The sequence below is a fragment of the Arthrobacter sp. ZGTC412 genome (assembly GCF_002929215.1).
Lineage (GTDB): Bacteria > Actinomycetota > Actinomycetes > Actinomycetales > Micrococcaceae > Arthrobacter.
Genome location: NZ_PJII01000014.1, coordinates 55,633 through 110,772, shown reverse-complemented (window position 1 = coordinate 110,772; position 55,140 = coordinate 55,633). Strand labels below are relative to the sequence as shown.

55 protein-coding genes and 1 pseudogene (2 of these 56 cut by a window edge) are annotated in these 55,140 nt (G+C 65.7%); 34 read left to right on the top strand and 22 right to left on the bottom strand.

Annotation, left to right across the window (positions count from 1 at the left end):
* Both CXQ88_RS15530 and CXQ88_RS15525 read right to left on the bottom strand, forming a co-directional pair.
* Positions 1-739, bottom strand: partial view of a bifunctional cytidylyltransferase/SDR family oxidoreductase gene (locus tag CXQ88_RS15530; protein ID WP_104045040.1) — the 5' end (the start) only. Its footprint begins 740 nt before the window's first position; only the first 739 of its 1,479 coding nucleotides appear in the window; the start codon lies at positions 737-739; its stop codon lies off the left edge, out of view.
* 28 nt (positions 740-767) lie between these two features.
* Positions 768-1,685 carry a metallophosphoesterase gene (locus tag CXQ88_RS15525; protein WP_104045039.1) on the bottom strand — a complete coding sequence of 306 codons (918 nt, stop codon included), beginning with the start codon at positions 1,683-1,685 and terminating at the stop codon, positions 768-770.
* 289 nt (positions 1,686-1,974) lie between these two features.
* Here CXQ88_RS15525 and CXQ88_RS15520 point away from each other — a divergent pair, with 289 nt between their 5' ends.
* The 4 genes from CXQ88_RS15520 to ctaD all read left to right on the top strand — a co-directional run bounded on the left by CXQ88_RS15520 (position 1,975) and on the right by ctaD (position 5,338).
* Complete coding sequence (locus CXQ88_RS15520; RefSeq protein WP_258061918.1) at positions 1,975-2,265, top strand: hypothetical protein; 291 nt, start codon at positions 1,975-1,977, stop codon at positions 2,263-2,265.
* Between the two features lie 44 nt (positions 2,266-2,309).
* The gene (locus CXQ88_RS15515) at positions 2,310-2,534 is read left to right on the top strand and encodes a hypothetical protein (protein ID WP_104045037.1); all 225 of its coding nucleotides are present in this window, start codon (positions 2,310-2,312) and stop codon (positions 2,532-2,534) included.
* A gap of 231 nt (positions 2,535-2,765) precedes the next feature.
* Positions 2,766-3,584 (top strand): aa3-type cytochrome oxidase subunit II, encoded by an 819-nt coding sequence (gene ctaC / locus CXQ88_RS15510; protein ID WP_258061917.1) that lies wholly within the window; start codon positions 2,766-2,768, stop codon positions 3,582-3,584.
* 20 nt (positions 3,585-3,604) lie between these two features.
* The gene (ctaD, locus tag CXQ88_RS15505) at positions 3,605-5,338 is read left to right on the top strand and encodes an aa3-type cytochrome oxidase subunit I (protein ID WP_104045059.1); all 1,734 of its coding nucleotides are present in this window, start codon (positions 3,605-3,607) and stop codon (positions 5,336-5,338) included.
* Between the two features lie 76 nt (positions 5,339-5,414).
* Here the strand turns inward: ctaD and CXQ88_RS15500 are convergent, their stop codons facing one another.
* Together CXQ88_RS15500 and CXQ88_RS15495 are read right to left on the bottom strand one after the other, a co-directional pair.
* Positions 5,415-6,365: a manganese catalase family protein gene (locus tag CXQ88_RS15500; protein ID WP_104045035.1), complete on the bottom strand. Its 951-nt coding sequence runs from the start codon at positions 6,363-6,365 to the stop codon at positions 5,415-5,417.
* Positions 6,366-6,496: 131 nt separating this feature from the next.
* Complete coding sequence (locus CXQ88_RS15495) at positions 6,497-7,021, bottom strand: DUF2243 domain-containing protein (RefSeq protein ID WP_258061916.1); 525 nt, start codon at positions 7,019-7,021, stop codon at positions 6,497-6,499.
* Between the two features lie 221 nt (positions 7,022-7,242).
* On the opposite strand from CXQ88_RS15495, the gene CXQ88_RS15490 reads away from it, so the two are divergent.
* From CXQ88_RS15490 to CXQ88_RS15470, 5 genes are all read left to right on the top strand, one after another.
* A complete protein-coding gene (locus CXQ88_RS15490) occupies positions 7,243-8,391 on the top strand; it encodes a zinc-dependent alcohol dehydrogenase (RefSeq protein WP_104045033.1) in 1,149 nt (382 codons plus the stop codon).
* Between the two features lie 13 nt (positions 8,392-8,404).
* A complete protein-coding gene (locus tag CXQ88_RS15485; protein ID WP_104045032.1) occupies positions 8,405-8,995 on the top strand; it encodes a hypothetical protein in 591 nt (196 codons plus the stop codon).
* A complete protein-coding gene (locus CXQ88_RS15480; protein WP_104045031.1) occupies positions 8,992-9,762 on the top strand; it encodes an MBL fold metallo-hydrolase in 771 nt (256 codons plus the stop codon). The genes CXQ88_RS15485 and CXQ88_RS15480 overlap by 4 nt, the downstream gene beginning before the upstream one ends.
* A gap of 186 nt (positions 9,763-9,948) precedes the next feature.
* On the top strand, positions 9,949-10,173 hold the full coding sequence (locus CXQ88_RS15475) for a hypothetical protein (RefSeq protein WP_104045030.1): 225 nt from the start codon (positions 9,949-9,951) through the stop codon (positions 10,171-10,173).
* 109 nt (positions 10,174-10,282) lie between these two features.
* Positions 10,283-10,546, top strand: a complete 264-nt coding sequence (locus CXQ88_RS15470) for a GlsB/YeaQ/YmgE family stress response membrane protein (protein WP_104045058.1) — start codon at positions 10,283-10,285, stop codon at positions 10,544-10,546.
* 152 nt (positions 10,547-10,698) lie between these two features.
* Here the strand turns inward: CXQ88_RS15470 and nhaA are convergent, their stop codons facing one another.
* The gene (gene nhaA / locus CXQ88_RS15465) at positions 10,699-12,039 is read right to left on the bottom strand and encodes a Na+/H+ antiporter NhaA (protein ID WP_104045029.1); all 1,341 of its coding nucleotides are present in this window, start codon (positions 12,037-12,039) and stop codon (positions 10,699-10,701) included.
* Positions 12,040-12,282: 243 nt separating this feature from the next.
* On the opposite strand from nhaA, the gene CXQ88_RS15460 reads away from it, so the two are divergent.
* The 3 genes from CXQ88_RS15460 (at position 12,283) to CXQ88_RS15450 (ending at position 14,463) form a co-directional block, all read left to right on the top strand.
* Complete coding sequence (locus CXQ88_RS15460) at positions 12,283-13,053, top strand: CHRD domain-containing protein (protein ID WP_181037555.1); 771 nt, start codon at positions 12,283-12,285, stop codon at positions 13,051-13,053.
* A gap of 24 nt (positions 13,054-13,077) precedes the next feature.
* On the top strand, positions 13,078-13,767 hold the full coding sequence (locus tag CXQ88_RS15455) for a class F sortase (RefSeq protein ID WP_104045028.1): 690 nt from the start codon (positions 13,078-13,080) through the stop codon (positions 13,765-13,767).
* A gap of 63 nt (positions 13,768-13,830) precedes the next feature.
* Complete coding sequence (locus tag CXQ88_RS15450) at positions 13,831-14,463, top strand: hypothetical protein (RefSeq protein WP_104045027.1); 633 nt, start codon at positions 13,831-13,833, stop codon at positions 14,461-14,463.
* 9 nt (positions 14,464-14,472) lie between these two features.
* Here CXQ88_RS15450 and CXQ88_RS15445 read toward each other — a convergent pair whose 3' ends face one another.
* Positions 14,473-15,147 (bottom strand): PAS and ANTAR domain-containing protein, encoded by a 675-nt coding sequence (locus tag CXQ88_RS15445; RefSeq protein WP_104045026.1) that lies wholly within the window; start codon positions 15,145-15,147, stop codon positions 14,473-14,475.
* Positions 15,148-15,433: 286 nt separating this feature from the next.
* Between CXQ88_RS15445 and CXQ88_RS21900 the strand changes: the two genes are divergently transcribed.
* The 3 genes from CXQ88_RS21900 to CXQ88_RS15435 all read left to right on the top strand — a co-directional run bounded on the left by CXQ88_RS21900 (position 15,434) and on the right by CXQ88_RS15435 (position 18,470).
* A complete protein-coding gene (locus tag CXQ88_RS21900; RefSeq protein WP_181037554.1) occupies positions 15,434-15,604 on the top strand; it encodes a hypothetical protein in 171 nt (56 codons plus the stop codon).
* Positions 15,605-15,672: 68 nt separating this feature from the next.
* Positions 15,673-17,799, top strand: coding sequence for a heavy metal translocating P-type ATPase (locus tag CXQ88_RS15440; RefSeq protein ID WP_104045025.1), 2,127 nt, complete (start codon positions 15,673-15,675; stop codon positions 17,797-17,799).
* A 62-nt stretch (positions 17,800-17,861) separates the two neighbouring features.
* Positions 17,862-18,470 carry a DUF305 domain-containing protein gene (locus CXQ88_RS15435; RefSeq protein WP_104045024.1) on the top strand — a complete coding sequence of 203 codons (609 nt, stop codon included), beginning with the start codon at positions 17,862-17,864 and terminating at the stop codon, positions 18,468-18,470.
* Here the strand turns inward: CXQ88_RS15435 and CXQ88_RS15430 are convergent.
* The gene (locus CXQ88_RS15430; protein WP_104045023.1) at positions 18,460-19,683 is read right to left on the bottom strand and encodes an FAD-dependent oxidoreductase; all 1,224 of its coding nucleotides are present in this window, start codon (positions 19,681-19,683) and stop codon (positions 18,460-18,462) included. The two genes, CXQ88_RS15435 and CXQ88_RS15430, sit on opposite strands and share 11 nt — an antisense overlap.
* 148 nt (positions 19,684-19,831) lie before the next feature.
* Here CXQ88_RS15430 and CXQ88_RS15425 point away from each other — a divergent pair, with 148 nt between their 5' ends.
* The 5 genes from CXQ88_RS15425 to CXQ88_RS15405 all read left to right on the top strand — a co-directional run bounded on the left by CXQ88_RS15425 (position 19,832) and on the right by CXQ88_RS15405 (position 25,337).
* Positions 19,832-20,494 (top strand): arsenate reductase/protein-tyrosine-phosphatase family protein, encoded by a 663-nt coding sequence (locus CXQ88_RS15425; RefSeq protein ID WP_104045022.1) that lies wholly within the window; start codon positions 19,832-19,834, stop codon positions 20,492-20,494.
* Positions 20,495-20,631: 137 nt separating this feature from the next.
* Positions 20,632-21,741 carry an LCP family protein gene (locus CXQ88_RS15420; RefSeq protein ID WP_104045021.1) on the top strand — a complete coding sequence of 370 codons (1,110 nt, stop codon included), beginning with the start codon at positions 20,632-20,634 and terminating at the stop codon, positions 21,739-21,741.
* 79 nt (positions 21,742-21,820) lie between these two features.
* Complete coding sequence (locus CXQ88_RS15415; protein ID WP_104045020.1) at positions 21,821-23,497, top strand: alkaline phosphatase D family protein; 1,677 nt, start codon at positions 21,821-21,823, stop codon at positions 23,495-23,497.
* Between the two features lie 126 nt (positions 23,498-23,623).
* On the top strand, positions 23,624-24,400 hold the full coding sequence (locus CXQ88_RS15410; protein ID WP_104045019.1) for a histidine phosphatase family protein: 777 nt from the start codon (positions 23,624-23,626) through the stop codon (positions 24,398-24,400).
* Positions 24,378-25,337 carry an NAD(P)H-hydrate dehydratase gene (locus tag CXQ88_RS15405; protein WP_181037553.1) on the top strand — a complete coding sequence of 320 codons (960 nt, stop codon included), beginning with the start codon at positions 24,378-24,380 and terminating at the stop codon, positions 25,335-25,337. The genes CXQ88_RS15410 and CXQ88_RS15405 overlap by 23 nt, the downstream gene beginning before the upstream one ends.
* 181 nt (positions 25,338-25,518) lie before the next feature.
* Here CXQ88_RS15405 and CXQ88_RS15400 read toward each other — a convergent pair whose 3' ends face one another.
* Positions 25,519-25,941: an Hsp20/alpha crystallin family protein gene (locus CXQ88_RS15400; RefSeq protein ID WP_104045018.1), complete on the bottom strand. Its 423-nt coding sequence runs from the start codon at positions 25,939-25,941 to the stop codon at positions 25,519-25,521.
* 652 nt (positions 25,942-26,593) lie between these two features.
* Here CXQ88_RS15400 and CXQ88_RS15395 point away from each other — a divergent pair.
* The 5 genes from CXQ88_RS15395 to CXQ88_RS15375 all read left to right on the top strand — a co-directional run bounded on the left by CXQ88_RS15395 (position 26,594) and on the right by CXQ88_RS15375 (position 33,740).
* Positions 26,594-28,831, top strand: coding sequence for a S9 family peptidase (locus CXQ88_RS15395; RefSeq protein ID WP_104045017.1), 2,238 nt, complete (start codon positions 26,594-26,596; stop codon positions 28,829-28,831).
* A 280-nt stretch (positions 28,832-29,111) separates the two neighbouring features.
* Positions 29,112-29,858, top strand: a complete 747-nt coding sequence (locus tag CXQ88_RS15390) for a peptidoglycan-binding protein (protein ID WP_181037557.1) — start codon at positions 29,112-29,114, stop codon at positions 29,856-29,858.
* Between the two features lie 6 nt (positions 29,859-29,864).
* Positions 29,865-32,324, top strand: coding sequence for a hypothetical protein (locus tag CXQ88_RS15385; protein WP_146069228.1), 2,460 nt, complete (start codon positions 29,865-29,867; stop codon positions 32,322-32,324).
* A gap of 8 nt (positions 32,325-32,332) precedes the next feature.
* Positions 32,333-32,539, top strand: coding sequence for a DUF2945 domain-containing protein (locus CXQ88_RS15380; protein WP_104045016.1), 207 nt, complete (start codon positions 32,333-32,335; stop codon positions 32,537-32,539).
* A 4-nt stretch (positions 32,540-32,543) separates the two neighbouring features.
* Positions 32,544-33,740, top strand: coding sequence for an NAD(P)/FAD-dependent oxidoreductase (locus CXQ88_RS15375; protein WP_104045015.1), 1,197 nt, complete (start codon positions 32,544-32,546; stop codon positions 33,738-33,740).
* On the opposite strand, the gene CXQ88_RS15370 is transcribed toward CXQ88_RS15375, so the two are convergent.
* Both CXQ88_RS15370 and CXQ88_RS15365 read right to left on the bottom strand, forming a co-directional pair.
* Positions 33,724-34,305 (bottom strand): GNAT family N-acetyltransferase, encoded by a 582-nt coding sequence (locus tag CXQ88_RS15370; RefSeq protein ID WP_104045014.1) that lies wholly within the window; start codon positions 34,303-34,305, stop codon positions 33,724-33,726. The two genes, CXQ88_RS15375 and CXQ88_RS15370, sit on opposite strands and share 17 nt — an antisense overlap.
* On the bottom strand, positions 34,298-35,461 hold the full coding sequence (locus CXQ88_RS15365; RefSeq protein WP_104045013.1) for an acetate kinase: 1,164 nt from the start codon (positions 35,459-35,461) through the stop codon (positions 34,298-34,300). The genes CXQ88_RS15370 and CXQ88_RS15365 overlap by 8 nt, the downstream gene beginning before the upstream one ends.
* 139 nt (positions 35,462-35,600) lie before the next feature.
* Here CXQ88_RS15365 and CXQ88_RS15360 point away from each other — a divergent pair, with 139 nt between their 5' ends.
* A complete protein-coding gene (locus tag CXQ88_RS15360; RefSeq protein WP_104045012.1) occupies positions 35,601-35,894 on the top strand; it encodes a hypothetical protein in 294 nt (97 codons plus the stop codon).
* Positions 35,895-35,990: 96 nt separating this feature from the next.
* Here the strand turns inward: CXQ88_RS15360 and CXQ88_RS15355 are convergent, their stop codons facing one another.
* From CXQ88_RS15355 to pta, 3 genes are all read right to left on the bottom strand, one after another.
* Complete coding sequence (locus CXQ88_RS15355; RefSeq protein WP_258061913.1) at positions 35,991-36,389, bottom strand: hypothetical protein; 399 nt, start codon at positions 36,387-36,389, stop codon at positions 35,991-35,993.
* Positions 36,386-36,769, bottom strand: a complete 384-nt coding sequence (locus CXQ88_RS15350) for a cupredoxin domain-containing protein (protein ID WP_104045011.1) — start codon at positions 36,767-36,769, stop codon at positions 36,386-36,388. Before CXQ88_RS15350 ends, CXQ88_RS15355 begins: the two co-directional genes overlap by 4 nt.
* Positions 36,770-36,877: 108 nt before the next feature.
* Positions 36,878-38,956 carry a phosphate acetyltransferase gene (gene pta / locus CXQ88_RS15345; RefSeq protein ID WP_104045010.1) on the bottom strand — a complete coding sequence of 693 codons (2,079 nt, stop codon included), beginning with the start codon at positions 38,954-38,956 and terminating at the stop codon, positions 36,878-36,880.
* Between the two features lie 220 nt (positions 38,957-39,176).
* On the opposite strand from pta, the gene CXQ88_RS15340 reads away from it, so the two are divergent.
* The 5 genes from CXQ88_RS15340 (at position 39,177) to CXQ88_RS15320 (ending at position 43,204) form a co-directional block, all read left to right on the top strand.
* Entirely contained in the window at positions 39,177-39,626 is a 450-nt protein-coding gene (locus CXQ88_RS15340; RefSeq protein ID WP_104045009.1) for a hotdog fold thioesterase, read from the top strand.
* A gap of 7 nt (positions 39,627-39,633) precedes the next feature.
* On the top strand, positions 39,634-41,001 hold the full coding sequence (gene paaK, locus CXQ88_RS15335; RefSeq protein WP_181037552.1) for a phenylacetate--CoA ligase PaaK: 1,368 nt from the start codon (positions 39,634-39,636) through the stop codon (positions 40,999-41,001).
* Positions 41,002-41,050: 49 nt separating this feature from the next.
* Entirely contained in the window at positions 41,051-41,674 is a 624-nt protein-coding gene (locus tag CXQ88_RS15330; protein WP_104045008.1) for a TetR/AcrR family transcriptional regulator, read from the top strand.
* Between the two features lie 96 nt (positions 41,675-41,770).
* Positions 41,771-42,886 carry a S1C family serine protease gene (locus tag CXQ88_RS15325; protein ID WP_104045007.1) on the top strand — a complete coding sequence of 372 codons (1,116 nt, stop codon included), beginning with the start codon at positions 41,771-41,773 and terminating at the stop codon, positions 42,884-42,886.
* Positions 42,887-42,910: 24 nt separating this feature from the next.
* Positions 42,911-43,204 carry a hypothetical protein gene (locus CXQ88_RS15320; RefSeq protein WP_104045006.1) on the top strand — a complete coding sequence of 98 codons (294 nt, stop codon included), beginning with the start codon at positions 42,911-42,913 and terminating at the stop codon, positions 43,202-43,204.
* A 65-nt stretch (positions 43,205-43,269) separates the two neighbouring features.
* On the opposite strand, the gene CXQ88_RS15315 is transcribed toward CXQ88_RS15320, so the two are convergent.
* Together CXQ88_RS15315 and paaZ are read right to left on the bottom strand one after the other, a co-directional pair.
* A complete protein-coding gene (locus tag CXQ88_RS15315) occupies positions 43,270-43,677 on the bottom strand; it encodes a VOC family protein (protein ID WP_181037551.1) in 408 nt (135 codons plus the stop codon).
* A gap of 164 nt (positions 43,678-43,841) precedes the next feature.
* The gene (gene paaZ, locus CXQ88_RS15310) at positions 43,842-45,953 is read right to left on the bottom strand and encodes a phenylacetic acid degradation bifunctional protein PaaZ (protein ID WP_104045004.1); all 2,112 of its coding nucleotides are present in this window, start codon (positions 45,951-45,953) and stop codon (positions 43,842-43,844) included.
* Between the two features lie 143 nt (positions 45,954-46,096).
* Between paaZ and CXQ88_RS15305 the strand changes: the two genes are divergently transcribed.
* Entirely contained in the window at positions 46,097-46,543 is a 447-nt protein-coding gene (locus CXQ88_RS15305) for a PaaI family thioesterase (protein WP_104045003.1), read from the top strand.
* 27 nt (positions 46,544-46,570) lie between these two features.
* On the opposite strand, the gene CXQ88_RS22615 is transcribed toward CXQ88_RS15305, so the two are convergent.
* Both CXQ88_RS22615 and CXQ88_RS15295 read right to left on the bottom strand, forming a co-directional pair.
* Positions 46,571-49,153, bottom strand: a complete 2,583-nt coding sequence (locus tag CXQ88_RS22615; RefSeq protein ID WP_306736978.1) for a trypsin-like serine protease — start codon at positions 49,151-49,153, stop codon at positions 46,571-46,573.
* Positions 49,150-49,869: a tyrosine-protein phosphatase gene (locus CXQ88_RS15295; protein ID WP_258061912.1), complete on the bottom strand. Its 720-nt coding sequence runs from the start codon at positions 49,867-49,869 to the stop codon at positions 49,150-49,152. The genes CXQ88_RS22615 and CXQ88_RS15295 overlap by 4 nt, the downstream gene beginning before the upstream one ends.
* Positions 49,870-50,021: 152 nt before the next feature.
* Between CXQ88_RS15295 and CXQ88_RS15290 the strand changes: the two genes are divergently transcribed.
* Positions 50,022-50,870 carry an SGNH/GDSL hydrolase family protein gene (locus tag CXQ88_RS15290; protein ID WP_181037550.1) on the top strand — a complete coding sequence of 283 codons (849 nt, stop codon included), beginning with the start codon at positions 50,022-50,024 and terminating at the stop codon, positions 50,868-50,870.
* Here the strand turns inward: CXQ88_RS15290 and CXQ88_RS15285 are convergent.
* Positions 50,867-51,473 (bottom strand): annotated as a pseudogene (locus tag CXQ88_RS15285) (GNAT family N-acetyltransferase). The gene CXQ88_RS15290 and the pseudogene CXQ88_RS15285 overlap by 4 nt on opposite strands.
* A gap of 76 nt (positions 51,474-51,549) precedes the next feature.
* Here CXQ88_RS15285 and CXQ88_RS15280 point away from each other — a divergent pair.
* A complete protein-coding gene (locus CXQ88_RS15280; RefSeq protein WP_104045000.1) occupies positions 51,550-51,783 on the top strand; it encodes a DUF6480 family protein in 234 nt (77 codons plus the stop codon).
* 9 nt (positions 51,784-51,792) lie between these two features.
* On the opposite strand, the gene CXQ88_RS15275 is transcribed toward CXQ88_RS15280, so the two are convergent.
* The 4 genes from CXQ88_RS15275 to CXQ88_RS15260 all read right to left on the bottom strand — a co-directional run.
* Positions 51,793-52,665: a 3-hydroxyacyl-CoA dehydrogenase family protein gene (locus CXQ88_RS15275; RefSeq protein ID WP_104044999.1), complete on the bottom strand. Its 873-nt coding sequence runs from the start codon at positions 52,663-52,665 to the stop codon at positions 51,793-51,795.
* Complete coding sequence (locus CXQ88_RS15270; protein ID WP_104044998.1) at positions 52,665-53,489, bottom strand: enoyl-CoA hydratase/isomerase family protein; 825 nt, start codon at positions 53,487-53,489, stop codon at positions 52,665-52,667. Before CXQ88_RS15270 ends, CXQ88_RS15275 begins: the two co-directional genes overlap by 1 nt.
* The gene (locus CXQ88_RS15265) at positions 53,489-54,715 is read right to left on the bottom strand and encodes a thiolase family protein (RefSeq protein WP_104044997.1); all 1,227 of its coding nucleotides are present in this window, start codon (positions 54,713-54,715) and stop codon (positions 53,489-53,491) included. The genes CXQ88_RS15270 and CXQ88_RS15265 overlap by 1 nt, the downstream gene beginning before the upstream one ends.
* 185 nt (positions 54,716-54,900) lie before the next feature.
* Positions 54,901-55,140, bottom strand: the final stretch of a protein-coding gene (locus CXQ88_RS15260) for a pentapeptide repeat-containing protein (protein WP_104044996.1). 438 nt of this gene lie beyond the right edge of the window; only the last 240 of its 678 coding nucleotides appear in the window; its start codon lies beyond the right edge, outside the window; the stop codon is at positions 54,901-54,903.

Genomic DNA, 55,140 nt, shown 5'->3' with positions numbered 1-55,140 from the left:
GGATGTCGATGGGCTGGGTGATCTTGATGTTCGCCTCGTCCCCGTCCACCACGAAGATGGGGACATCGGGACAGTACTTAAGGACAACCGAGCAGTCATCCGTGGCGAAGAAGTCCGGGTCCTGTTTGGCCCGCTCGTACGCCTCGGAAATGACCGGCAGCCGGAACGCCTGCGGCGTCTGGCCCCTTCTCAGCTTGGCCCGCGGCGGCACTGCGCGGACGAAGTTCTCATCATCCACTTCGATGATGGTGTCCGCTGAGGGGATGGCGGTATCGACGGCGGCATAGACGTCGAGTGCGCGGATGCAGGCGAGGATGATGTCGCCGTCGAGCAGCGGCCGGACGGCGTCATGGAAGATGACGTTGGCGTTTTTGTCCGCGATGGCGTCCAGGGCAAGGCATGAGGTTTGGCTGCGGTCTGTGCCGCCGGAAAGGATCGCCGTGAGTTTGCTGAACTTATTGGCTGCTTTCCCACCCGGCGTGCCGGGTTGTCTGCCGGGTTTTCCCAGGAGCAGTTCCTCGGCACGCGGAATGTAGCCCGGGGCCATCATAACGATGACCTCGTCCACCAGATCACAGTGCTGGAACAGCTCCACAGTGTGCTCAAGGCTGGTGCGGCCGGCGATCGGGACAAATTGCTTAGGTATGTCCAGGCCCATCCGGGCGCCGACTCCTCCGGCCAGGATGACCGCGACGTTGCGGCGGCTCGCGCCGGTTGGAGAAGGTGGGTTCTGGTCCATGGCTGGTCCTTTCTGTCTACTTGACGGCCTAGTGGCGGCCGGTGGGGGTGCCTCCTGCGTTCTCGGTGGCGGAGGGAATGGCGATGGATGCGGCCTGGATCCGCTGCCGGGCTTCCTCGGCGGTGACGTGGGAACTCATCCGGGGGTACTCGCCCACCGGGACCACTGCGGAAACAAAGGTCCGGTTGTGGATGCGGATCAGGCTGAAGGAACGGGCGCCGTCCAGGCCCTGCATGGCGCCGGCGGGCATGGCCAGGTCCTGGTTGTAGCTGGTGGAGGCGGCCACCGATACGGGAATGCCGGCAAAGGTTGAAAAGACGCTGTGGTGCGTGTGGCCGGAGAGGATCCCGAGGACGTCACTGCCTTTGAGCACACGCGCCAGGCCGTCCTGGTTCCGCAGCTCCGAAAGCACGGCGAGTTCCTGGACCGGCGGGACAGGCGGGTGGTGGATCACCAGGAGGGTGCCGTCGTCGGCCCTTGTTTCCAATTCCCCGGCCAGCCAGCGCAGCTGCTCATCGTTGATTTCTCCGTGGTGGTGGCCGGGCGTTGAGGAATCCAGGACCAGCACCCGCAGATTTCCCAAGTGATAGCTGCGGTCAACCGGAAACGTCTGCGGCGCCTCATCCAGGAGCATCTTTTGGAAATTTGAACGTTCGTCGTGGTTGCCCATGGCCCAGATGAGTTGCGCGCCCATCCGCTCGGCGTAAGCCTGGCACGTGGTCCGCAACCGCCGGTAGGCTTCCAGGCTGCCCTTGTCCGTGAGATCGCCGGAAAAGATGATGGCTTCCGGCTTCAGCCCGCTGGCCTCAACGGCATTGAGGACTTCCACCAGCCCCGTTTGGGGATCCAGCTCGCCGTACAACAGCCCCTCTTCCACAAAATGAGGGTCGCTCACGTGGACAAGCACATGGTTGGGGGTTGAGTACTCGGACCGGAGCAGGTGCATGGGAGCCTTTCAGCTTTTTCCCGCGGCGGAGCCCATTCGGGAAGGTGTGCTGACGGGCTCTGCATGCCGTCGGGGGTAGAACATAATAAGCACGCTTATGAAATGTTGGGAAGACCTGTCTTTTGTTACGGTCGGGTGCTGGCGCTACCCGCGGCGTGCCTGCAGGCCGACGGCGGGTGGCTGTACTTCCTTGCCCGCCGCGGGTAGATTCAGGAGTGTGACGGGCGTTACTCCCGTCCTCCCTGGCCCTTCTGCACTGGCCGGGGAAAGTAGCTGCTGGAGCAAGCCGGTGGCACATTTTGCAGAAACGGATTGGGCCATAATGCCGTCCTCACACTTCCAACAGTTCCTTGACCAAGCCACCGTCCATGACGCTGCGGCCGAACATCCTTTGGGGCCGGACTGCCTTTACGGCCTCTACGTCAGTTGGGCAGCGCTGCACGGCTTCCGTGCAAAATCCGACCAGGCCTTCCGCGCCGGCATGAAGCGCTGTGGCGTGGACATCAAGCACTCCCAGCTGCACATGACCGGCCCCGCCGCGGCGGACTACATCCTCTACAGCTACCCCGACGTCGCCTGACGTTGCCGGGCAGCGCGCCATACGACGCTATATAGGGGGCAGCCGTGGGATTCGAGGCGCACGAGCCGGAGGAGCGAAGCGAGCTCAATTCCGCCTTACTGGAAGCAGACATCACGGTCCCGGAGCTCTGGCTGCAGTACTTCAGCATGAGCGGCGCTGCCGGCGAATACGAGGTCCGGGCCTACGTGGAGGGACTGATCTCCCTGCCTGCCCTCCAGCGCGACCTGCTGGCCATGGCGGCCAGGGAAATCATCAGCGAGGCGCCCTGAGGTGACGCCCGACGGCGACAGTCCCGAAGCGCCGTCGGCATGCTTCGTCCTCTTCCCATTGAGCTCCTTCCCGCGCTAATGTGGCACAAAACCACTGGCCAGAGCCATGGGTTATCAGGCTCATGCAGCTGGGCCTCTGGGGACTTTCCGGAGGGAACCGCGGTGAGTAGCACTGGACGAAACACTCTTAGATGGCGGCGGGGTGCCGCTTTACTCCTGATCCCGGCTCTGATGGCTTTGACTTCCTGTTCCGCGGAGGTCCAGCGCGGCTGGTTGCCCGGTGAACGCGACACCACAGACCACACCCCCCTGGTCACGGACCTGTGGGTGAACTCGTGGATCGCTGCAACCGTGATCGGCGTGATCACGTGGGGACTTATTCTGTGGTGCGTCATCGCCTACCGCCGCAGAAAAGATACGGTCGGGTTTCCGCGGCAGATGAGCTACAACCTTCCGCTGGAAGTCTTCTACCTCTCTGTACCGCTCATGATTGTGGGCGTGCTGTTTGTCTTCACTGACCGGGACCAGCGGGCTATGGACGACCGGTTCGAGGACCCCGACGTGGTGATCGATGTCCGCGGCAAGCAGTGGGCCTGGGACTTCAACTACGTCAAGGAGGACGTCCATGAGGACCCGGGCGTTCAGGCCCACCTTGACGGCAATTGGGGCACGCCGGACCGGCTGCCCACCTTGTACCTGCCAGTCGGTAAAAAGGTGGAACTGCAGCTCAACTCCCGTGATGTCCAGCATTCCTTCTGGGTTGTGGAATTCATGCAGAAACGGGACATGTACCCAGGGGAAAACCAGTTCAACAGGTTCATCGACATCATTCCCAACCGCACCGGTGAGTACACCGGCAAGTGCGCCGAACTCTGCGGTGAATACCACTCCGAAATGCTCTTCAAAGTCCGGGTGGTAACCGAGCAGGAGTACAACAACCACATCGCCGACCTCCGGGCCAAGGGCAACACCGGCATCCGCGGCGATGAATACGACCGGAATCCGGCGCGGCCGGCCCTGGAACAGGCAGAACAAAGGACGGCACCGTAATGACCACCACCGGCCAGAACATGGGCGTAACGTCGGCGACCGCCGCACCTTCGGTGGTCAAGCGCCCCAAGGGCAGCATCGTGGTCAGCTGGATCACCTCCACCGACCACAAAACCATCGGTTACATGTACCTGATCTCCTCCTTTGTGTTCTTCCTCCTCGCCGGCATTATGGCGCTGCTCATCCGTGCCGAACTGTTCGAACCCGGCATGCAGATCCTGCAGACCAAAGAGCAGTACAACCAGCTGTTCACCATGCACGGCACCGTGATGCTCCTGATGTTCGCCACCCCGCTCTTCGCCGGTTTCACGAACGTCATCATGCCGCTGCAGATCGGCGCTCCGGACGTCGCCTTCCCGCGGCTGAATGCCCTGGCTTTCTGGTTCTTCCTGTTCGGCTCCACGATCGCAACGTCCGGCTTCATCACCCCGCAGGGCGCTGCCTCCTTCGGCTGGTTCGCCTATACACCGCTGTCCAACACCACCTTCACCCCGGGCCTGGGCGGGGACCTGTGGGTGTTCGGCCTGGCGCTCTCCGGCTTCGGAACCATCCTGGGCGCGGTCAACTTCATCACCACCATCATCTGCATGCGCGCCCCCGGCCTCACGATGTGGCGGATGCCGATCTTCACCTGGAACGCCCTGGTCACGTCCATCCTGGTGCTGATGGCCTTCCCGCCGCTGGCCGCTGCGCTGTTCGCGCTGGGAGCGGACAGGAAGTTCGGGGCCCACATCTATGACCCGGCGAACGGCGGCGCCATCCTCTGGCAGCACCTGTTCTGGTTCTTCGGCCACCCCGAGGTGTACATCATCGCGCTGCCGTTCTTCGGCATCGTTTCGGAGATCTTCCCGGTGTTCAGCCGCAAACCGATCTTCGGTTACAAGGGCCTGGTCTACGCCACCATCGCGATTGCTGCCTTGTCCGTAACGGTGTGGGCCCACCACATGTACGTCACCGGGGCAGTCCTGCTGCCGTTCTTCGCGTTTATGACGATGCTCATCGCGGTTCCGACGGGCGTGAAGTTCTTCAACTGGATCGGAACGCTGTGGGGCGGTTCGCTGACGTTCGAGACGCCCATGCTGTGGAGCCTCGGCTTCCTGATCACGTTCCTCTTCGGCGGCCTCACCGGCATCATCCTGGCCTCTCCGCCGCTGGACTTCCACGTCTCCGACACCTACTTCGTGGTGGCACACTTCCACTACGTGGTGTTCGGCACCGTGGTGTTCGCCATGTTCGCCGGGTTCTACTTCTGGTGGCCCAAGTTCACCGGGACCATGCTGAACGAGCGCCTGGGAAAGATCCACTTTTGGATGCTGTTCCTGGGCTTCCACGGAACCTTCCTGATCCAGCACTGGCTCGGTGTTGAGGGTATGCCCCGCCGCTACGCGGACTACATGCCTGAGGACGGGTTCACCGGAATGAACCAGTTCTCCACCATCGGCTCCTACCTGTTGGGCGCCTCAGTGATCCCGTTCTTCTGGAACGTCTTCATCACGTGGCGGACCGGCAAGAAGGTGACCGTGGACGACCCCTGGGGCTTCGGCGCCTCGCTGGAGTGGGCCACGTCCTGCCCGCCGCCGCGGCACAACTTTACCTCGCTGCCGCGGATCCGTTCGGAGCGCCCGGCCCTGGACCTGCACCACCCGGAGCTGAGCGTGCGGGAGCATGAGCCCACGCACGGCCCGGTAGCGGATATTTTGGGCGCCGCAGACATCGGCTCGCGCGACGTCAAGGATCCGGACCCCAACAAGTAGGAGCCGCAATGAAGCCCCCTGCCAGCCGGTCATTCTGGGTACCGGCCGACAGGGGGCTTCTTCTTGCTGGCTGAGGCTAGCCCTTTGTCTCCTTGGGGTTGTCAGCGTCCTTCAGTTCAATCTCTGCCGTGGCCTGGATGAGTGCGAGCAACTCCGGGTCCAGTCCCGGTGCAAACTCTTCCTTGCGCTCCGGGGCCATCGTCTTGGGGACACCCGTGGGCATGACTTCGGTGCTGAGTTCAGTGCCGTCGTTCGACGGCGATGCGCCCCGGTACAGCTTCCCTGCCTGGCTGAGGTTGTCCGCGCTGAAGGTGTATTGGACGCTTTGCAGCCCCAGGTCGAGGAGCTTCTTGACTTCGGGGAACTGCTCGGCGTTGGTCTTGGGGATGGGGAGGACCTTGCCCCAGTTCACTCCGAGGCTTTCCAGCGCCTTGGCAAAGGCGTTCTCATGCGCCTGGTCGCGGACGATCAGGTAGGCAATGGTGGAGCGGGCCGTCTTGTTCTCCGTCATCTCGTAGATGCGGCACTTCTGCAGGCGGCCAGTGGATTCAAGCATCAGGTTGTACAGCAGGTCCAGGACCAGGTTTCCGCTGTTGTAGACGTAGGACCCGAGCCACGGGTTGCCGGCGGCGTCCACGGGCAGCGCGCCCTGGGCACCCACCAGGTAGTGGTGGATGTTGCTGGTGTCCAGCGCAATCTTCAGGGGCGTGGCACCCTTCGCGCCGGGTTCGTCCACGGGGTCGGTTTTCTTTCCCTGGTAGCGCGGGGAGCCGTCAAGAAGCTGGGCAATGGTGGTGCCGATGAGTTCGACGTGGCTGATTTCTTCAGTCCCCACGCCCTGAAGGAGGTCCTTGTAGGGCTTGGAGGATAGGTCTCCGCGGAAGTTGATGCTCTGGAACAGGTACTGCATCATGGTGCGCATTTCGCCGAACTGGCCGCCCAGGCCTTCCTGCAAGGCGTTCGCTGCTGCCGGATCAGGCTCATCGGCAGCAATTTCGTTGATAAGAAGTTCAGTATGCAGGTACATGTGATTCTCTCCTCGTGGTGTGTGCTGTTGCCGGTTCAGGCTCCGGGTCCTTTACTGCTGGACCGCTCTCCTAAGGCCAGGGATGCTGTCACGCCGATACGCTGCGGCAGCCGAGTTAATCAGCATGCTTACTATCCTGCGTCAGATGCTCCCGTTTGGCCAGACGTTGGACTACCCCGAAACAGAAGCCACCCGCCCACGGCCAGGACCACGCTGACCGCCAGGAAGCCGAGGTCCCAGGCCAGGGGCCCGCCGAGGTCGTCCCGGACATGATGGATCTGCAGCAGTTGATGGTTGACCAGGCCCTCGACGATGTTGAAGACACCCCAGCCGCACAGGACCAGGCCGGTGTGGAAGCTCCAGCGGGCGGACAGCCGCCCCTGCTGCCGGGCGCGGACGGTGAGGACCGCCGCGGCCACCACCAGTACCCACATAGCGCTGTGGAACAAGCCGTCCGCCAGGGTGTTCAGCTCCAGGCCCGCCACCGTCTTGATGTTGCCGCTGTCGGTGTGGCTGAGCATGTGGTGCCATTGCAGCACTTGGTGCAGGACGATGCCGTCCACGAAGCCGCCAATGCCCATGCCGAACAGGAACGCCGGGGCTTTGGCGGGCGCTCCGGCCGCCCTCGCCGGCGTGGTTGGGGTTTCCCTTGACACTGTTCCGCTCCCCCTTCGATCGGTGCACCTTTCACCTTGTCCCCTACCCGCCGTCGGACGCTCTAAGCATCCTCCGCCCCCGCTTCCGGTGCCGGCACGGCGACCCTTGACCACTCCTGCCCGAGGTGGAAACGTAGGGCAGGCGGTGCGCCTCAAGCAGCGGGGGTGGTTCCTGCACGAGACGGGAACCGCACTGCCAGCCAACAACCGAGGCGGCACAAATGCGAGCAATGGTTTACCGGGGCCCGTACAAAATCCGGGTCGAAGAAAAAGACATTCCCAAGATCGAGCACCCCAATGACGCGATTATCCGCGTCACCACCGGGGCTATTTGCGGCTCCGACCTGCACCTCTACCACGGCATGATGCCGGACACCCGGGTGGGAATGACGTTCGGGCACGAGTTTGTGGGCGTAGTGCACGAGGTTGGCTCCTCGGTGCAGAACCTCGTACCGGGCGACCGCGTGATGGTCCCCTTCAACGTCTACTGCGGCTCCTGCTACTTCTGCTCCCGCGGCCTGTTCTCGAACTGCCACAATGTAAACCCGAACGCGACGGCGGTGGGCGGCATCTACGGCTACTCCCACACCTGCGGCGGTTACGACGGCGGCCAGGCGGAGTTCGTGCGCGTCCCGTTCGCGGACGTGGGGCCGGCCAAGATTCCGGACTGGATGGACGAAGAGGACGCAGTGCTGCTCACCGACGCGCTTCCCACGGGCTACTTCGGCGCCCAGCTGGGCGACATTGTGGAAGGCGACACCGTGGTGGTGTTCGGTGCCGGGCCGGTGGGCCTGTTCGCCGCCAAGTCCGCGTGGCTGATGGGCGCTGGCCGGGTGATCGTGATCGACCACCTGGAGTACCGGCTGGAGAAGGCCCGGACCTTCGCGCATGCTGAAACGTACAACTTTGTGGAGTACGACGACATCGTGATGCTCCTGAAGAAAGCGACTGATTACCTGGGCGCCGACGTCGTGATTGACGCGGTGGGGGCCGAGGCGGACGGCAACTTCCTCCAGCACGTGACCGCCGCCAAACTGAAACTGCAGGGCGGCTCGCCAGTGGCGCTTAACTGGGCCATCGACGCTGTGCGCAAGGGCGGGACGGTGTCCGTGGTGGGCGCGTACGGCCCGATTTTCAGTGCGGTGAAATTCGGCGACGCCGTGAACAAGGGCCTGACGCTGCGGATGAACCAGTGCCCGGTCAAACGGCAATGGCCGCGGTTGTTCGAGCACATCCGGAGCGGGTACCTGAAACCCAGTGACATCGTTACCCACCGGATCCCGCTGGAGCATATTGCCGAGGGCTACCACATGTTCTCAGCGAAGCTTGATGACTGCATCAAACCCCTTATCGTTTCCACCCCGGCCTGAGAGGAAGGGCATCATGGCTGAGATACCAACGCCTTACACCGCCGGCAAGCCTGGCCTGAAGGAGTCCGCGGAAGAGCTGCGGGCGCGCATCCCGGGATGGGGCGTGGACCTCGACCCGGCGGACCGGCCCTCATTCCCCCGCGAGCAGCCGGGGATCGAGACCGGCGCGCACTGGGACTTCCCGGAGCGCCAGAAGGAGGAGTGGCCCCGGGAGCGGTCCATTGAGCACGCTTTCGTGACGCCTGTTTTTGGCACTTCGACCCCTCCCAAAGGTGCTTCTGGGGCTATCCGGAAGTACGCCTACGCCAGGTTCAGCGAGGGCCGGGCCGCGCACTGGCTGCTGCTCATCGCGGCGGACCGGGTGGATGCGTGGGAGCACCACCTGAGTTCGCTGGCCACCCTGCGGCCGGACAACCCTGTCACGGAGACGGGAGTGCTCAGCGAGTTTTCCCGGCACGGCCTGAGCTCCCGGTTCGGGAGGAAGCGCGCCGACGTCAACCACCAGTGGATCGATCCGATTTTGGTGGGCGGCCCCTGGGTGCTCGCCGGCCTGGGTGGTGTTGCCGCGGTGCGGGCGCTTCGGCGGGCGGCGGGGCGGAAATGACGCAGGCCGCCTCTGGCAGGGCGTCGTTTACTACCGTGGCGGACGGCGTCCACTGCGTCTCCGAGGCCTTCGTCAACTTCTACCTGGTGGAAAGCCCCGACGGACTGACGCTGGTGGACTCCGGGCTCCCGGCGATGTGGAAGACGCTGGAGGAATCTGTCCGGGGGCTGGGGTACGCGGTGGGCGACATCAAGGCGGTGGTGCTCACGCACGCGCACTTCGACCACCTTGGCCTGGCGCACCGGCTGCACACGGAGTTTAAGGTCCCGGTTTGGGTGCATGGCGGCGACTCCTTCATCGCCCGGCACCCCTACCGGTACCAGCATGAGAAGTCCCGCTTCGTTTTTGCGCTGGCCCATCCCGGCGGCCTGCCCGTCCTGTCCCGGATGGCCAAGGCCGGCGCCCTGCGGGTGAAGGGCGTTGACGAGCTGACCCTGTTCCCCGCTGAACTTGGCGTCCTGCCGGTGCCGGGGCAGCCTGAGGTGGTGTTCTCCCCCGGCCACACTGCCGGACACTGCGGGCTGTACCTGCGGGACCGGGACGTGCTGTTCAGCGGGGATGCGCTGGTGACGCTGGACCCGTATTCCGGACGGACCGGGCCGCGCATCGTGGCCGGGGCCGCCACCATGGACAGCCGGCAAAACCTGGACACCCTGACGCAACTGGCACGGACCGGCGCTTCCCTGGTCCTGCCCGGGCACGGCGAACCGTGGACGGGCGGCATCGAGGAGGCGGTGGCAGCAGCCCGGCGCGAGGCAGCCTCCTGACCCTCTTGGGGTGAACTCCGCACCTTCCGCGTTTTCGACGCGCTGCGTCGATGGTGCGTCTGCGCGTCGCTCGCCGTCGTGATCCCCCATTTGCTGACACAGAAAAAACACCCTGTTGAAACATTTCAGCAACCTCGGCGGGGCAAGCTGTGAGTACGGGGATACAACAGCAGGAGGCACCGCATCATGGAGGCACAAAAACTACTGACCGCCCAGCTTCGCATCGGCGACCAGATCGAGGCGTGGCACAACGGCAAGCTGTTCCACCGGGGGCGGGTGACCGACGTGGTACCCGCCCTGGAACTGTTCTGGATTCTGGACGCGAGGACCGGCGCGCGGAAACTGCTGGATCCGGAGGCATTGGAGATCCGGCATGTGGAGGCACCGGCCCGGCCGCTGGCTACGGCCTGAGCGGGGTTGGCTTTTAAGGGGAGGGTGCGGGCCTGCATAGAATGAGTTTGATGCGGAACCACCGCGGAAGTCCGGGCGTCACATGCCCGCAACCACGAAGGAGCACACCGTGATTGGATTCATTGTTGCCGGCCTGATCATCGGCGCACTGGCCCGCCTCATCAAGCCGGGCAAGCAGAACCTGGGCCTGCTCGCCACCTTGCTGCTGGGCCTTGTCGGTTCGGTTATCGGCGGCGTGGTGGCTTCGCTGCTGGGCACCGGAGACATTTTTGAACTGAACTTCCTGGGCTTCATCATTGCTGTCATCGCGTCGGTGCTCCTGGTGGGCACGGCGGAAGCAGTTGCCGGGCGCCGGAAGTCAGTGCGCCGCTAGGCATCCTTGAACCGCCCGCCTTGTATTGGCGGGCAGTCTTAGCCGGACTGGACATAGCGCAACAGGCTCCTGGGATTTCCCGGGGGCCTGTTGCGTTAGGTGGGCCAAGCGCCTGCGGTGACATCCCGACGTCGGCCGCCGGGTTGGGAGCCCTACAGGCGGTCCTGGTATACGTCCGGGATGCCGTCCTGGTCCGCATCCACTTTCTCGGCTTCCTCGGCCTCGCGGTACTGCCGGTTCCTGGTCCGGAGCACGGCCGTGGCCAGCAGCGCCGCCAGCAGGGACGCGGCGAGGATTCCCACCTTGGCGTGGTCATCGTGGAGGCTGCCCTGCCCGAAACTGAGCTCGGCCACCAGCAGGGAAACCGTGAACCCGATGCCGGCCAGGAGCGCTACGCCGAAGACGTCGATCCATTTGAAGGATTTGTCCAGCTCCGCCCGGCTGGCCTTGGTCAGCAGCCAGGTGGTGCCCATGATTCCGATCGGTTTCCCGAGCACCAGCGCCATGATGATGCCCAGGGCCACCGGATCTGCCAGGGCCGAGCCGAGCCCTTCCAGGCCGCCCACGGCCACACCGGCCGAGAAGAAGGCGAAGATGGGAACTGCGATCCCTGCCGAGATGGGGCGGAAGCGGTGCTCGAAGATTTCCGCCAGGCCTGGCCCTGCTTCCGGCCCGCCGCCTGCCTGGGAACGGATCACGGGGATGGCGAAGCCCAGCAGCACTCCGGCCACCGTCGCGTGGATTCCCGATGCGTGGACCAAGGCCCACGTAGCCACTCCAAGCGGCAACAGGATGACCCAGGCAGCCGGGGCTTTCCGGCCGAAGAAGTGCCGGTACTTCTGTGCCAGGAAGGCGTAGATTGCCAACGGAATGAGGGCCAGGAGCAGCGGCGTGATGTGGAGATCGCTGGTGTAGAAGAACGCGATGATGCTGATGGCGATGAGGTCGTCCACCACGGCCAGGGTCAGCAGGAAAATCCGCAGCGCGCTGGGCAAATGGGAACCGATGATCGCCAGGACAGCCACCGCGAAAGCGATGTCGGTGGCCGTGGGGATGGCCCAGCCGCGGAGGGTCTCCGGGCTGGCGAGGTTGACGACGGCGTAGATGACTGCCGGGACAACCACACCGCCCACGGCAGCAGCCACGGGGACGATCGACTTGTTCAGCTGCCGCAGGTCCCCCGCCACGAACTCCCGCTTCAGCTCCAGTCCCACCAGGAAGAAGAAGATCGCCAACAGCCCGTCGGCCGCCCAGGCTCCAAGGCTGAGGTCAAGGTGCCAGGGCTCGTAGCCGATTTTGAAGTCCCGCAGGGCGAAGTAGCTGTCCGAAGCCGGCGAGTTCGCCCAGACGAGGGCGATGACCGCGGCGGCGACGAGCAAGGCTCCGCCGACGGTCTCCTTGCGCAGGATCTCGCCGATCCGCAGCGCTTCCGCGTAGCTGCCCCGGCCGAAGATGGTGGAGCGCGTGGGACTGGGTGGGGGCGTCTGGGTCATAAAAGGTCCTCAATTCGGGATCGACAAAATTATGCCGACCAGACTTCCCGGCGCACCTTCGATCAATCCTACAGGGCTGGCGTTACGAACATGTGGGCCGCGAGGCAGTACTTGGGGGAAGAGAATTACGAGACGCTTGTTATCCAGTTCACTTTCTTCCCATCCGAAACAGGAGCAGCAGCGAAGTACCTACGTCCCTCACCTGGGATGACAACGTCACTTGTATGAGGAGACTGCTTTCCGATGAACAAGACACTCCGCTTTATGGCTGTTCCCACCCTTGCTTTGGCCGCCCTCGCCGCTTCCGGGTCACCGGCCCTGGCGCACGACGGCTCAGACCACTACCAGTCCACGCTGAACCAGCTCAATGGCAGCGCCGGCTCGGGCACCATCACCGTTGACGTCACCGGCAACCAGGCCCATGTGGTCCTGAACGTTTCGGGGATGCCCACAACGTTCATGGACGCCCCGTACCCGCACGTTCAGCACATCCACGGCGGAGCCCAGGGCGTCTGCCCGGACCCCTCAGCCGATAAGGACGGGGACCAGGTTATTTCCACCACCGAGGGCGCGCCGTCCTACGGCGGCATCGTCACCACTCTCTCCACCAGCGGCGACACCAGCCCCGCCGCAGGCCTTGATCTCAAGGTCGGCGGCCAGGGTGCTGCCTACACCGTTGACCGCACGTTCGAGCTGAACGCCGAAACCAAAGCGGCCCTGGCAGCCGGCACCGCAGTGGTTGTGGTTCACGGCCTTGACCCCGCCACCCTCAGCGCTGCAGGCCAGGCTGCCAAGAGCGACCTCGCTCCGACCCTTCCGCTCGCCGCCACCTCCCCCGCCCTGTGCGGAACCTTGACGGCCGGACAGATGCAGATGCCTGCAGGCGGCGCTGACACCGGCATCGCCACCGAAACCGGCACCGGAGCCCTCGCCATCGGTTCCGGCCTGGCTCTCGTCGCCCTCGCCGGCGGAGCCTACGTGGTCCGCCGGCGCACCGCCGGCGCAGCAGCCTAGGTCAAAGCTGAGCGGATCAATACAGTGACAAAAAAGAACCCCGGCCACCGCGGAGGTATCGGGGCCTCCACGGCGGCCGGGGTTCTGCTCCTGCTGACCCTGAGCGGCTGTGGCGCCGGTGACACCGGAACGTCCGACGCCGGCTCCCCGCCCGCTTCCTCCGTATCTTCTGCGGCGGCCACCTCTTCCGCGGTGCCGGCACCTCCGGCGTCGGGTCCGGCTGCCGCTGCACCTGCCGCCGCAGAGCCCGCCGTCCTGTCCCGGTCCGAGCCCGTTAACCTGGAAATCCCCGCCATCGGCGTCCGGACCGAGCTCCTGAAACTTGGCCTCCGGGAGAACGGATCGCTCCAAGTGCCGCAGGACGACGGCGACGGCGCCCCTGCCAGCTGGTACAACGGCTCCCCCACGCCCGGCGAACGCGGACCATCCGTCATGCTGGGCCACGTGAATTCGCCCAACGGCCGCGGTGGTGTCTTCGCGAACCTCCGCAAGCTCGCCCCCGGGATGGAAATCGCCGTGTCCCGTGCTGACGGAAGTACCGCTGTATTCACCGTTGACCGCGGAGCCCTGTACAGCAAGGACAGCTTTCCCACCCTCGAGGTCTACGGCAACACGGCCGGCTCTGAACTCCGCCTCATCACGTGCGACGGCTACGATCCCGCCACCGGGCTTTTCGACGACAACTACGTCATTTACGCGAAGCTCAAACCCTGACCCAACCGCGAACGTAACAAGCGGCCGTAATCCCTGCACGGGAGCGGCCAGGACGGAAGAGCCGTGAATAATCGCGCTCCACTGCTGGCGACTCTGGCGCTCTCGTCCCTGCTGCTCTCTGGCTGCGCTGCAGCGGTGGGATCCGTGGGTACGGTTCCCACACCGCCGTCGGGCGCTGCTTCCGCTGCATCCTCGCCATCAGCCGGGCACAACGGCGGACATCACGACGGCGGCGCCTCCTCCCCCCGTGCCTCCACGGACGGGCCCACCGAAGCCGCCAAGATGGTATGCGGGGACCAGCCGATGGACCGGCTCACGTCGATCCTCGACCTGAGGCAGGACCCACACACGGTGAACACCTGGGCCGACAGCACTTTCACCTGCACCTACCACCTGGACGAAGGTGATCTGGCAATTTCGGTTCAGGACGCCGGAACCAAAGTGGCCGCGTTGAAATATTTCAATGCCAAGCAGGCTTTGGCGACGGATGCGAAGGCCATCGGAGGTCTCGCGAATTTGGGGTTTCCCGCTTACGAGACGGCGGACGGTTCAGCGGTGTTCCAGAAGGACAGTTTTGTGCTCCAGGTGGACGCCTCAGACCTGCCGGAAAACATGGGGCCGGACGGCATCACACGCAACGCTCTGGCCTACCAGCTGTCCACGACCATTCTTGCGTGCTGGGTGGAGCATCCCTAGGACGTAGCCCTACCCGGCCCGCCGCCCGGCGCTTCCCTGCGACCTGCTGTCGTGGGCGATGGCTTTGACGGCGGCGTCGAGGTAGACGCCTGTGGCTGAAGAATTTGCAAGTTGCACCAGCTCGGCTGCCACCACCACCAGCTTGACGTTGCGGTGGCTGCTGGTGCTGACCAGCACTTGGAAGGCGTCGTCTGAACCCAATTTAAGCTGGCCCATCAGGATTCCCCGCGCCTGGTCGATGACGCTGCGGGTAGAGGTCGCTCCCCTTACCGCTTCGCGGGTTTTCTCCTCGGTTTCGCGCTGGAGCGTGGAGGTGAGGTCAATCATCACCCCTTCCAGGGCGGTGACTTTCCCGGCGTCGCCCACGATGGCCTCGCCGGAGGTCAGCACCCGCCGTGTCCGGCCGCGGGAGTCGATAATCCGGTGGTACATGCAGAAGTAGCCTCCGGCCCTGGCAACCTGCGCCAGGATTTCCTCGCATCGCGGCTTGTCCTCCGGGTGCTTGTGTGAGAACAGCAACTCCAGGGTGGGCACCACTTCGCCGCGCTCATAGCCGTGCAGCTGGAACATGCCGTCCGACCATTGTACCTTCCAGCCGTCCACATCCACATGGAACGTACCCGCCACGCACTGGTTGTCCCCTAAAGCACTTGAGTACGTGTAGGGGCCGGTCAATTCAGCCAAAGAGCCACCTCCGGTCCATCTTCCAGCCCTGCACGCGCGGGCAAAGGCGTCATTGCCTTTCATCCAAGTATGGCCAAAATGCGGCACCTCGGATAGGCCGGCGGCTCCCGCTGTGCTTCATAAAACGGGATCAGGGAGAGCACGGCCTCTTGACTTGGATACCCCCTGGGGGTATATTTTCGGTGTTGTCAGTGAAGTGGCATGTCCCGGCAGGTGCCCCGCACCGCCTTTTACAGCCGTTCAACCCCAGCGCCCATTGATCCTTCACCAAGGAATGGAAACTGACATGCCTGAGATCGAAAATCGCACCACCCTCCCCCTGGCCTCCGCTGCCGGCTGCAGCTGCTGCCCGCCGTCGGCCAAGGCAGGCGAGGTACTACCCGCCGTCGTAATTCCCGACGTCACAACGTCCGACGTCGGCACCCACTCCCAGACGCTCTCTCACCTTTTGCACTAAATCGGGCAACCCTCTCTCACCTTTCGCGCCGGGCTCCAATGCCGCGGCCGTCCTCCAAGGAGGAACCTATGCAGGACCATCAGCACCAACACAACACGCACCATCACGACGACGAAAGCTCGCCAGGTGCCACCCTCACCGAAGCGGGGGCTGCTTTGGCCGCGCAGCACACGCATCACGACGACGACCATGCCGTCCACGCCCATGGGCAGCACGCCGGACACAGCACGGCCATGTTCAGGAACAGGTTCTGGCTCACGCTGGCGCTGTCTGCTCCGGTGGTCTACTTCAGCCCCATGGTGGGCCACATCCTCGGCTACATGGCCCCGATGTTCCCCGGCTCCACCTGGATCCCGCCCGTCCTGGGCACGGTGATCTTCCTCTACGGCGGCCAGCCGTTCCTCAAGGGCGGGCTGCAGGAGCTGAAGAACCGCCGGCCGGGAATGATGCTCCTCATCGCCATGGCCATCACGGTGGCGTTCGCGGCGTCCTGGGTCACCAGCCTCGGCCTGGGCGGTTTCGACCTGGACTTCTGGTGGGAATTGGCCCTCCTGGTGGCCATCATGCTGCTGGGCCACTGGATCGAGATGCGGGCGCTGGGTTCCGCGCGGGGCGCACTCGATGCCCTCGCCGCCCTGCTCCCCGATGAAGCCGAGCGCATCACGGACAGCGGAACCGAAACCGTGCCCGTCGCCGAACTCCGCCCCGCAGACCTGGTCCTGGTGCGCTCCGGTGCCCGCATGCCGGCCGACGGCACGGTAGTGGAAGGGCAGGCCGAGTTCGACGAGTCGATGATCACCGGCGAATCCAAGACGGTACTGCGGGGCCCCGGCGATGCCGTGGTGGCTGGAACGGTCGCCACGGACAACAGCGTCCGGGTCCGGGTGGATGCGGTGGGCGACGACACTGCTTTAGCCGGCATCCAGCGCCTGGTGGCCGAAGCACAGGCATCCTCGTCGCGGGCGCAGGCCCTGGCCGACCGCGCCGCAGCGTTCCTGTTCTACTTCGCTGCCGGCGCAGGCGTGCTCACCTTTATGGTGTGGACACTTTTGGGCAGTATTCCGGAGGCTGTGACCCGTACTGTCACCGTCCTGGTGATCGCCTGCCCGCACGCGCTGGGTTTGGCAATTCCGCTGGTCATCGCCATCTCCACGGAGCAGGCCGCACGCGCCGGGGTCCTGATCAAGAACCGGATGGCTTTGGAGCGGATGCGCACGGTGGACGTGGTTCTGTTCGACAAGACCGGCACGCTTACTACCGGCGCACCGGAGTTGAAGGACGTGGCGTCAGCACCCGGCGTGGAGGCCGCAGAGTTGCTGGCACTGGCCGCCGCCGTAGAGTCGGACAGTGAGCACCCCGTGGCGCGGGCCATCGTGCGCGCAGCCAGGGAGCGGAACCTGCCGCTGCCCGCCGTCGCTGGGTTCAGTTCCCTTACCGGCCGCGGCGTCAGGGCTTCCGTCGACGGCCGCACGGTGCACGTAGGCGGGCCCGCGCTCCTGCGCGAGCTCGGCGCCGTCGAACCTCTTGCCCTGGCAGGCACGACCCGCGGCTGGATGGAGCGCGGCGCCGCAGTCCTGCACGTTATCGACGCCGACGGGCGCGTGCTGGGGGCTGTCAGCCTTGAGGACACGGTGCGGGCAGAGTCGCGCCAGGCGGTTGCCGCCCTGCAGGACCGCGGCGTGAAGGTGGGCATGATCACCGGCGACGCCCGGCAGGTGGCGCAGGCTGTGGCTGCCGACCTGCATATTGACGAGGTGTTCGCCGAGGTCCTGCCGGCGGACAAGGACAAGAAGGTGGCTGAGCTGCAGGCGCGCGGCCTGAAGGTGGCCATGGTGGGCGACGGCGTCAACGACTCGCCCGCGCTGGCCCGCGCCGAGGTGGGCATCGCGATTGGTGCAGGCACGGACGTTGCCATGGAATCGGCCGGTGTGGTGCTTGCAGGAAACGACCCGCGCGCCGTGCTGTCCATGGTGGACCTGTCCCGGGCCAGCTACCGCAAGATGTGGCAGAACCTGGTGTGGGCCACGGGCTACAACATCCTGTCCGTGCCGCTGGCGGCCGGTGTACTGGCTTTCGCCGGCGTGGTGCTTTCACCCGCCGCCGGCGCCGTGCTGATGTCCGCGTCCACTATCGTGGTGGCTTTGAACGCCCAGCTGCTGCGCCGGCTGAAGCTCAACCCGTCCGAAGTACGTTGACGTCTGCCCGCTGCCCCACGCCACCACTGGCCCAGTTCAACTACTTCCCTGAAGGACAAACCATGAATACCAAGATCAAAACGCTTACCCTCGCTGCGACCCTCGCAGCCTCGCTCGGCCTGGCCGGGTGCGCCGCGGACTCCGGAAACAACATGCCGATGAACCATGGCAGCTCCGGCCCCGTGTCCAGCATGATGCCAGATGCCAATGCCGACCATAACCAGGCTGACATCATGTTTTCCCAGATGATGATTCCGCACCATGATCAGGCCGTGGAGATGAGTGACATCATCCTTGCCAAGCCCGATATCCCTGCGGAGGTCACCGCCTTGGCCACCAGGATCAAGGATGCGCAGGCACCGGAAATCGAAACAATGGCCCTGTGGCTCAAGAGCTGGAATGTGCCCACCATGATGTCGGACCACTCCGGCCACGGCATGTCCGGCATGGTAGACGCCGACGGCATTAACAAGCTCAAGGCTGCGCAGGGAGCGGACGCTGTCCGGCTCTTCCTTGGGCAGATGATCGGGCATCACGAAGGCGCCATCGCCATGGCCCAGGAGGAGATCGGTGCGGGCAAGCACCCCGGAACCGTCCAGCTCTCCCGCGACATCGTCTCGGCCCAGAAAGCGGAGATCGCCGAGATTAAGCAACTCCTGGCTACCCTTTGATTCCGCCGTTGACGTGTTCGGGCCGGACTCCAATCCCAACGAAACGGGCTGTGACCGGACGCAGCAGCGGCGAGGCGGCCCGTAGAAGCACCACGAGCCAGCGGGGCGCGATGCGGCGGCCGGCGGTGGCCCTGGCCAGCGCCTTGTGTCCGTTGCGCTGAAGCCTTTGCATGATCCGCACGGGCGTCTCGCGTCTCCGTTGTACGCCCGCGAGTTTTTCAGTAGCGACCGCTCCCGTTGCGAGGTCCTCCGCGATCGCGTTGGACAGGGCGACGGCGTCCTGAATCGCGAAGTTCACACCGACGCCGAACATCGGGGACATCGCATGGGCAGCGTCTCCGATGGCAATGAATCCGGGACGGTACCAGCGTCGGAGCCGGTTGATCTGGACTGACAGGATCCTAATTTGGTCCCAGTCCACCAGGGTGCTGACTACCGGGTGGAGAAAGGGCGCAGCGGCGGTGATGCGCGTTTGAAGGGCGCCGATCCCCGCAGCTCGAAGGTCGTCGAAGCCGCCTTTCGGGATGACCATGCCCGACTGGTACCTGTCACCACGGTCAATAGTGAGGACCATCCCTTGCGCCGAGATGTATCCGAGGGTTGGGGGCGGAGGGTCCGGCGGCTTCGGCAGGTTGAACCACAGCACGTCAATCGGCACGCCGAAATCCTCGGGATCCATCCCCGCAGCCGCGCGCAGGACCGAAGCGCGTCCGTCGGCAGCGACGGTGAGCGTCGCGCGGATCTCCAGTCCGCCGTCGGACGTGCCGGTGCGGACCCCGCACACCCGGCCCTCTTCTATGATGAGGCCGGTGGCTTCGGTGAGCATGCGCAGCTCGAAGGTGGGGAATGCCGACGCCTCGCGGGCAAGGAAGTTCAGGAAGTCCCACTGCGGCGCGAAGACGAGGAAGTTGTCGGGACGCGGAAGGGTGGCAAAGTCGACAATGGTGATGCGCTGGCCGTCCACCACTGCGTCCAGCGTGGATAACCTCGTCAGGGGCAGTTCAAGGAACCTTTCCCGCAGCCCGAGCTCCCCCAGCAGGGTCACAGTGGATGGATGCACGGTGTCACCGCGGAAGTCGCGCAGGAAGTCCCCGTGCTTCTCCAGCACGGTCACACGCAGGCCGCGGCGCGCAAGCAGGTACCCGAGCACCATCCCTGCCGGGCCGCCGCCGGCAATTACGCAGTCCCGTTCGATAGGGCTCTCCACAGTCATATCATCGTGCCCCTTTGGGAAAGGTGATAGAGCCTTCCCCAAAAACCCGCGGAAGGTGATAGAGCGTGCGGGGTGGGGCGGCCGCCATCGGGCCCTGGCGTGTTAAGTTGAAAAGCACGGACGCACCGGCTGGAAAGAGAAATCTCCCTTGGACTCACCCGCACCAGTAAGAATCCTGACCGTCTGCACGGGCAACATCTGCCGGTCCCCCGTGGCCGAACGGCTGCTGCAGGCGGGGCTCAACCAGGTGCTGCCGGGCGGTTTCGAGGTGGCCAGTGCAGGGACGCGGGCCATGGTGGGCGACCCCATGCAGCCGATCTCCGCGGACATCGTGAGCACGTTCGGCGGTGACCCCGAGAACTTCGCCGCCCGCCAACTGACGCCAAAAATCCTGCGCGGCGTGGACCTGGTGCTCACCATGACCTCCGGCCACCGCGGTGAAGTCCTGCAGCTGGACGCCTCCTTCCTCAAACGGACCTTCACCATCCGCGAATTCGCCCGGATGCTTGACGTCCTGGACGAGCGGGCTGCCGCTTCCGAAAGCAAGGAACCTGCGGCAGGAGCGTCCCACGACGGCGATCCGCTGGCAGCCAACCAAACTTTCTGGCGGGGCTTGCCGGCGAGGGCTGCCGCGGTGCGGCACCTTACGCTGCCTGCTGACTCGTCCGAAAACGACATAATCGACCCCTACCGCCGGGCGCCCGAGGTGTACCGGCAGATGGAGGACGAACTCGCGCCCGCGATCGTGTCCATCCTGCGCCACGCACGCCTCAACGCTCCCGCTCGCGGGACACGTGCGGGGTCGCTGTAGCAGCGGCACGACGGGCCCGGCACCTCGCAAACGCATTCGACTGCGGCTCGCCGGTGACAGTTTGGATACGTCTGTAGCCAGGGAGGGCCCGGCAGGTGGACACTGATCCCACCATCCCCACAATGAGGTGAGGCACAGTGAGCACGCCAGGCGGTTTTGAACCCGGCACCAGCCCCTCCGGCCCCCACCCGCGCAGTCTTGGTTGGGTGGCACACGGGCGGCGGCGCTGGATTGCGGCACTGCTGGCGCTGGTCCTCGTGGCGGTTGGCGTCGTCGCGGTCCACAGCCTCGACCGCGCGGGCAGAGAGGCCGCTCAGCCTGCTGCAACGCAAAGCGAAACCCCCACGCCCTCGCCCACGCCCACGCCCACTGAAACACCTTCCAAAACTGCGCCGCCGGTTCCGCCTCCTCCACCCATTCCGCAACACCCTGCCGTTGCCATGAACGTGCTGGTCATCGGCAGCGACATGCGCGGCATCGCTAAAGACGCGGCAGCCCACACGGATGCCACCGGCAAACCCATGGACCAGCGTTCAGACGTGCTGATGCTGGTCCACGTCCCGGCTCACCGCCGGTCCCTGTACATCGTGTCCATGAACAGGGACATGTGGGTGGACATCCCCGGCTTCGGTGGAGGGAAGATCAACGCAGGGCTGCAGTACGGCGGTATCGACATGACCACCCAGACGGTGCAGCAGTTGTTCGGTATCACCATCGACCACACCCTGATGCTGGACTTCGGCGGTTTCAAGCTTCTGGTGGACGGGCTGGGCGGCATTGACGTCAACGTCCCGGTCCCGTTTCAGTCCACGCACGATACCGGGCATGTCTTCGGTCCCGGCGTAAACCACCTGAACGGCCAGGCTGCGCTGGAATTCTCCCGGGAGCGGTACGCGTTCGTCGACGGCGACTTGCAGCGGGTGCGCAACCAGCAGATCCTGCTCCGCGCTGTCCTCGCCCGCCTCACTGCCGCCCGTGCCCTCAACGACGTCACAGCCGTGCGGAGCCTGGTGAACTTCGCCTCCTGCTGCCTCACCGTGAACAAGGGCTTCAACCCGGTACAGGCCGCCATCCTCGCCTACAGCCTGCGCAACCTTAACGCGAAAGCGATCGGCACCATGACCCTGCCAACGGCCGGACCCGGATTCATTGCCGGCCAGTCCGTGCTGCTCCCCGATTACGGCGCCATTGCTGCTGTGGGGGCCGCCCTGCGGGAGGGACGCATTGGGGAGCTCGCGGTGCCGTAGGCCCGCTGTTCAGCCCGGGCTTACCCTTCGTTCACCGCAGGGAAACAGTCCGTGCGCCGGGTGCCGGAAGGCTGGCACCATGACTGACATTTCTCGCCGCACCATCGTCAAGGGATCCGTCCTCGCGGCCGCGCTGGCCGCCACACCCGCAACCGCGCAGGCCACGGCCGGCCGCGAGCCTGCCGGTATTCCACTGGTGCGCAACCGGCTCACCCTCCCCAGCGGCCTCGCCACCGGCGACGTTACCTCCGACTCCGCCGTGCTGTGGTCCCGCGCTTCGGGCGCGGGCCGCATGACAGCGGTGCTGCGGGCGGTCGACGACGGCGGCGAGGTGCTGCGCGGCCGCGGCTCCTTCGAACGCACCCTCCGCGGGCCGCGCGCCACCCAGGCCTCCGACTTCACTGCGAAGATCCACGCCGGGAACCTGCCGTCCAACACCCGCTTTGCGCTGGAGATCAGCTTCGAGGACGACGGCGGCGCGGCCGGCGAGGCGGTCCGCGGCACCTTCCGCACGGCCCCCGACACCGGGACGGTCAACGGCAAGGGCCGCACCGGCAACACGAGCGCCAGAGGTGGTCTGCCGGCGTCGTCCGCGCAAAGCTTTGTATGGACCGGCGACACGGCCGGGCAGGGCTGGGGCATCAACGAGGAGATCGGCGGGATGCGCGGATACCGGGCCATGCACCAGACCCGGCCGGACTTCTTCATCCACTCCGGCGACACCGTGTACGCCGACGGCCCACTCGCAGAGACCGTGGTGGAGAAGGACGGGCAGGTGTGGCGGAACCTCGTCACTGAGGAGGTGTCGAAGGTGGCCGAAACCCTCACTGAATTCCGCGGCAGGCACCGGTACAACTCCTTGGACGCCAACATGCGCGCCATGTTCGCGGACGTCCCGGTGATTGCCAATTGGGACGACCACGAGACCACCAACAACTGGTACCCCAACGAAATCCTGGACGATCCCCGGTACACCGTCCGCGACGTCAACACCCTCGCGGCGCGCGGCCGGCAGGCGTGGCAGGAGAACATGCCGATCGCGGAGTCGGCAGCGCTGTGGCGGCCGGGGACGTTCGACGACGCCGGCCAGTACCAGCCAGCGCGCATCTACCGGAAGATCAGCCGCGGGCCGCAGCTGGACATCTTCTGCCTGGACATGCGCACGTTCAAGTCGCCGAACACCGACGGCAAGGAAGCCTACACAACGTCCATCCTGGGCCAGGAGCAGGTGGACTGGCTCATCCGCGAGGTTTCAATGTCAAAGGCGACGTGGAAGGTAATCGCCGCCGACCTGCCGCTGGGCATCATCGTGCCCGACGGCGCCGTGAACCAGGAGAGCCTGGCAAACCGCGACGCCGGTGCACCGCTGGGGCGCGAGCTCGAGATCGCCGGGGTACTGAGTGCGTTCAAGCGCAACCGGGTTAAAAACGTGGTCTGGCTGACGGCCGATGTGCACTACTGCGCCGCCCACCACTACTCCCCCGAGCGCGCCGCCTTCACCGACTTCAACCCGTTCTGGGAATTCGTGGCCGGGCCCATCGCTGCGGGTTCCTTTGGTCCCAACGATATGGACGGCACGTTTGGCCCCGAGGTGGTCTTCTCCAAGGCCGGGCGCTTCCCCGGTGAATCACCGCGCGACGGCGAAAACCAGTTCTTCGGGCACGTCCAGCTGGGTGAGGACAACAGCTTCACCGCCAGCCTCCGGAACGCGAATGGCACCACGGTGTTCTCCAAGGTGCTGACGCCGGAGCGGTAGGAGCTGGCTCCCGGGAGCCTCCCGCCGTCGCCCGATTACTTTTCCTCGTTTATTTTCCCTTAGCCATGGGTACGCCGCTGGTAATGTTCCTGCATTCGGCAAGGCACACGGACGGGGTGATTCTTTGTGAAAGAGGACGGACTGACAGAGGCTGTCCAGGAAGCCGGGGCGGTGGAGCTGATCCTGATCCGCCACGGTGAGAGCGAAGGCAACGTGGCGGCCACGGATGCGCGGCTGGCAGGGGCTGAGGTCATCGAGGTACCGGCCCGGGATGCGGACGTGAACTTGTCCGGGACCGGGCAGGACCAGGCAAAGGCTTTGGGCGCCGCACTGGCACGGATCGCCGAGAACCTCCGGCCGGACGCCGTGGTTTCCTCGCCTTACGCCCGCGCCCGCCAGACGGCCGAGATCGCCACTGAGGCGGCAGGCTGGCCGGTCAAGGTGCGGACCGATGAACGCCTGCGCGACCGGGAACTCGGCATCCTGGACAGGTTGACGCGCCGCGGTGTTGAAAACCGCTTCCCGGAAGAGGCCGAGCGCCGCGAGTGGCTGGGCAAGATGTACTACCGGCCCCCGGGCGGCGAATCGTGGGCTGACGTGGCACTGCGGCTGCGATCCGTCCTGGATGAACTTAACAACCTCAGCACCGGGCACCGGGTGATGCTGGTCTGCCACGACGCCGTGATCCTGCTGTTCCGCTACGTGTTGGAGGGCATGACCGAGCGGGAGCTCCTGGACCTCGCAGCGAGCACGTCGGTCCTTAACGCCTCCCTGACCCGTTACGTGCGGCCGTCCGGCGAGGGGCCGTGGACCCTGGAAAGCTTCAACGTGGCAGACCACCTCACCGAGCAGGGTGTAACGGTCACCGAACATGCAGGAGATGCCAGTGTCCACCCAAAGTGATTCCGTAACTGCCGCTGCTTCCCCGACCCTTGTGACGCCGTCGCTGTTGCGCGACTGGCCGCTGCCGGCCCCCGGCGCGGACAAGTACTCGCGCGGCTCGGTGCTGGTGATAGGTGGGGCGCGCGCCACGCCCGGCGCGGCACTGCTGGCCGGTACCGCTGCGTTGCGGGCCGGCGCCGGAAAGCTCACGCTTGCCGTGGCGGAGTCTGTCGCGATGCAGCTGGGTGTTGCGCTGCCCGAATGCGGGGCCATGGGGCTGCCCGAAACGGCCGAGGGGTCGGTGACGGGCGAGGGCCTGGACCGGATTTCCTCATACCTCGACCGTGCTGATGCGATCCTGGTGGGCCCCGGGCTCGACGATCTGGACCTCGCCGAGGAGCTGCTGCGGGCACTGCTGGAGCGGGAGTCCGGTTCTGGTGACCCAGGCTCCGGTGACGATAATCCGGGCGATGGTCCCGTCGTCGTACTTGATGCCTATGCCCTGGGCGGCCTGGTGAAGGTGGCGGACCAGCTGGAGCCGTGGAAGGGGCGGCTGATCCTCACACCGAACCCCATGGAGGCAGCTGTCCTGCTGGAGCGCGACGTGGAGGATCTGGCGGCGGATATTGCCGAGATCGCCGACAAGTTCCAGGCTGTGGTGAGCTGCCAGGGCTTCATCGCGCGGCCCTCCGGCGGGGACGCGCCGGAGGAATCGGAACTCTGGAAAATGACCACCGGCTACGGCGGGCTGGGAACCTCCGGCAGCGGGGACGTCCTGGCCGGGGCAATCGCCGGCCTTCGCGCCCGGGGAACCACCAGCGCGCAGGCCGCATGCTGGGGGACCCACCTCCACGCGGCAGCGGCCGACCGGCTTGCCAGCAGGTTGGGCCCCCTCGGGTTCCTTGCCCGCGAACTGGCCGATGAACTGCCGGCCCTGATGCTGGAGCTGAACACCTAAACCACACGGGGCCCTTGGAGCCCAGGCATGGGATGGCCCCCGGCCGAAGCCGGGGACCACCGTATCGGGAAGTGCAGGTCTACCCTGCCAATGCGCGTTAAGCGCTGTGGCGTGCTGAGAATAGCTATCCGCCCAAGAGGCAGTCAACAATCATTACCCGACATCCCGATCCTGCTGGGGACTAAGCAGAAATCTCGTGCTTTGCCCCCTTCGTCTCAACCTCAATCTTACGCGGCTTGGCCTTTTCAGCGACAGGAATCCGCAGGGTCAGAACACCGGCGTCGTAGGACGCCTTCACATTGTCGGTGTCCAGGGTGTCCCCGAGGATCAGTTGGCGGCTGAACACGCCGCGCGGCCGCTCGGACGCGATCAACTCGGTGTCCTTGCCTGCAGGTTCCGGGCGTTCTGCCCGCACCGTAAGGACATTCCGTTCAACATCGAGATCCACTGAGTCCGCTGAAACACCGGGCAGATCAAAGGCGACTACAAAGTCCTGGCCTTCACGCCAGGCGTCCATTGGCATCGCTGCCGGACGCGCTGCCGTGCCGAGGACCTGCTGGGCCAGCCTGTCCAGCTCGCGGAACGGATCGGTTCGCATCAACATGGCTTCCCTCCTCGTAGGAGACGGTCCAACACTGTTTTGGTACCAGCCGATCTGTATTGGCTGATATAGATTTTTTAGCACTGGCCACGTAGGTCTGCAAGCGGTTTTGGAAGAATTTTTTCCCGGTTTTTTGTTGGCGGAAGGCACGCATAAGGGGCCCGCACGGTATGCAAAGGCCCCTTCAGCGCGTTACTGCTGTCCTAGCTTCGGGTTGGGTCGGGACGAAGCGGCGCAGGACCCGGATCCGGCACGGGCAGTGGCCCGGGTGGCTCCGGCACCGGGAACGGGTTGGGCGACGGCGGACCAGGGTGGCCTGGATCAGGGGTTGGGCCTGGCTCCGGCGGGAACGGCTCGGGCTCGTGCACTGGCGGGATGGTCATAAACTTCCCCTCTCACGCTGGGCGGATGTGCCTTAGCGTGAACAGGATACGCCTGCCGCCTGAACCCTACTAGGGCATCCCCCCTCCCCCCAATGCGTTATCAGGTTTAGTCCCCAAAGCGGCTCCAAGGGGACCACATCCGATAGGGCATCGTCCGAATTTTCTGCGGAAGGTGATCGAGCGTCGGGTGTTGGGGGGCTGGGTTGGATGAGGGTTCTCGTCCGGTAGCGAACGGCCGCTCTATTGTCAGGGCGGGTCGATATATTGAACCCATGACCCAGACTCCGCTGCAGGATTCCGCCAGCACTGCGACTTCCACCCCCGCTCCCCCGGTTGCCAAGAAGATCCCCTCCGAGCGCATTCACCACGGGGACACGTTCGTGGACAACTACGAGTGGCTGCGGGAAAAGGAATCCACCGAGGTGGTGGAGCACCTGAAGGCTGAGAACGCCTATCAGGAGGCTATTACCGCGCACCAGGAGCCGCTGCGCGAGGCCATCTTCCAGGAGATCAAGGGCCGCACGCAGGAAACCGACCTCTCGGTCCCCCACCGGAAGGACGGCTGGTGGTACTTCAGCCGCTCGGTGGAAGGCAAGGAGTACGGCATCCAGTGCCGGGTCCGCGCGCAAAACAGCGGCAACCCCGTGGCGGACTGGACTCCCCCGGCTGTGGAGCCCGGCGTCGGGATTCCGGGCGAGGAGATCCTGCTGGACGGCAACGTCGAAGCCGAAGGGAAGCCGTTCTTTTCGGTTGGCGGGACCGCTGTAACGGTGGATGGCAACCTGTACGCCTACGCAGTGGACAACGCCGGCGATGAGCGTTTTACCCTGCGCATCAAGGACCTCCGGACCGGCGAGCTGTTGCCGGACATCATCGAGAACGTCTTTTACGGCGTCTCCTTCTCCCCGGACGGCACGCGGATCTTCTACACAGTGGTGGATGACTCCTGGCGCCCTTACCAGGTGAAGGCCCACACCTTGGGCGCGCCGGTCGCCGAGGACGTGGTGATCTACCAGGAGGACGACGTCGCCATGTGGCTGGGCTTCGAGCTCTCCGCTGACCGGCGCTACCTCGTGCTGGGCATCGGCTGCTCCGAGTACAGCGAGACCCGCCTGCTCCGGTTCGATGACCCCGCCCAGGAGCTCACTACCGTGATTTCCCGGGACGAGCGCGTGCTCTACGAGGCCGAACCGTTCCTGCTGCCCGGCCCGGACGGCGTAAAGACGGAACGCATCCTGCTCACGCACAACCGCGGCGCCGTCAACTCGAAGGTCTCCCTGACGGACTGGGCGGAGCTTCGCAAGCCGCTCGCCGCCCAGCGCTGGGACACCGCCGTCGAGCATTCCGACGACGTCCGCGTCAACGGTGCCGGCGTCACCTCCACGCACCTCGTCGTGTCCATTCGGAAGGACACCATTGAGCGGGTCCAGGTCGTCGGGTTGGAAGGCCTGGGCACTGCCGCCCAGAAGGCACCGGTAGAGCCCGCGTTCGATGAGGAGCTCTACACCGCCGGAGTTGGCGGCTCGGATTACGAGGCTCCGGTGATCCGGCTCGGCTACACGTCCTACTTCACGCCGTCCCGCGTTTATGACTTTGTGCTGCCCACTACTGAGAACCCCGCCGGCGAATTGCTGCTCCGGAAGGAAAGCCCGGTCCTGGGCGGCTACGACGGCAATGACTACGTGGCCACCCGCGAATGGGCGGAGGCCAGCGACGGCACCCGGATCCCGCTCTCCGTGCTGCGCCACAAGACGGTCAAGCAGGATTCGACGGCGGCGGGCCTGGTGTACGGGTACGGCTCCTATGAGCTGAGCATGGACCCCGGCTTTGGCATCGCGCGACTGTCCCTGCTGGACCGCGGCGTGGTGTTTGTGATCGCCCACATCCGCGGCGGCGGCGAGCTGGGCCGGCACTGGTACGAGAACGGCAAGAAGCTCACCAAAAAGAACACCTTCACCGACTTCGTGGATGCCACAGACTGGCTGGCGGACTCGGGCTGGGTGGATCCGTCGCGGATTGCAGCCCTGGGCGGCTCGGCCGGCGGACTGCTGATGGGCGCCGTGGCCAACATTGCTCCCGAGAAGTACGCCGCGATCGTGGCCCAGGTGCCCTTCGTGGATGCCCTCACCACCATCCTGGACCCGGAACTGCCGCTCTCCGCCCTCGAATGGGAGGAATGGGGCAACCCCATCACGGACCCCGAGGTCTACGCCTACATGAAGTCGTACTCCCCCTACGAGAACGTGCGCCCGGCGTCGTACCCTAAGATCGCCGCCGTGACGTCCTTCAACGACACCCGCGTGCTTTACGTGGAGCCGGCAAAGTGGGTGCAGGAACTGCGGAACAGGACCACGGGATCCGAGCCCGTGGTGATGAAGATCGAGATGGACGGTGGCCACGGCGGCGCGTCCGGCCGCTACGTCCAGTGGCGCGAAAGGGCGTGGGACTACGCCTTCATCGCCGATTCCCTTGGTGCCACTGCGCTGCTCCCCGGCGCCGGCCTGAAATAGCTCCACTGGTTGCTCCGTCGCCGGAGGTCAGACGCACGCGCCGCCTGTATCCAAAAAAGCTGATCATGCCTACAGCAGATCACCACGATCGTCCACGCCAACCCGAGTGCCACAAAGGACGGCGTCGCGACTTCCGTTGAACCCGGCGCAGAACACGCCACGGAGGACTGAACAGCCTCGATACCGATTTCAACAAAACATAATCATGCTTACTATTGTGTGGCGCCGGGCTGCCCACTGGGGGTAGACAACCCGCGCCACACTGGAGGTTTGCGTGAGCATGGAACAGGAAATGCGTCCCCTGACCGACGATGAACTGATTGCGGAGCAGGCAACGGCTCTGCCGGACAAGGAAGTTGCCTCTGTCCTTGACCTGAATGCGGATCTGGACCTGGGCATCGATGCGGCGGCACCCATCGACCTCGCGGTGGCCGCCAACGCCAACGTCGCCGCCCCGATCGACGCCGCAGCCTCCGCCAACATTCTCTCCCACGGTTCCGACGCACAGGCCCTCGCGGACCAGGGCGTCATGATCGAACAGGGCATTGTGGCCGACGCGAACGCGGAATCCACCCAGGACAGCACCATCAACCAAGGCAGCGGCACCGTTGACGACGGCGGCACCACCCCCACTGGCACCGAAGCGGACGCCACCGGCACCACGGCCGACGCCGGCAGCCTCCTCCCCGACGGAACGTCCACCGGGGGCATCGTCCCCGAGGAAGGCCTGGGCGGCGCCCTGCCCGATGTCGGCGCGCTGCCCACTGACCCCGCCACTGCGCTGGACGGGGACCTGCTCAACGTCAACGTGGACCTCGCCGCCGACGCGGACATCGCCGCCCCGATCAACGGCGCAGTGGCGGCCAATGCGAACGTCGCTGCACCAATCGACGCCGCTGTGGCGGCGAACATCGGCTCCATCGACAGCCAGGCCTACGCCGTGGCCGAGCAGGACGCCATCATTACCCAGAACATCGAGGGCGAAGCCAACGCCTCTGCCGACCAGCAGTCCGACCTCGAGCAGTAAACACAGATGACCCACACCAGCGGCGGGCCGCGCCCCCAGGCCGGCCCGCCGTCGTCCGCTGCCCCCGTGGCCGAGCGCCCGCCGCAGGTTCCCGCCCGGGCAGACGGCGTCCAACTCATCGGCAGGGCGGAGGGGTCGGGCTACCGCGAGGCACCCTCGCTGGTCCGCCGCGCGGACGGCCAAACCCTCCAGCTGACGCCACTGCTCTATCTGGTGCTGGAGTCCGTGGATGGCCGGCGCAGCCTGGCGGAGATCGCGGAGCGTGCCAGCGCGGGTTCCGGAAGGCTCGTCAGCGCGGCGAACGTACGCACGTTGATGGACTCCCAGCTCCTGCCATTGGGCCTGCTCCGCCTCGCGGACGGGTCCCAGCCGGAGGTCCGGAAGGCGGATCCGCTGCTGGGGATGCGCTTCCGCTACACCGTGACGGATCCTCAGCGCACCCGCAAAATCACCGCACCCTTCGCGGTGTTGTTCAACCCGCTGATCGTGGTGGCAGTGACAGTGGCATTCCTGGCCGCGTGCTGGTGGGTGCTGATGGTGAAGGGGCTCGGATCCGCCACCCACGAAGCGTTCGAGAACCCTGTCCTGCTCCTGCTGATCTTTGCCATCACCATCGTCTCCGCCGGTTTCCACGAGTTCGGGCATGCCGCTGCGGCGCGCAGGGGCGGAGCCACGCCCGGTGCCATGGGCGCCGGACTGTACCTGATCTGGCCGGCGTTCTTCACGGACGTCACCGACTCATACCGGCTGGGCCGCGGCGGCCGGCTCCGGACAGACTTCGGCGGTCTGTACTTCAACGCGATCGTTGCGGTGGCCATCATGGCGCTGTGGTGGGCCACCGGCTTTGATGCGCTGCTGCTGGTGGTGGTCACGCAGATCCTGCAGATGGCCCGGCAACTGCTCCCCCTGGTCAGGTTCGACGGCTACCACATCCTGGCCGATGCCACCGGCGTTCCCGACCTCTTCCAGCGCATCAAGCCCGTCCTGCTGGGCCTGCTTCCGTGGCGGTGGGGAAGGCCGGAGAACAACGTCCTCAAGCCCTGGGCACGCGCAGTGGTGACGGTGTGGGTGCTGGTCACTGTGCCGTTGCTGCTGTTCAGCCTGGCCATGATGGTGCTTGCCCTGCCGCGGCTGCTGGCCACCGCTTGGAGCAGCGCCGCTAGGCAGCAGGGACTGTTCGCCGAGAGTCTCTCCGCCGGGGATGTTGCCGGCGCCGCCGTGCGCGTCCTGGCCATCGTTGCCGTGGGCCTTCCCGTGCTGGGCATGCTCTACATCCTGCTGCGGCTGCTGAGGCAGCTGGTCACCGGGCTGTGGCAGAAGACCCGCGGCAAGTTCCTGCAGCGCACTGCCGCCATGGGCGTTGTGGCGGTACTGCTGGGCGGGCTCGGCTGGGCATGGTGGCCCGACGGCGGGACGTACCGTCCGGTGCAGCCCTACGAACGCGGCACGCTGGCGGACGCCACGACGTCGGTCTTCCCGGCTGCGGACACCGTTCTGCGGGAGGGCGGCAGCGGGAGAACGGTGGCGCTTTGGCCCGAAGGTGCCGCCAAGCCAACCCGGGAAAACCCGCAGCTGAGCATGGTGCTGGTGCCGGTGGAGGCCTCGCCGGGCGCTGGATTCGGTTCATCCCCGTCCGCTTCTGCCGATGCTCCCGCCGCTGCCGGTTCCACCGCCCCGTCCTGGGTGTTCCCGTTCGACCGGCCGGCGGCCCCGGAAAAGGACGGCAACCAGGCGCTTGCAGTAAACACCACCGACGGTTCGGTCACGTACAACGTGGCCTTCGCGCTGGTGTGGGCTGAGGACGGCGAACCCGTGGACACCCGGAACGAGGCCTACGCCTTTGCCGACTGCACCGGCTGCGCTGCGGTGGCGGTGGGCTTCCAGGTGGTCCTCATCGTGGGGCAGGCGGACGTGGTGGTCCCGGAAAACCTCTCCGCGGCCGCCAACTACAACTGCGTGGAATGCCTCACCTACGCACTGGCGAGCCAACTCGTCCTCACTTTGGACGGCCCGCTCAGCGAAGCCGGCATGGAGCAACTGACGGCACTCTGGGCCGAAATCGCAGAGTACGGCCGGAACATCCGGAATGTACCGCTCTCGGAAATCCAGGCTCGGCTGGCCGCGTATAAGGAACAGATCACGGCCATCATCAAGGCCGACCCGAACGCCACAAAGGCCGCCGCAACGCCCGCGCCCGCCGCAACAAACACCGCCATGCCCCCAACGGCGCCGGCCGGAGCACCCACCGGTGCGCCCACCGGGACGGCGGCTTCCGGCGGTACGCCCGCAACGGCGCCCGCTGCACCCGCTCCGGCAGGGACCGGGGCAGCAACCGCCCCGGCGACGCAGCCCGCACCAGCTGACGCGCCGGCGTCGTACACACCCGTTGAGACGCCGGTCCCAACGGCGGATACTGGGGGCACGGCCCCCGCCGCCGAGCCCCTACCCACCGCAAACCCCAGCTAGGAGAGCAGATGTCATTGAGCAAGGGAACGTCCGTGGAATGGAACACACCGCAGGGCACAACGCACGGCAAAATTGTGGAGAAGAAAACCAGCGACTTCGAGCTGGATGGCCACACGCACCGCGCCAGCAAGGACGAGCCGCAGTATGTGGTGGAGTCGGCGAAGACCGGCGCCCGGGCCGCACATAAGGCCTCCGCCCTGACGGAAAAGAAGTAGCGCGGTGGCCACACAGCACGAGGTTGTGATCATCGGCGGCGGCAATGCCGGGATTTCTCTGGCCGCCCGGCTGCAGCGCTACGGCGTCAAGGATGTGGCGGTCATCGAACCCCGGGACCACCACTTCTTCCAGCCGCTGTTCTCCCACATCGCCGGAGGCAGGGCCGCAGCCAAGGAAGCCGTCCGGCCGCAGGAACCCCTGATCCCAAAGGGCGTTGCCTGGATCCGTGACTCCGCCTCGGGCGTGGACACCGACGCGAACCTGGTCACCTTGGCTTCCGGAGCCACCGTCGCGTACGGGCAGCTGGTGGTGTGCCCGGGCCTGCAGTACGACTGGGACGATGTGCCCGGCCTTGCCGAAGCCGTCTATTCGCCGAACGGCGCCTCACACTATGAGTTTGAGCTGGCACCGAAGGCCTGGACGCTGCTGAGCGGACTGACGTCCGGCACCGCCGTGTTCACCATGCCCGCCGGTCCCATCAAGTGCGGCGGCGCGGCACAGAAGCCGATGTACCTCGCCTGTGACTACTGGAGGGAACAGGGCGTACTGGACAAGATCCGCGTGGTGATGGTTCAGCCCTATCCCACCGTGTTCGGGGTGGCGGAGGTGGACCGGGAGCTGGACCGGAAAATCGCGGAGTACGGCATCGAGCTGCGGACCAACAGCGAACTGGTGTCCGTTGATGCTGCCAGCCAGAAGGCCACCATCCGGAACACCGAATCCGGCGCCGAGGAAAACCTGCGCTACGACGTCCTCAACGCCGTCCCGCCCCAGTCAGCGCCCGACTGGCTGAAGGCAACCAACCTGCCGGCACCGGATGACGCGGGTGGCTTTGTGGAGGTGGACCGGCAGACGCTTCGGCACATCCGCTTCCACAACGTCTGGTCACTGGGCGACGCTGCCGGGACCACCAATTCGAAGTCCGGCGGCGCCCTGCGCAAGCAGACCAAGGTCCTGGCCAAAAACCTGGTGGCCGCCCGGAAGGGAAAGCCGCTGCCGGCCAAGTACAACGGCTACTCCGTCTGCCCGTTCACGGTATCGCGCAACACGGTGGTGTTTGCTGAGTTCGACGACCGGTACCGCCCTATGCCCACAATCCCCCGTGTCCCCACCTGGAACGAAAGCAAGCTGTCCTGGGTAATGGACCGGGACATCTTCCCGCAGGTGTACTGGAACCTGATCCTCAAAGGCCGCGCCTAGCGGCTTTCGCTGCCTGGTCGACACGCCACTCGTCGGCCAGGACCGCGTAGATCAGCTCGGTGGCCCACTGGCCTTTGTAGTGCCACTTGTCCACGTGCCGCGCTTCCTGGCGCATGCCGAGACGGCAGCAAAGCTCCGCGGACGCCGTGTTGAGCTCGTCCAGGCGTGCCTCGATCCGGTGCATGCCCAGCTCCTCGAAGCCGAGCCGAAGCATCGTCTCCGCGGCTTCCGTGGCGTAGCCCTTGCCCCTGGCACCCGGGGCCAAAGTCCAGCCCACTTCGCCCTGCCCGCACCCCGGCAGCCATTTGAGGACCACCTCACCCTGCAGGCCGCCGTCGTCCGCTGCCTCGATGGCGAGCGCCACCCAGTCGCCCTCCTTCTCGAAAACGAAGTTGGCGTACCTGCCCACGCGCTCCATCGACTGCGTGTAGGTCTTGGCCGGACCGGGCAGGAACCGGGCCGTCTCCGGCAGCGAGTGGTAGGCGTGGAAAGCGTCGAGGTCGGCGCCTTCAAAGCGGCGCAGGATCAGCCGCTTGGTGCGGATCGGGAGGATGATGTCAGGCATGGACCGAGGAGACGACGGCGGCTGTCGCCTCCGCGATTGCCCGTTCCTCGTCAGTGGGAACCACCAGGACGGGAATGGCGGACTGGAGCGTGGAAATGACGCGCGGTTCCTTGGACCGCTCAGCGTTCAGGCCGGCGTGGAGTTGTATGCCGAGAGCGCCCAGTTTCTCCGCCACGAGGGCACGGAACTGGTGGGAGTTCTCGCCAATCCCGGCGGTGAACACGAGTGCCTTGGCCCCGCCCACAGCCACGTGGTAGCCGCCAATGTACTTGGCCAGCCGGTATGAGGTGACCGCGAGCGCCGTGGCCGCTTTGGCGTCGCCCGCCTCGGCTGCTTCCACCACCGAGCGCATGTCGTTGTTGCCGGCCAGGCCCTTCAGCCCGGATTCCCGGTTCAGCATGGTGTCGATGTCCTCGGGCGTCCAGCCGGCCCGGCCCAGGAAGACCAGGATGGAGGGGTCCAGGTCGCCGGAGCGGGTTCCCATCACCAGGCCCTCCAGCGGCGTGAATCCCATGGACGTGTCCACCGAATGGCCGCCGCGGATCGCCGTGACCGAGGCGCCGTTGCCCAGGTGGGCGATGACGCCGTCGAACTCTTCAACGGGAAGGTCCAGCAGCGCGGCGGCCCGGCGCGTGACGTACTCATGGGACGTGCCGTGGAAGCCGTAGCGGCGGATGCCGTGGTCCGTGTAGAGCTCGCCAGGGACGGCGTAGCGCCAGGCGTGCTCGGGGAGGGTGCGGTGGAACGCGGTGTCAAAAACAGCCACCTGCGGCATCTCCGGCCACTTTTTGGTGATCGCGCGGATGCCCAGCACGTTCGCCGGGTTGTGCAGGGGCGCCAGTGGGTTGAGGCGCTCGATGGCGCGGGTGATCTCGTTGTCGATCAGCACCGGCTCGGCGAACCGCTCGCCGCCGTGCACCACCCGGTGCCCCACAGCGGCCAGCTCCAGGTCGCCGAGTTCCTGGTGGATGGCGGCGTCCACCTGCTCCAGCGCTTCGGCATGGTCCCGCGGGCCTACTATTTCGCCGTCGCCGTCACCGCCGTTGCCCATGCCGATCTTTTCGATCAGACCCTCCGTGAGCACACTCCCGGCGGCGACATCGCGCACCTGGTACTTGAGCGAGGACGAGCCGGAATTGATGACGAGCACGAGCATGCGGGCCTCCTGAGCCTGGCTTCTGCAGTTCAAACCACACTATAGGTTGCCCTGGCAGCAGCGCGGATTCCTTGCGGATGGGAGCTGGCTGTGCCTAGAGTCGGCAGACAGGCTGGACCACGCCCGAGAGGACATTTCCATGACGAACGAGCCCACTTCGTACGACGACAACAACCCCACCGACACGGGATCCGGCAACACCGCTGCGCTTGGCGCCCAAGGAGGCGCCGGTTCCGGGTCGAAGGACCCCACCGGCGTGGAAGGTGCAAACCCTGCCCTGGACGATACCGGCGCCCCCAAAGCCGGCGAAACCGGGGAGGCCCCGGAAGCGCCGGAGAACGTGAAGGACCTCGACCTCACCCCGGAGGGCCTGTCCGACGAACCGGCCCAGCAGGAGGATCCGGAAAGCCTGGCGAAGCCGGAGAACAGCTAACAGAACAGCGGGCGACGGCGGCACCCACGCGGGTGCCGCCGTCGCCATCTGCTTTGAGGGACTTCAGGCCGGACGCCCGCGCGCAGGCCCCGGCACTCAATGCACCCGCCGTGCGGAGGGCGCGCGGACAAAGCCGATGGCGGCCAGCACGGCTCCCAATCCTTCGGCCACTGCGCTAAGCGTCTTTTCAAAGAACCACACGGGTTCGTACATGGCAGGGAACGGACCGAAGGCCGGGATGTCGAAGTACCGGTACAGCATCACGGCCGCGAAGGCGCTCATTAAAACAGCCAGCGCCATGGCGTAGGCGGGCTTGCTGCCCCGGATCAGGACATAGACCGCCACCAGCACCGCCACGGCCGATTCGAGCAGGAACAGGTTGCCCTGCCCGATGCCGCCCGGGTTGGCCGCCTGGTAACCGGGAGCCAGCAGGATATGCACCCCCGCGTCGATGAACAGCGCCAAGGCTGTCAGCACCCTCAGGGTCATGTTCATTCGACCGTCAGCGTTCCTTTCATGTTGGGGTGGTAAACGCAGAAGTATGGATAGGTGCCGGGCTCCGACGGGGCTGTGAAGGTGCCTGTCGCGCCGTTTCCGCTGAGGTCGACGTCGAAAACCTTGTCCTTTTCAGCGGTGACGGTATGCGGGGCGGAGTCCATGTTGATGACCGCGACGACAGCGCCGGGCGTCACCGTAATCGGCTGGCCGTAGTCGAAGTCCTTGATGGTAATGGTGGCCGCTGCCGCCGGCGCTGCAGGGGTGCTGGCACCTCCCGGCGGCGCGGTCCCGGTTCCGCTTCCGCCGCCTGGAGCGCAGCCGCCCACCAGGAGCGCGGCCATCAGCAGTACTGCCGCCTTACGTCGAACCAGTTTCATCCCGCACCGTCCTCGCTGCCGGAACCCACGGCAGGGAGCCCCCTGCCCGTTCTTTTATTGTCCGCCTACCGGCCGGAAGCGGGCCCGGGTCTCCCGGGGAAATCGTTGCTAGGAGGCCGGCGCCTGCGCCTGGATGGCTGTGATGGCCACCGTGTTCACGATGTCCTCCACGGTGCAGCCGCGGGAGAGGTCGTTGACCGGCTTCCGCAGCCCCTGCAGGACCGGCCCGACGGCGACAGCACCGGAGCTCTGCTGCACCGCCTTGTACGTGTTGTTGCCGGTGTTGAGGTCCGGGAAGATGAACACGGTGGCCTGCCCGGCAACTGAAGAGCCCGGCATTTTGGACTCGGCGATCGAAGCGTCCACGGCGGCGTCGTACTGGATGGGGCCCTCGACGGCGAGGTCGGGGCGGCGCTGGCGCACCAGTTCGGTGGCCTGCCGCACCTCGTCCACCGCTTCACCTGAGCCCGAGCCGCCCGTGGAGTAGGACAGCATGGCCACCCGCGGCTCCACGCCGAACTGGGCAGCCGTCTCGGCCGAGGCCAGCGCGATGTCCGCCAACTGCTCAACGTTCGGGTCCGGGTTCACGGCACAGTCACCGTAGACCAGCACCCGGTCCGGCATCAGCATGAGGAACACCGAGGACACGATCTTCACGCCCTCGCGGGTCTTCACGAACTCAAGCGCCGGCCGGATGGTGTGCGCCGTGGTGTGGGCCGCGCCGGACACCATTCCGTCCACCACGCCCAGCTGGACCATCATGGTGCCGAAGTAGCTGACATCCTGCATGATCTCCAGGGCCTTCGGCAGGTCAACGCCCTTGTGCGCCCGCAGCTCCGAGTACTGCTCGGCGAACTTCTGCCGCAGATCCGAAGTGGCGGGATCCACGATATTGATTCCGGACAGATCGATGCCGCGGGTGGCAGCAAGCTCGCGGATGTCCGTTTCCGGTCCGAGGACGGTCAGGTCGCAGACGTCGCGGCGGTGCAGGATTTCCGCGGCCCGGAGGATCCGTACATCCGTCCCCTCGGGAAGGACTACGTGGCGGCGCTGGCCGCGGGCGCGCTCGATGAGGTCATGCAGGAAGCGGAGCGGGGTCATGCGCTCGGCCCGCGGCAGGTGCAGCCGCTCTACCAGCTCGGCCTCATCCACGGTGCGGGACCAGAGCCCAAGCGCCGAGGCAACCTTTCGGCGGTGCCCGGACCAGATCTCGCTCCGGACCTCGGAGACGCGGCGGGCAGTGGTGTAGGTGTCATCCGTGGCGGCGAACACCGGGAACGGCGCCTGCGCCAGGAGCGGGTAGATGTTGGCGTCCGGCGCCAGCCCGCCAGTGAGGATCAGCGCTGAAGCCACGGGAAATTCGGGCGAGAAGGAGGACGCCAGGCACGCGACCATCACATCGGCGCGGTCCCCGGGCACAATCACCAGGGCGCCCTCATCCAGCACGTTCAGGAAGTTGCCCACGTTCATGGCCGCAACCTTGATGTCCTTCACGTCCCGTTCCATGTCCGCCCGGCCCGCAATCTGCCGCACCCCCAGCGCGGCAGCAACTTCGCCGGTGGTGGGGCGGGCAATCTCTTCCAGCTCGGGGAGAACATACACGGGCCGATTGGAGGCGCCGGGCTTCACGGCGGCGGCGATAGCCTCGACGTCGTCCGGATCCGCGCGGTTCACCATGATGGCCAGCAGCGCACATTTCTCGGCGGCGAGCTCCTTGCGGGCAACCTCGACGGCGGCGGCCGCCTCAGCCACGGTCCGCCCCTTGGCGCCCACCACGGCAACCACGGGGGCGGCCAGGTTGTTGGCCAGGCGGGCGTTGAGGTCGAATTCGACGGCGGCGTCCTGGCCGGTGAGGTCCGTTCCCTCCACAATCACCACGTCGCAGTGGCGGGAGATCTCGGCGAAAATTTCGACGCAGCGGGAGTCGATCTCCTCGCGTTTGCCTTCGGCCAGCAGGGACCGGACTTCCTCATGGGTGAGACCGCCGCGGCACCGCTCATCCTCCAGGGCGAACCTCGACTTCATCAAGGCCACCATGGGATCGTCCGCCGGGTCCGGACCATGGACAACGGGTTTGAAGAAGCCGATCCTGTCCGCGTGGCGGTGCAGGGTGTCCGCCAGGCCCAAAGCCACAAGGGACTTGCCCGATCCGGGAGTGGTTGCGCTGACGTAGATGCTTTTGGCCATGGTCCGCCCTTTTGCTGGTCTGCTGGTGCCGGTCCTCCATCCTTGCACCTCGCGGCTGCCCCGGACCCCTCATCCTCCATCGGCTGCTCCGTAACGGCCGTTTTCGGCGCACAAAAGGACAGTTACGGAGCAATCGACGGGTGGCCGTCCCCTTGACACCGGACCCCCTCATGGGATTACCTAATGAACATTCGGTAAATAAAGCTGGAGGCAATGACGCATGGCTGAAACTACAGTTTCCGGGGCCATCCACCCCATCCTGGAAAACGACTACGCCTCCATATGGATGGGGATCGAGGTCCTCGCCGTCAGCGACGGGCACGCCACCATCCGGATGACCCTCCGCCAGGAAATGCTCAACGGCTTTGGCATGGCGCACGGCGGAATGATCTTCGCCTTCGCGGACTCCGCCTTCGCCATGGCCTGCAACCCGGTCCACCCGGCACCCGGCGAGGAAAACAACATCACCGTAGCCGCCGGCGTCGACATCAATTTCCTCAAGCCGGCCTACCGCGGCCAGGTGATCACCGCCGTCGCCGACCGCCGCTCCAGTGCCGGCCGCAGCGGCCTGTACGACATCCAGATTTTCGCTGCCGACGCCGGCGCCGAGGCCCCGGGCGAACTCATCGCCGAGTTCCGCGGACGCAGCCGGACCATTCCCAAAAAGTAGGAAAACCATGACCCTCCACGCCCCCGAAACCCCCACGTCCGCCGCTGCGGCAACGGCCGCACCAGGCGCGGCTCTGGACCGCGAAGAAACCATGTCCCGCGACGAGCTCGAGGCCCTGCAGCTCAGCCGCCTGCAGCACACGGTGGCCTACGCTTACGAGCGCGTGCCCCTGTACAAGCGCAAGTTTGACGACGCCGGCATCCACCCCAGCGACCTGCACGAACTCGGCGACTTGGGCAATTTCCCGTTCACCACCAAGGACGACCTGCGCGCGGAATACCCGTTCGGCATGTTTGCCGTGCCGCAGAGCGAAGTAGCCCGCGTGCACGCCAGCTCGGGCACCACAGGGCGGCCCACCGTCGTCGGCTACACCAAGCAGGACCTGGCCGACTGGGCCAAACTCGTGGCCCGCAGCTTCCGCGCCTCCGGCATCCGGCCCGGCATGAAGGTCCACAACGCCTACGGCTATGGGCTGTTCACCGGTGGCCTCGGCGCCCACGCCGGCGCCGAAGCCCTCGGCTGCACCGTTATCCCAATGTCCGGCGGGCAGACCGAACGGCAGATCCAGCTGATCCAGGACTTCCAGCCGGACGCAATCCTGGCCACTCCCACCTACCTGCTGACCATCGCCGACGCCATGGCTCACATGGGCATAGACCCCGCCTCCACCTCCCTGAAATTCGCGGTGCTGGGCGCCGAGCCGTGGACCCAGGAGATGCGGCACGAACTCGAAGTCACCATGAACATCAAGGCCTGCGACATCTACGGCCTCTCTGAAGTGATGGGCCCGGGCGTGGCCGGCGAGGCCGTGGAGACCCAGGACGGCAGCCACATCTGGGAGGACCACTTCCGCCCTGAAATTATTGACGCCTTCAACCCCGTAGTGGGCAAGGAGAACGTCCTGCGCGACGGGGAACACGGCGAACTCGTCTTCACCTCGCTCACCAAGGAAGCGCTGCCCATCATCCGGTACCGCACCAAGGACCTCACCCGGCTCCTGCCCGGCACCGCCCGCCCAGCCCACCGCCGGATGGGCCGCATCACCGGCCGCAGCGATGACATGATCATCCTCCGCGGCGTAAACCTCTTCCCGTCGCAAATCGAGGAAATCGCCCTCCGCATCCCCGAGCTCAGCCCGCACTTCCAGCTCGAGCTCACCCGCCCCGAAGGGCAGCGGATGGACCAGCTGACGGTCCGGATCGAACGCCGCGATGCCGTCACCCACGAGCAGAGCGCGACGGCGGCGCGCACCCTGAAGGAGCAGATCAAGATCCACGTGGGTTCTTCGTGCTCGGTGGACGTGGTGGAGCCAGGCTCGCTCGAGCGGTCCAACGGCAAGTTGCGCCGGATTTACGACCTGCGGCCCAAGGGCTAGCAGCATCAGCCACGCGGACTGACCGACCGTTCATGAGAAACTAGGCACCATGCCCAGCACCACTGAAACAGCCAGTACCGCCGCCGGCGCCAAGCGCGGCCGGCCCGGATACGACCAGCAGTCGGTGCTGCGCATCGCCGTCGACGTCTTCAACCGGCACGGCTACGACGCAACATCCATGGGCATCCTGGCGGACAACCTGGGCATTTCGAAGTCCGCCATCTATCATCACGTGCCGTCCAAGGGCGACCTCCTCAAGCTCGCCCTGGACCATGCGCTCGGCGGCCTCGAAGCCATTTTGGAAGAGCCCGAGGCCACCTCCGGCGCAGCCGATGCCAGGCTCGAGTTTGTGCTCCGGCAGACCGTGGCCGTGCTGGTGGACCGCCTGCCGTTCGTCACGCTGCTCCTGCGGCTGCGGGGCAACACCGAGATTGAACGCGATGCCCTGGAACGGCGCCGCACCTTTGACCACAAGGTGGCCGGGCTGATCTCGAACGCCCGGGACGAGGGCTCGCTCCGCCAGGACATTGACCCCCGGACCGTCACCCGGCTCCTCTTCGGCATGATCAACTCGATCGTGGAATGGTACAAGCCCGGCGGCTCCCTCTCGCCTGAGAGGCTTGCCGACGACGTGATCACCATGGCGTTCGACGGGCTCCACTCCCAGCCCTAAGTTCCCTCCCGGGACCAGAATACTAAGCGTGCTTGGTATTCTTGTTGCTCCCCGGCTACGGTGGTAGGACCAGCCAGCATCCGCAGGAGGTCGACCATGAGCACCACCATCAGCCAGGGCTTTTGCCGTCCGCTCCGTGCGCGCGCAGCAGCAGGCGGCGTGGTGCTGGCGGCTTCCCTGGCCCTTACTGGCTGCACCGGCTCGCCCACTCCACCGGCGCCGAGCGAAACGACCGCTTCGACAAGCGCCAACACGTCGCCGGGCGCCACTGGTTCACCCGGCGCCGGCAACTCCGCTCCGGCGCCTGACGCGGCCGGCAGTATCCCCGATCTGGTGGCGAACCTTTCCCCGTCCGTGGTCACCATCTTCACTAAAGGCGGCGGGCTGGGAAGCGGCGTGGTGTATTCGGAGGACGGACTCATCCTCACAAATGAGCACGTGATTCGGGGTAACACCACAGTTGAGGTCGGTTTTGCGGACGGCCAGCGGGTGGAAGGGACAGTGCGGGCCACCGATCCCGTCACGGATCTGGCCCTGGTCCAAGCCAAACGCAACGGCCTGCCCAAGCCTGCCTACCAGACAAACCTGCCCCGTGTGGGTGAGGGTGCGCTGGTGTTGGGATCTCCGCTGGGGTTCGAGAACACCGCCACTGCCGGCATCATTTCCGGACTCCACCGCTCCATCCCGGGTTCCGCCTCCAACAGCCTCTCCCTAGTGGACCTGATCCAGACTGACGCACCCATCAGCCCCGGCAACTCCGGGGGTGCGGTGATCAACATGAGGGGCGAGATCATCGGCATCAGCGAGGCCTACATCCCGCCGTCTGCCGGGGCAGTCTCGCTGGGCTTCGCAATACCTGCCGCTACCGCCGTGGAGGTGGCAGAGGAACTGCTGGCGGACGGCACCGCCGAACACGCCTACCTCGGCCTGACCCCGGGCGAACTGACACCTCAGATCGCCGACCAGCTGGGCATCCAGGCAAGCACCGGCGTCGTGGTCCTGTCCGTGGACGAGGACGGCCCGGCCGGGCGTGCCGGCATCCGCCCCGGCGACGTCCTTGAGTCGCTCGAAGGAGTGCAGCTTATCGCTCCGGAGAAGCTCCTGACGGAACTGCGCAACCGGAATCCCGGCGACACCGTAGGCATCAAGGTCAAGCGCGGGGACCAGAGCCTTGACGTCAAGGCAGACCTGATCGACCGGCCAACCCAGTAGCACCACCAACAGGAAGGTTAGACAATGAGCAACCCCAGAGAAGAAGCAGACGGCGGATACATCATTCCGGACCCGTCCAAAGTCCGCGAGGACATTCCCCAAGACGCCGCAGACGAAGCCAACGCGATCCGCTTCAGTGAAGAGCAGGCGCTGATCGAGGAACAGTCCCACGGCATCCGCCCGGACACCTACAGCGTTCCGGCCGGCGGTCCCACGCTGGACGAAGCCCGGGGCAACCTGGACCTTTCGGACCAGACCGGGGCGGCGCCGTCGGACGACAGCAGCGATGACGGCCTGCACGGCGGCGCCGAATCCTGACAGTCCCCTCATAACGACGGCAGGGGCGCCCCAATCGGGGTGCCCCTACCGCTTTCGGTGGGTTCCTAGAGTTCGTACTCGGCCTGGAGGCCAAGCGGTTCGTGGACGCAGAGGATGTTGTGCTCTGAGTCCATGAACCAGGCGCATTTCTCCGAGTTCGTGGTGCAGATGTGGTTCTCGGTCTTGAGGTTGGGCAGGTTGTAGTCCTGGAACTGCACTCCCCTGGCTTCCATGTCCCGGACAGTCCGCTCGATGTCCGTCACCTCGAAGCTCAAAGCAGTGTGCTCGGAGTGCTTGCCGTCCGAGACGGGCATCAGCTGCAGCATCGGGCCGCCGTTAATGCCGAGTAGTTCGCTTCCATCGTCTGTCATGCCGCGGTGCGGAAGCCCGAGTTTTTCTGTGTAGAACCTGCGGGCGCGCATCGGATCATCAACTGGCAGGACGGTGGTGGCTGTGTTCATTCTTAGGCTCATGTGGCCACCTCCTACGGGCAGAATTTTACGCCCACGCACGCCGAATAGCGCCGCCCGAAACGCTCCATCACCTCCCGCTCGAAACCCCAAACGCCCCATCACCTACGGCGAAAGGTGACGGGGCGTTCCGAAAAACGTGTGAAAGGTGATGGGGCGTTGAGGGGTTACTTTGCTACGAGGGTGAGGACGTCGTAGGTGGCCACGACCTCGTCGTTCTGGTTGGTCAGCACTGCGTCCCAGGCCACCTCGCCGTACTCGTCGGTTTCGCGCGGGGTGATCCTCTTGGCGGTCAGGGTCACCCGGATGGAGTCGCCCCCGGCCACCGGGGTGATGAAGCGCAGGTTTTCCAGCCCGGAATTGGCCAGGACCGGGCCCGGGGCGGGCTCCACGAACAGCCCGGCGGCCCAGCTGAGCAGCAGGTAACCGTGGGCCACGATGCCCGGGAAGAACGGGTTGGCTTCCGCGGCTTCCTGGTTAGTGTGGGCGTAGAACGTGTCTCCGGTGGAGTTGGCGAACGCGGAAATGTCCTCCAGCCCGACCTGCCGCAGGTCGGACCGAAACGCGTCGCCAATGCGAAGCGTCTCCAAGGATTTTTGGAACGGATGCGTCCCCTCAGTTTCGAGGGTGAAGTTGCGGTCCGCGCCGGCATGCCAGACGCCTGTGACGGCGGTCAGCATGTTGGGCGAGCCCTGGATCGCGGTGCGCTGCATGTGGTGCATTACCGAGCGGATGCCGCCCAGTTCCTCGCCGCCGCCTGCCCGGCCGGGACCGCCGTGGACCAGGTGCGGCACGGGTGAGCCGTGGCCGGTGGAGCTGCGGGCGTCTTCACGGTTGAGCATCAGGACCCGGCCGTGGTGGGCAGCGATTCCGGTGACGAGTTCGCGGGCAATGGCGGGATCATTGGTGCACACCGAGGCGACCAGGGATCCGCTGCCGCGGGCGGCGAGGCGGACGGCGTCGGGAATGTCTTTGTACCCGATGACGGAAGAAACAGGGCCGAACGCCTCCAGCGAGTGGACTTCCTCCGCCTCGGGGTCCTGCCAGTTGAGCAGGACGGGAGCCATGAAGGCGCCGCCGTCCACCACGCCAGTGGATCCGTCGGCGGAGGTGACCGACGGCGATTCGAGCGTTCCGTACGCGAGCTCGCCGCCGGCGTCGAGCATTGACTGGACGGCCGCGCGGACGCCCTCAAGCTGCTCCACAGAGGCCAGTGCCCCCATGGTGACGCCGTCTGCACGCGGATCTCCGAGGACGATCCGTTCGGAGATGCGCTTGCCCACGGCAGCAGAAACCGCGGGAACGAGTTCCTGCGGGACGATGGCGCGGCGGATGGCAGTGCACTTCTGCCCTGCTTTGGCCGTCATTTCCGTGACGACGGACTTGACGAAAGCGTCGAATTCCGGGGTGCCCTCCACTGCGTCCGGGCCGAGGATGGCGGCGTTCAGGGAGTCGGTTTCGGAGGTGAAGCGGACGCCGCCCTGGACCACGTTGGGGTGGGACTTCAGGGAGAGTGCGGTGGTGGCAGAGCCCGTGAAGGCGACCAGGTCGCGGTAGTCGAGCACGTCCAACAACCCACGGACGGACCCGGAAATCAGCTGCAGGGAGCCCTTGGGCAGGATATTGGATTCGACGATCGCCTTGACCACGGCGGCCGCCACGTACCCGGTGGGAGTGGCGGGCTTGACGATGGTGGGAACGCCGGCGATGAAGGCCGGGGCCAACTTTTCCAGCATGCCCCAGACGGGGAAGTTGAAGGCGTTGATCTGCACGGCCACGCCGGGGATGCGGGTGTAAATGTGTTCGCCGGCGAAGGACCCGTCCTTGGACAGCACCTCCATCGGCCCGTCCACCACCACCTGCGAGTTGGGCAGTTCGCGCCGGCCCTTGGAGCCGAACGTAAAGAGGACGCCGATGCCGCCGTCGATGTCGATCATGGAATCGACCTTGGTGGCGCCGGTCTGGGCGGAGAAGGCGTAGAAGTGCTCGCGACGGGCGTGGAGGTACTGCGCCAGCTCTTTGAGCTTGAGGGCGCGCTGGTGGAAGGTCAGCTGGCCAAGTTCCGCTTGCCCGGTGGTGCGGCCGTAGTCGACGACGGTGGAAAGGTCCAGCCCCTCCGTGCTCACCTTGGCCAGGATCTCCCCGGTGCTCGCGTCACGTACGGGGACAGCAGAGCCTGTGGAACCGTCGTCGGGCGTCCACCACGCATCCATGATGAAACTGGGCACTGTCTCCACGGTGTCGACCGTGGCCTGGGGAGCTGTGGCGGTGGTGGTCATCGTTGACTGGTCCTTCCAACAAGGGGCATACAAAGGCGGCCAGTGATTACTGACCGTCCGTTCGGTAATATATTCACCATACATGAAAGGCCGTGGTGCAGACTAGAAGGCCGGGCTTGAAATGGCCACCAGAAGGAGAACAAATGAGCGCCCCATCGCCGAAGGATGCAGCTGTGGAGAACCACCCTGATGCGCACGAACTGTGGAAGATCACCCTCGGTGAGCTCGACGAGAAGATGGGCGTGAAGATCCTTGAGGAGTCGGTGGAGCGCGTGGTGGCCACCATGCCTGTGGAGGGAAACAGGCAGTCCTTCGGGCTGCTGCATGGCGGAGCGTCTCTGGCCGTAGGCGAAGCGGTGGGGTCCTGGGCGGCCGTGATCCACGCGAGCACCCTGGGCAAGACGGCGGTGGGGGTGGACGTCTCGGCCACCCACCACCGCTCGGCGCGCGAGGGCCAGGTGACCGTCACCGCGACGCCCATCCACCTGGGCGGCACGCTCACCACTCACGAGGTGGTCATCACCAACGAGGCCGGCCAGCGGCTCTGCACCATGCGCATCACCAACCTGCTGATGAGGCGCCACAAATAACCCGTCGGTGGTTGAGCTCGTGGAACCTCACTCCGGTGCCCGGCGCCTCCGACGGCGGACCAGCACCATCAACACGCCCCCGACGACGATTGCCGCCCCGGCAACGCCGGCCACCGGCGCCAGTGCAGAGGCTCCTGTGTAGGCGAGATCGCCGTTAGCCGCCTGGCCACCCCTGTTGGCTGAGGTGTTGGCCAGGTCAGCCGGGGCGCTAGGTGGCGGGAGAACGACGACGGCGGGCGGCTCGTCTGCAGGAGCCTGCGGTACCGGCGGGGCAAGGTCAGCCTGGGCCGGCTGCCGAGCGGGGTCAAGGACAAACGATGCGGTGGCCGGTGCCGAGGAGAGTCCGTCCAGGGCCTGGATTACGGAAACCATGTGTGTTCCGGGGGCCAGTCCGTCAGGGAAGGGAACCTGCCAAGTTCCGCCCGCAACCAGCTCCAGCGGAACCAGGGCCGGCGCCGCCGACCGGGATCCGACCAGTCCGCCTGATGTGGGGCTGGAAAGGGGCTTGCCATCGATCGACACGGTGACCTCTGCCCCCTCGATACCGCTGCCGGAAATGGGTTGCGGCAGGTTGTCCTGGCGGAAATGCTGCCCGTCATTGATGCTTGCGATGACAGGACGCGGAGGCGTGACCTGGACCGTTGCTGTGGCAGCAGGGCTGTTGGCCGTGCCCGGCGAGGACAGCACAGCGTTTGCCGTCACATTGCCGAAAGCTGCCGTGCCTGCCACGCTGGCCGTCCATCGCCCGTCCAGGCCTACTGTTCCGGAGCCCGCCACGTCACCTGACACGGTGACGGTTGCACCCGGAGCGCCCGTGCCGGAAAGGGTGGTCAGCTCCGTCAGGGGCTGGCCGGAAGGAGCCGCGATCGTGGGAGAGGCCAGGGGTGCCGGCGCAACATCTGCCGTCAGCGACGCCGCCCTGGAACGGCTGGAGCCGTTTAACGTTTCAGCTTGGAAGGTCAACGGGCCGGCAGGCCACGGGGCGTTAAAGCTCCAAGAGCCGGCTTCGTCGACGGGCACGTCGAAGGTTTCATGGCCGGGCAGGGTGATGCGGACGGCGGTACCTGCAGCGGAGGCCGGCTCCGCGGGAACCCGTCCGGAGATGGCGTGGCTTGCCTGCACGCTTTCCCCAAGCGCGGGCGAAGTTAGCACCGGCTTATTCAGGAAGACTTCCAGCTGGTACCCGGGCAGCACCTCGAGTGCATCCTGCAGGGTGGCGGCCAGGGCGAAGTTCTGGGCCCCTCCGCTTTCCCCGGCGGAATGAATGCCCACTGCGAAGTTTCCGCTGATCCACGGGCCACCCGAGTCGCCGCCAGCAGACTGCACATCCAAGGACAGGAAGCCCCTGATGGCCCTGAGATCCCTCTTGTCTTTTGCATAGTTGGTCCCTTCAATGAGGTAAATCCCAACCTCGCTGATGGTGCCGCACGACCATCCCGTCCGCCAGCCGGAACGGCACACGTCCATCCCAATCACCGGGGCAGCCGCGCTGATGATTTTGACGTCCGGTCCCGGGGCAGTCGCGTCGCCCCACGTGGTAGCTGCGGGCAGCGGGTCCAGATCCGCGCGGAGGGAACCAATGACCGAGAGGTCCGTTCCCACGTTCCCGGGGTCTGTGCCGTTATTGGGCCGCAGTACTGGGGTGTTGCCCGGTCCGCCGAATTGACTGAACTCGAAGTTGCCCAGCAATCCTGCCCGCTCTCCCTGGAACAGCAGGTCAGCGGTTTTGGACGCGCCATCCTCGCCACAGTGCCCGGCGGTCAGAACGGCAGGCAGGCCCGCCGGGGTGAACGCGGAGAAACCTGTCGAACAAATCCATCCGCTGTCAGCTGCATAACCCACCCCACCCGGGACGTCGGCTTCCGGCTTCAAGGGGGCTCCCGGCGCCAGTTCGACGTTTGCGTACCTGGACACGAATTCCGACGGCGACATCTTTCCGGTGCCCGTTTCCGTCACCGCTGAACCAGTGATGAACGGAGCCGCCGTGCCTGCCGATTCCGGCGTGTTGACGCCCCCGGTCCTGATGACAAACTTGGAACCAGTGCTGACCACCGCCTGCAGGCCCGTGATACCGACGTGGTGCACGTAGGCCTGGAAAAGCTGCTCGGTGCTGGCAGCAAGTTCGGATCCGGGCGCCGGTAATGCGGACGCTGCTGGTTCAGGCGCAGGTGCCGCTTCCAGCTCCAGTGGAAGGCCTGGAGCGCGGGCGGCGAGCGCGTGCACGGCGGCCTGCAGTTCGGCTCCGAAACCCGTCACGATGATCCTGCTGCCTGCCAAACGGATCCCCGTGTAGCCAGGAACGGGGCGGAGCTTCGCCGCGGCGGCCTCTGCCTGGACGGCCAACTCCCCCGCCGCGTCGAACTGCTCTCGGCTGACGCCGAGGTCACGCTGGACCGTAACCGCGAGACCAGCTGCGGAAATGCCGCCGGAATCTGCGGGCCTCGGAGTCTCCGTGGCCGGGCTTGCTACGATGCTTGCGGCCGGACCTGTGGCCCCAGTTGCGCTGTCGTCCCCCGCCGCCCAGGCGGGAACAGCCGCGTAGGCGGACGCAGCCAGCACGCCCGTTGCAGTGCTTAAGAAGAGGGCTCGGCGCAGTCTGTCCCTGTTCATCGGGACACCCCGGCTCCGCAGAGGGCCAGCACCGCGTCCAGCTCGCCAGAGGTGACACCGTTCCGCAGCAGGAAAGAACGCGTGTCCAGGCTCCGTACAAAGTCCACCACCGCTTCGCCGCGCTGCTCGAGCAGCGGCGCCAGCTCGGCTTCCTCAACGTAGCGCTCCCGCGCGTGCGGCGGTCCATGCGTGCGGTAGCGCTCGTTGATGCCCCGGGCCGCACGCCGGTAGCTGTCAGCGATTTCCTGGTCCGAGGCGCCAGCGAGATCCTGGACCATGGCGGCCACCATTCCGCTGCGATCCCGGCCAGCGGCGCAGTGCAGCACCACATTACCCCGCGCCGCCGCTGCTGCAAGCTCACGGAATACTCCCGCCAGCTTCTCCGGAAAGAAACGGGCGTTGTCTGGGTAATAGGCAGGATCGTTGAGGTAGGGACCGGACAGCTGGGTGAAGCGCGGGTCGCCCGGCTCCTCGGTAGGCGCAGTAACGACTGTGATTCCGGCCAAGGCCGAGCCGGCCACCAGCGGGTCGCTGTCCCGGCGCCGTGCCTCGGCAGCGTTACGGAGGTCAATCACGGTGCGGACGCCGTCGTCGTAAGCCTGCCGCCAGCCCGCCTCCGTCAGCCATTCGCGCCGGCCCATCCGGTAAACACCGCCTGCCACATGCCACGCGTTGACAGCACCATCCCAGTCCATGGACCCGTCCGCTTTGCTCATCCGGACAGCTAACCACACTGGCCACAGGAGCCGCACGTCACTTTAGGGGACATTTCGCTGAAATCGGGTAACCAGACCCCGTGACGGCCGCGGCGCTGCTGGCGTACGGTGACACCTACATGCCTTCTGCCCACCGTTCAAAGGGGAACAAAATGGGAACTGCAAAAGCACGGCGGCGGCACTCGGCTGTGGGTGCCGGGCTCGCCGCCCTTGCCATGGCAGCAGGTTTGGCGGTGGCTCCGGTGTACGCAGCGGAGAAGACTAAGTACATCGCACTGGGTGACTCTTTCGCCGCCGGGCAGGGGGCGGGGCCGTACCTCGACGGGTGTTACCGGAGCGAAAATGCCTACTCCGAGCTCGCTGATGAGGCCAAAGCCATCCACCTCGTCACGAACGCCGCCTGCAGCGGCCGGACGACCCGTGATGTAATGAACGACCAGCTCCGCAAGCTGAACAAGAGCACCGAGCTCGTAACCATCACCGCCGGCGGCAACAACATCGGCTTCGGCGACATCATCAACTATTGCGGCGTCGCCTTACTAGGTGACACCCCGGGTACGGCCTGTGGCACTGCCACCGCCTATGCAACGACGCAGATACAGAGCGGACAGCTGTACAGCGACCTGCTTTCGAAGATCCGGAGCGTGCAGACCGCAGCGCCCACCGCCAAGATCGTGGTGACCGGATACCCCTACCTCCTCGACCCAATCCCAGCGGGTCGGACCGATACGGCTGCGGTGTTCATCTACCAGGCCACGCAACTGTCTGACCTCCTCAATGGAACCATCGCCGCCGCGGCCACTGCTGCCGACAAAGCCACGTCCGGCGATCCCAAAGTGCAGTATGTAGATGTAAGGGCCGCTTTTGCCGGCCACGGGGCTTTGTCAGGAGACCCATGGATCAACCTTGGCACCGCGTCCGATGCCTTCCACCCGAACGCCAGGGGCTACAGGGCGTACTTCACGGCGCTCAACCAAGCTGGCGCCTACGCCGTTCGCTAACCCCGCCGGGCCAACCGGTATTCCAGTCCGGCGCGGACCATGGGCCATTCGTGCTCGAGGATGGAAAACACCACGGTGTCGCAACATCCCGTCGCGCGTCCTTGAGTGGTTGCGGAGCACGCCGTCCTGCTTGGCACCCAGCCGCGCTATGGCTTCGCGCGACTGATGGTTGAGCCAGTGCGTCCGGAACTCCACGGCCGGGCAGCCAAGAACCTCGAACGCGTGCCGCAGGAGCAGCAGCTTGGAGTCCGGATTCGTCCCGGTCCCCTGCACTGAAGCGGCATTCCAGGTGGAGCCGATCTCCACCCGGGGAGTGCCGGCGTCGACGTTCATGTAGGTGGTCATCCCGATGATCCGGCCAGGGCCACCGGTCGCTGGGTCGATGAGCCGAGTGGTGAACGGCAGCATCGAACCCTGCTCCTGCAGGGTGAGCCGCCGCTGGATTTCGGCTGCCATATCGTCAGGCGCCGGCACGGACGTGTACCAGAGACGCCAGAGCTCACCGTCCCGTGCGGCTTCAACCAAACCGTCGTGATGGTCAACGTCCAGTAGCTCCAGGGTTACATACCGGCCGGTCAGGGTAAGGGGTTCAAGGAAGGTCACAGTCCCAGCCTAGGTCCAACCATCCGGGCCGGATACGCTGGGGAAAGCATCAGGACCGCGAGCGAGGGAGTAAAACGTGTCAGGAACCAATCCAGATCCGGAGGACGACAAGATCACAGGTCTGGAGCCTGGCGGCGGCGTGCCCCCGGGCGAAACGCCCCCGGGTGAAGCCTCGACAGCCGGACCCCAGGGCCACGACGAGCACGGCACAAAGAAGATCACACAGTTCTTCGTGATCGCAGCTATCGCGGTAGTGGTCCTGTTGTCACTCCTGTACTTCATCGGATACATCGTGGGCTTCTTCGACTAGATCGCACTCTCAGCTGGGCCAGTCAAAAAAGCCCTTCCCGGTCTTGCGCCCCAGCTCGCCCCTGGCCACCTTGTCCTTGAGGATCTGCGGCGGAGCGAAACGGTCGCCCAGGGTGGAATGCAGGTACTCGGCAATGCCCAGCCGGACATCGAGCCCCACGATGTCGGTGGTTTTCAGCGGGCCGGTGGGGTGCTTGTAGCCAAGGACCATGGCGGCGTCGATGTCCTCGGCAGAGGCCACCCCCTCCTCCACCATGCGCATCGCCTCCAAGGCGATGGCAACGCCCAGCCTTGAGGACGCAAAGCCTGGAGCATCGTTGACGACGACGGCGGTCTTGCCGAGTGCCTCCACCCACCCCTTCGCCGCGGCAGCGAGTTCGGGAGACGTGCGTGTTCCGAGCACCACCTCGATCAGGGTGGACGCCGGAACCGGGTTGAAGAAGTGCAGGCCCAGAAAGTTCCCCGGCCGCTCAAGTTCACTCGCCAGGCCGCTGACGGACAGCGACGAGGTGTTGGACGCCAAGTACGCGTCACCTGCAAGCCGCTCCTCGATCCCCCGCAGCGCGGTGACCTTCAGGTCCCAGTCCTCCGGGACGGCTTCGACCACCAGTTGCCGGTCTTTGAAGGCGTCGTGATCAACGCCAACGGCAAGCCGGGATACCAGTTCATCCAGGTTTGCGGCAACGGCACCGCGCTCAATACTCTTGGCGGCGGCGGATTCGACCCGCTCCCGGGCGGCGTCGGCCGACTGCTCGTCGCGTTCGACCACCAGTACGTCAGCACCCTTAACCAGGAAGGCGTGGGCGATGCCGGCACCCATGCGGCCGCCACCGAGGACCCCCACGCGGGAAGGGAGGCCGGGGGCAGGTTGCGGTAGGTTCATCAGTTCGTCTCTCCGGTCTCGTTGCCGGCCTTCGCACCGGCGTTCTTATCGGCCTTCTTGGCGGCGTTTCTGTCGAGGAACCGCTGCATCCGGTCAAACTTGGCATCGGACTCAAAGAGAATGCCCTGGGCCAGCTGGTCGATCAGCGGGTGCGCTTCCGCCGGGGCGTGGAACACGGACTTGGTAATCCGGACCGCCAGCGGGTCCTGGCGCCCAATCCGGTCCGCCAGGTTATGCGCCGCGTCCAGGAGCTCCGCCGGCTCGTGGACCTCGGTTAGAAGGTTCACAGCCAGCGCTTCCTCGGCACCAAGGACCCGCCCGGCAAGCAGAATCTGCTTCGCCACAGGCTCCCCCACCAGCTCCTTGAGCCGCCAGCTGGCCCCGGCCGCGGCGAGGATCCCCAGCCCGGTTTCAGGGTTGCCGATGCGGACGTTGGGTGTGCCGATCCTGAAGTCGGCCGCGTAGGCGAGCTCGGCCCCGCCACCCAGGCAATAGCCGTCAAGGGCAGCGATCACCGGCATGGGCAGCTTGGCGATCCGGACAAAGATGGTGGAATTGATCCCCTGCAGGGCATCGTCCCGGCGCCGCTCGCGCAATTGCCCGATGTCCGCCCCGGAGGCAAACACACCCTCCACACCCGCGATGACCAGCACCTTCGGGTTCTGCTCGAGGGCGGTGCAGACCACGTGGAGTTCATCCACCATCTGCTGGTCGATGGCGTTCCGGACCTCAGGACGGTTGAGGAGCACCATCACGCGGTCACTGCGCTCCTCCACCAGCAGCGCATGGAACTTCTCCGCGGCCAGGTCCACAACGCCCGGCATCAGACTTTCTCCAGCAGCATCGCTGTGCCCTGGCCAACACCAATACACATGGTGGCCAGCCCCACGCGGGCGTCCTCCCGCTCCATCCTTCCCAGCAGGGTAATGGCAATCCGGGCCCCGCTGGAACCCAGTGGGTGCCCCAAAGCGATGGCGCCGCCGTCGTTATTCACGATCTCTGGTTCCAAGCCCAGCCTGCGGATGCAGGCGAGGGACTGCGTGGCGAACGCTTCATTAAGTTCGACGGCGCCAAGGTCGCCTACGCTGAAGCCGCTCCGCTTGAGGACTTTCTGCGTGGCGGGCACCGGGCCGATGCCCATGATCTCGGGCTCGCAGCCGGCCGAGGCGCCGTCGATGATTCGCGCACGGGGCGTAAGGCCCAACCTTTCGATGGCCGCTTCCGAGGCGACGATGATGGCGGAGGCGCCGTCGTTCAACGACGACGAGTTGCCGGCCGTGACCACGGTACCGCCGTTCGCGACCGGCCTCAGCCCGGCGAGGACGTCCATGGTGGTGTCCGCCCGGGGACCTTCATCCGTGTCGACAACATGCTCGGACTTCCGGGTCTTGACGGTGACCCCGACAATTTCGTCCCTAAACCGGCCGGCAGTTGTGGCATCCAGGGCCAGCTGGTGCGAGCGGACCGCGAAGGCGTCGGCGTCCTCGCGGGAGATGCCGTCCACGCGGGCAACTTCTTCGGCCGTCTCGGGCATGGAGTAGGTCATTTTGCCGTCGCGGGACAGCTCACCCTTATGGAACTGGGGGTTGGCGAAGCGCCAGCCGATGGACGTATCGAAAATCTGGCCCGGCTTGGCGAAAGCTGAAGTCGGCTTCTCCTGAACCCAGGGCGCCCGGCTCATGGATTCCACGCCGCCGGCGATGACGATGTCTGCGGCGCCGGCCTTGATCATGTGGCTTGCCTGGATGATGGCGCTCAGGCCGGAGGCACAGAGCCGGTTGACCGTGATACCGGGAATGTGGAGGGGCAGCCCGGCAAGTATGGTGGCCATCCGCGCGACGTTCCGGTTTTCCTCACCGGCCCCGTTGGCGTTCCCCAGGATGACCTCATCAATGCTGTCCGGATCCAGCCCTGCCCGGTTCACGGCCTCCCGGATTACCAGGGCAGCCAGGTCGTCGGGGCGGATGGACGAAAGTGCGCCGCCGTACTTGCCCACAGGCGTTCGGACCCCGCCCACGAGGAAAGCCTGCGGACCTGCGGTTGCAGCCATGGAAACACCCTTCACGCGATAAACAGCACTGTCATCGGCGGCCGGCAGCGTGCCATCCCCAACCAGGTAGCAGCAAGTGTCGTTATGAGCGTTCAAAACGACACTTAGTGCTACCTAGCTGGGTCCACTTACCGACCGTTCGTTCTGTAAATAGTACACGGGCGGTTGTCCTATGGGTACCGGGCTTAGAGGACCGTTACGCCTAAATGCGCGGCCAGCAGGGGCGCGAGGAGGCCCAGCTGGTACTCATCCACCACCATGCCCGCCATGCTGCCGAGCCCGCTGATGCTGCGGAACTCCGTGCCGCGGATATCGAAGTCCTTGAGCTTCGCCCCGCCGAGGTCGAGGGAACCAACGGTGCAGTTCTTCAGCACCACCCGGGTACCGGCGACGGAGCCCAGGTCCAGTTCGTTGATGATGCAATC

What these genes read in the sequence shown, in the direction of transcription:
- CXQ88_RS15440 (WP_104045025.1), top strand. Translation starts at nt 15,673, where the DNA reads ATGCAGGACCATCAGCACCAACACAACACGCACCATCACGACGACGAA.
- CXQ88_RS15415 (WP_104045020.1), top strand. Translation starts at nt 21,821, where the DNA reads ATGACTGACATTTCTCGCCGCACCATCGTCAAGGGATCCGTCCTCGCG.
- CXQ88_RS15360 (WP_104045012.1), top strand. Translation starts at nt 35,601, where the DNA reads ATGACGAACGAGCCCACTTCGTACGACGACAACAACCCCACCGACACG.
- CXQ88_RS15295 (WP_258061912.1), bottom strand. Translation starts at nt 49,869, where the DNA reads ATGAGCAAAGCGGACGGGTCCATGGACTGGGATGGTGCTGTCAACGCG.
- CXQ88_RS15490 (WP_104045033.1), top strand. Translation starts at nt 7,243, where the DNA reads ATGCGAGCAATGGTTTACCGGGGCCCGTACAAAATCCGGGTCGAAGAA.
- paaK (WP_181037552.1), top strand. Translation starts at nt 39,634, where the DNA reads ATGACCCTCCACGCCCCCGAAACCCCCACGTCCGCCGCTGCGGCAACG.
- CXQ88_RS15380 (WP_104045016.1), top strand. Translation starts at nt 32,333, where the DNA reads ATGTCATTGAGCAAGGGAACGTCCGTGGAATGGAACACACCGCAGGGC.
- CXQ88_RS15330 (WP_104045008.1), top strand. Translation starts at nt 41,051, where the DNA reads ATGCCCAGCACCACTGAAACAGCCAGTACCGCCGCCGGCGCCAAGCGC.
- ctaC (WP_258061917.1), top strand. Translation starts at nt 2,766, where the DNA reads ATGGCTTTGACTTCCTGTTCCGCGGAGGTCCAGCGCGGCTGGTTGCCC.
- CXQ88_RS15290 (WP_181037550.1), top strand. Translation starts at nt 50,022, where the DNA reads ATGGGAACTGCAAAAGCACGGCGGCGGCACTCGGCTGTGGGTGCCGGG.
- CXQ88_RS15365 (WP_104045013.1), bottom strand. Translation starts at nt 35,461, where the DNA reads ATGCTCGTGCTCGTCATCAATTCCGGCTCGTCCTCGCTCAAGTACCAG.
- CXQ88_RS15315 (WP_181037551.1), bottom strand. Translation starts at nt 43,677, where the DNA reads ATGAGCCTAAGAATGAACACAGCCACCACCGTCCTGCCAGTTGATGAT.
- CXQ88_RS15305 (WP_104045003.1), top strand. Translation starts at nt 46,097, where the DNA reads ATGAGCGCCCCATCGCCGAAGGATGCAGCTGTGGAGAACCACCCTGAT.
- nhaA (WP_104045029.1), bottom strand. Translation starts at nt 12,039, where the DNA reads ATGACCCAGACGCCCCCACCCAGTCCCACGCGCTCCACCATCTTCGGC.
- ctaD (WP_104045059.1), top strand. Translation starts at nt 3,605, where the DNA reads ATGGGCGTAACGTCGGCGACCGCCGCACCTTCGGTGGTCAAGCGCCCC.
- CXQ88_RS15370 (WP_104045014.1), bottom strand. Translation starts at nt 34,305, where the DNA reads ATGCCTGACATCATCCTCCCGATCCGCACCAAGCGGCTGATCCTGCGC.
- CXQ88_RS15265 (WP_104044997.1), bottom strand. Translation starts at nt 54,715, where the DNA reads ATGGCTGCAACCGCAGGTCCGCAGGCTTTCCTCGTGGGCGGGGTCCGA.
- CXQ88_RS15500 (WP_104045035.1), bottom strand. Translation starts at nt 6,365, where the DNA reads ATGTACCTGCATACTGAACTTCTTATCAACGAAATTGCTGCCGATGAG.
- CXQ88_RS15435 (WP_104045024.1), top strand. Translation starts at nt 17,862, where the DNA reads ATGAATACCAAGATCAAAACGCTTACCCTCGCTGCGACCCTCGCAGCC.
- CXQ88_RS15395 (WP_104045017.1), top strand. Translation starts at nt 26,594, where the DNA reads ATGACCCAGACTCCGCTGCAGGATTCCGCCAGCACTGCGACTTCCACC.
- paaZ (WP_104045004.1), bottom strand. Translation starts at nt 45,953, where the DNA reads ATGACCACCACCGCCACAGCTCCCCAGGCCACGGTCGACACCGTGGAG.
- CXQ88_RS15460 (WP_181037555.1), top strand. Translation starts at nt 12,283, where the DNA reads ATGAACAAGACACTCCGCTTTATGGCTGTTCCCACCCTTGCTTTGGCC.
- CXQ88_RS15525 (WP_104045039.1), bottom strand. Translation starts at nt 1,685, where the DNA reads ATGCACCTGCTCCGGTCCGAGTACTCAACCCCCAACCATGTGCTTGTC.
- CXQ88_RS15405 (WP_181037553.1), top strand. Translation starts at nt 24,378, where the DNA reads ATGCCAGTGTCCACCCAAAGTGATTCCGTAACTGCCGCTGCTTCCCCG.
- CXQ88_RS15275 (WP_104044999.1), bottom strand. Translation starts at nt 52,665, where the DNA reads ATGAACCTACCGCAACCTGCCCCCGGCCTCCCTTCCCGCGTGGGGGTC.
- CXQ88_RS15340 (WP_104045009.1), top strand. Translation starts at nt 39,177, where the DNA reads ATGGCTGAAACTACAGTTTCCGGGGCCATCCACCCCATCCTGGAAAAC.
- CXQ88_RS15320 (WP_104045006.1), top strand. Translation starts at nt 42,911, where the DNA reads ATGAGCAACCCCAGAGAAGAAGCAGACGGCGGATACATCATTCCGGAC.
- CXQ88_RS22615 (WP_306736978.1), bottom strand. Translation starts at nt 49,153, where the DNA reads ATGAACAGGGACAGACTGCGCCGAGCCCTCTTCTTAAGCACTGCAACG.
- CXQ88_RS15430 (WP_104045023.1), bottom strand. Translation starts at nt 19,683, where the DNA reads ATGACTGTGGAGAGCCCTATCGAACGGGACTGCGTAATTGCCGGCGGC.
- CXQ88_RS15325 (WP_104045007.1), top strand. Translation starts at nt 41,771, where the DNA reads ATGAGCACCACCATCAGCCAGGGCTTTTGCCGTCCGCTCCGTGCGCGC.
- CXQ88_RS15480 (WP_104045031.1), top strand. Translation starts at nt 8,992, where the DNA reads ATGACGCAGGCCGCCTCTGGCAGGGCGTCGTTTACTACCGTGGCGGAC.
- CXQ88_RS15400 (WP_104045018.1), bottom strand. Translation starts at nt 25,941, where the DNA reads ATGTTGATGCGAACCGATCCGTTCCGCGAGCTGGACAGGCTGGCCCAG.
- CXQ88_RS15385 (WP_146069228.1), top strand. Translation starts at nt 29,865, where the DNA reads ATGACCCACACCAGCGGCGGGCCGCGCCCCCAGGCCGGCCCGCCGTCG.
- CXQ88_RS15390 (WP_181037557.1), top strand. Translation starts at nt 29,112, where the DNA reads ATGGAACAGGAAATGCGTCCCCTGACCGACGATGAACTGATTGCGGAG.
- CXQ88_RS21900 (WP_181037554.1), top strand. Translation starts at nt 15,434, where the DNA reads ATGCCTGAGATCGAAAATCGCACCACCCTCCCCCTGGCCTCCGCTGCC.
- CXQ88_RS15485 (WP_104045032.1), top strand. Translation starts at nt 8,405, where the DNA reads ATGGCTGAGATACCAACGCCTTACACCGCCGGCAAGCCTGGCCTGAAG.
- CXQ88_RS15350 (WP_104045011.1), bottom strand. Translation starts at nt 36,769, where the DNA reads ATGAAACTGGTTCGACGTAAGGCGGCAGTACTGCTGATGGCCGCGCTC.
- CXQ88_RS15270 (WP_104044998.1), bottom strand. Translation starts at nt 53,489, where the DNA reads ATGCCGGGCGTTGTGGACCTGGCCGCGGAGAAGTTCCATGCGCTGCTG.
- pta (WP_104045010.1), bottom strand. Translation starts at nt 38,956, where the DNA reads ATGGCCAAAAGCATCTACGTCAGCGCAACCACTCCCGGATCGGGCAAG.
- CXQ88_RS15475 (WP_104045030.1), top strand. Translation starts at nt 9,949, where the DNA reads ATGGAGGCACAAAAACTACTGACCGCCCAGCTTCGCATCGGCGACCAG.
- CXQ88_RS15355 (WP_258061913.1), bottom strand. Translation starts at nt 36,389, where the DNA reads ATGAACATGACCCTGAGGGTGCTGACAGCCTTGGCGCTGTTCATCGAC.